The 56,737-nt window shown below is 45.1% G+C and carries 66 protein-coding genes, 1 riboswitch and 2 other annotated features (2 of these 69 cut by a window edge); of the genes, 4 read left to right on the top strand and 62 right to left on the bottom strand.

From position 1 onward, the window contains the following. The 55 genes from rpmJ to ABE021_RS08525 form a co-directional block, all read right to left on the bottom strand. Window positions 1-60 carry the 5' portion of a 50S ribosomal protein L36 gene (gene rpmJ / locus ABE021_RS08795; protein WP_076758849.1) on the bottom strand. It extends 54 nt beyond the left edge of the window, so 60 of the gene's 114 nt are visible here — the first part of the coding sequence; it begins with the start codon at window positions 58-60; its stop codon lies off the left edge, out of view. 38 nt (window positions 61-98) lie between these two features. Beyond that, complete coding sequence (infA, locus tag ABE021_RS08790; RefSeq protein WP_025783842.1) at window positions 99-317, bottom strand: translation initiation factor IF-1; 219 nt, start codon at window positions 315-317, stop codon at window positions 99-101. A gap of 422 nt (window positions 318-739) precedes the next feature. Further along, window positions 740-1,393, bottom strand: a complete 654-nt coding sequence (locus ABE021_RS08785) for an adenylate kinase (RefSeq protein WP_430288106.1) — start codon at window positions 1,391-1,393, stop codon at window positions 740-742. 48 nt (window positions 1,394-1,441) lie between these two features. Beyond that, the gene (gene secY, locus ABE021_RS08780) at window positions 1,442-2,734 is read right to left on the bottom strand and encodes a preprotein translocase subunit SecY (protein ID WP_430288105.1); all 1,293 of its coding nucleotides are present in this window, start codon (window positions 2,732-2,734) and stop codon (window positions 1,442-1,444) included. Next, window positions 2,734-3,174 (bottom strand): 50S ribosomal protein L15, encoded by a 441-nt coding sequence (gene rplO, locus ABE021_RS08775; protein WP_025783845.1) that lies wholly within the window; start codon window positions 3,172-3,174, stop codon window positions 2,734-2,736. The genes secY and rplO overlap by 1 nt, the downstream gene beginning before the upstream one ends. Window positions 3,175-3,206: 32 nt before the next feature. Next, window positions 3,207-3,389, bottom strand: a complete 183-nt coding sequence (gene rpmD, locus ABE021_RS08770) for a 50S ribosomal protein L30 (protein WP_040285498.1) — start codon at window positions 3,387-3,389, stop codon at window positions 3,207-3,209. A 13-nt stretch (window positions 3,390-3,402) separates the two neighbouring features. Continuing rightward, complete coding sequence (gene rpsE / locus ABE021_RS08765; RefSeq protein WP_191688669.1) at window positions 3,403-3,903, bottom strand: 30S ribosomal protein S5; 501 nt, start codon at window positions 3,901-3,903, stop codon at window positions 3,403-3,405. Between the two features lie 22 nt (window positions 3,904-3,925). After that, window positions 3,926-4,288 carry a 50S ribosomal protein L18 gene (gene rplR, locus ABE021_RS08760; RefSeq protein ID WP_430288104.1) on the bottom strand — a complete coding sequence of 121 codons (363 nt, stop codon included), beginning with the start codon at window positions 4,286-4,288 and terminating at the stop codon, window positions 3,926-3,928. 33 nt (window positions 4,289-4,321) lie between these two features. Beyond that, window positions 4,322-4,861 carry a 50S ribosomal protein L6 gene (gene rplF, locus ABE021_RS08755; protein WP_430288103.1) on the bottom strand — a complete coding sequence of 180 codons (540 nt, stop codon included), beginning with the start codon at window positions 4,859-4,861 and terminating at the stop codon, window positions 4,322-4,324. Between the two features lie 30 nt (window positions 4,862-4,891). After that, on the bottom strand, window positions 4,892-5,290 hold the full coding sequence (gene rpsH / locus ABE021_RS08750) for a 30S ribosomal protein S8 (RefSeq protein ID WP_191688672.1): 399 nt from the start codon (window positions 5,288-5,290) through the stop codon (window positions 4,892-4,894). Between the two features lie 28 nt (window positions 5,291-5,318). After that, window positions 5,319-5,504 carry a 30S ribosomal protein S14 gene (rpsN, locus tag ABE021_RS08745; RefSeq protein ID WP_025783851.1) on the bottom strand — a complete coding sequence of 62 codons (186 nt, stop codon included), beginning with the start codon at window positions 5,502-5,504 and terminating at the stop codon, window positions 5,319-5,321. Between the two features lie 21 nt (window positions 5,505-5,525). Continuing rightward, window positions 5,526-6,065: a 50S ribosomal protein L5 gene (gene rplE, locus ABE021_RS08740; RefSeq protein ID WP_025783852.1), complete on the bottom strand. Its 540-nt coding sequence runs from the start codon at window positions 6,063-6,065 to the stop codon at window positions 5,526-5,528. A 27-nt stretch (window positions 6,066-6,092) separates the two neighbouring features. Beyond that, window positions 6,093-6,452 carry a 50S ribosomal protein L24 gene (rplX, locus tag ABE021_RS08735; RefSeq protein ID WP_191688673.1) on the bottom strand — a complete coding sequence of 120 codons (360 nt, stop codon included), beginning with the start codon at window positions 6,450-6,452 and terminating at the stop codon, window positions 6,093-6,095. Window positions 6,453-6,486: 34 nt separating this feature from the next. After that, window positions 6,487-6,855, bottom strand: coding sequence for a 50S ribosomal protein L14 (gene rplN / locus ABE021_RS08730; RefSeq protein ID WP_025783854.1), 369 nt, complete (start codon window positions 6,853-6,855; stop codon window positions 6,487-6,489). A 39-nt stretch (window positions 6,856-6,894) separates the two neighbouring features. Next, complete coding sequence (rpsQ, locus tag ABE021_RS08725) at window positions 6,895-7,158, bottom strand: 30S ribosomal protein S17 (protein ID WP_025783855.1); 264 nt, start codon at window positions 7,156-7,158, stop codon at window positions 6,895-6,897. A gap of 17 nt (window positions 7,159-7,175) precedes the next feature. Then, a complete protein-coding gene (gene rpmC, locus ABE021_RS08720; protein ID WP_025783856.1) occupies window positions 7,176-7,376 on the bottom strand; it encodes a 50S ribosomal protein L29 in 201 nt (66 codons plus the stop codon). Next, a complete protein-coding gene (gene rplP / locus ABE021_RS08715; protein ID WP_430288101.1) occupies window positions 7,366-7,800 on the bottom strand; it encodes a 50S ribosomal protein L16 in 435 nt (144 codons plus the stop codon). The genes rpmC and rplP overlap by 11 nt, the downstream gene beginning before the upstream one ends. Window positions 7,801-7,802: 2 nt before the next feature. After that, window positions 7,803-8,459 (bottom strand): 30S ribosomal protein S3, encoded by a 657-nt coding sequence (gene rpsC / locus ABE021_RS08710; RefSeq protein ID WP_430288099.1) that lies wholly within the window; start codon window positions 8,457-8,459, stop codon window positions 7,803-7,805. 3 nt (window positions 8,460-8,462) lie between these two features. Further along, the gene (gene rplV / locus ABE021_RS08705; protein WP_191688674.1) at window positions 8,463-8,807 is read right to left on the bottom strand and encodes a 50S ribosomal protein L22; all 345 of its coding nucleotides are present in this window, start codon (window positions 8,805-8,807) and stop codon (window positions 8,463-8,465) included. A 19-nt stretch (window positions 8,808-8,826) separates the two neighbouring features. Next, a complete protein-coding gene (gene rpsS, locus ABE021_RS08700; RefSeq protein ID WP_191688675.1) occupies window positions 8,827-9,105 on the bottom strand; it encodes a 30S ribosomal protein S19 in 279 nt (92 codons plus the stop codon). Window positions 9,106-9,165: 60 nt separating this feature from the next. Then, window positions 9,166-9,996 (bottom strand): 50S ribosomal protein L2, encoded by an 831-nt coding sequence (gene rplB / locus ABE021_RS08695; protein ID WP_430288098.1) that lies wholly within the window; start codon window positions 9,994-9,996, stop codon window positions 9,166-9,168. Window positions 9,997-10,023: 27 nt separating this feature from the next. Next, window positions 10,024-10,308, bottom strand: coding sequence for a 50S ribosomal protein L23 (gene rplW, locus ABE021_RS08690; protein ID WP_430288097.1), 285 nt, complete (start codon window positions 10,306-10,308; stop codon window positions 10,024-10,026). After that, a complete protein-coding gene (rplD, locus tag ABE021_RS08685) occupies window positions 10,308-10,931 on the bottom strand; it encodes a 50S ribosomal protein L4 (RefSeq protein WP_323691774.1) in 624 nt (207 codons plus the stop codon). The genes rplW and rplD overlap by 1 nt, the downstream gene beginning before the upstream one ends. 25 nt (window positions 10,932-10,956) lie before the next feature. Next, entirely contained in the window at window positions 10,957-11,586 is a 630-nt protein-coding gene (gene rplC / locus ABE021_RS08680; protein WP_191688678.1) for a 50S ribosomal protein L3, read from the bottom strand. A 46-nt stretch (window positions 11,587-11,632) separates the two neighbouring features. After that, window positions 11,633-11,941: a 30S ribosomal protein S10 gene (gene rpsJ, locus ABE021_RS08675; protein ID WP_025783865.1), complete on the bottom strand. Its 309-nt coding sequence runs from the start codon at window positions 11,939-11,941 to the stop codon at window positions 11,633-11,635. Window positions 11,942-12,885: 944 nt separating this feature from the next. Further along, window positions 12,886-14,073, bottom strand: a complete 1,188-nt coding sequence (gene tuf / locus ABE021_RS08670; RefSeq protein ID WP_430288096.1) for an elongation factor Tu — start codon at window positions 14,071-14,073, stop codon at window positions 12,886-12,888. Between the two features lie 121 nt (window positions 14,074-14,194). After that, window positions 14,195-16,273, bottom strand: coding sequence for an elongation factor G (gene fusA, locus ABE021_RS08665; protein WP_430288095.1), 2,079 nt, complete (start codon window positions 16,271-16,273; stop codon window positions 14,195-14,197). A 51-nt stretch (window positions 16,274-16,324) separates the two neighbouring features. After that, window positions 16,325-16,795, bottom strand: a complete 471-nt coding sequence (rpsG, locus tag ABE021_RS08660; RefSeq protein ID WP_025782820.1) for a 30S ribosomal protein S7 — start codon at window positions 16,793-16,795, stop codon at window positions 16,325-16,327. A 35-nt stretch (window positions 16,796-16,830) separates the two neighbouring features. After that, window positions 16,831-17,250 (bottom strand): 30S ribosomal protein S12, encoded by a 420-nt coding sequence (rpsL, locus tag ABE021_RS08655; RefSeq protein ID WP_116018354.1) that lies wholly within the window; start codon window positions 17,248-17,250, stop codon window positions 16,831-16,833. 101 nt (window positions 17,251-17,351) lie between these two features. Further along, window positions 17,352-17,600 carry a ribosomal L7Ae/L30e/S12e/Gadd45 family protein gene (locus tag ABE021_RS08650; RefSeq protein ID WP_430288093.1) on the bottom strand — a complete coding sequence of 83 codons (249 nt, stop codon included), beginning with the start codon at window positions 17,598-17,600 and terminating at the stop codon, window positions 17,352-17,354. Between the two features lie 123 nt (window positions 17,601-17,723). After that, window positions 17,724-21,323, bottom strand: a complete 3,600-nt coding sequence (gene rpoC / locus ABE021_RS08645; RefSeq protein WP_430288092.1) for a DNA-directed RNA polymerase subunit beta' — start codon at window positions 21,321-21,323, stop codon at window positions 17,724-17,726. A 102-nt stretch (window positions 21,324-21,425) separates the two neighbouring features. Next, window positions 21,426-24,968: a DNA-directed RNA polymerase subunit beta gene (gene rpoB / locus ABE021_RS08640; protein ID WP_430288091.1), complete on the bottom strand. Its 3,543-nt coding sequence runs from the start codon at window positions 24,966-24,968 to the stop codon at window positions 21,426-21,428. A 302-nt stretch (window positions 24,969-25,270) separates the two neighbouring features. Continuing rightward, on the bottom strand, window positions 25,271-25,873 hold the full coding sequence (locus ABE021_RS08635; RefSeq protein WP_430288090.1) for a class I SAM-dependent methyltransferase: 603 nt from the start codon (window positions 25,871-25,873) through the stop codon (window positions 25,271-25,273). A 97-nt stretch (window positions 25,874-25,970) separates the two neighbouring features. Next, window positions 25,971-26,333: a 50S ribosomal protein L7/L12 gene (gene rplL, locus ABE021_RS08630; protein ID WP_039043322.1), complete on the bottom strand. Its 363-nt coding sequence runs from the start codon at window positions 26,331-26,333 to the stop codon at window positions 25,971-25,973. Between the two features lie 61 nt (window positions 26,334-26,394). After that, window positions 26,395-26,895: a 50S ribosomal protein L10 gene (gene rplJ / locus ABE021_RS08625; RefSeq protein WP_430288089.1), complete on the bottom strand. Its 501-nt coding sequence runs from the start codon at window positions 26,893-26,895 to the stop codon at window positions 26,395-26,397. A 35-nt stretch (window positions 26,896-26,930) separates the two neighbouring features. Further along, window positions 26,931-27,081, bottom strand: a sequence feature (ribosomal protein L10 leader region). A 42-nt stretch (window positions 27,082-27,123) separates the two neighbouring features. Next, window positions 27,124-27,822 (bottom strand): 50S ribosomal protein L1, encoded by a 699-nt coding sequence (rplA, locus tag ABE021_RS08620; RefSeq protein ID WP_430288088.1) that lies wholly within the window; start codon window positions 27,820-27,822, stop codon window positions 27,124-27,126. 117 nt (window positions 27,823-27,939) lie between these two features. Further along, window positions 27,940-28,365: a 50S ribosomal protein L11 gene (gene rplK / locus ABE021_RS08615; protein WP_251636541.1), complete on the bottom strand. Its 426-nt coding sequence runs from the start codon at window positions 28,363-28,365 to the stop codon at window positions 27,940-27,942. 174 nt (window positions 28,366-28,539) lie between these two features. Then, a complete protein-coding gene (gene nusG, locus ABE021_RS08610; RefSeq protein ID WP_116018837.1) occupies window positions 28,540-29,076 on the bottom strand; it encodes a transcription termination/antitermination protein NusG in 537 nt (178 codons plus the stop codon). A 109-nt stretch (window positions 29,077-29,185) separates the two neighbouring features. After that, window positions 29,186-29,371, bottom strand: a complete 186-nt coding sequence (secE, locus tag ABE021_RS08605; RefSeq protein WP_191688689.1) for a preprotein translocase subunit SecE — start codon at window positions 29,369-29,371, stop codon at window positions 29,186-29,188. A 54-nt stretch (window positions 29,372-29,425) separates the two neighbouring features. After that, window positions 29,426-29,575: a 50S ribosomal protein L33 gene (rpmG, locus tag ABE021_RS08600; RefSeq protein WP_430288086.1), complete on the bottom strand. Its 150-nt coding sequence runs from the start codon at window positions 29,573-29,575 to the stop codon at window positions 29,426-29,428. Between the two features lie 95 nt (window positions 29,576-29,670). Further along, entirely contained in the window at window positions 29,671-30,321 is a 651-nt protein-coding gene (sigH, locus tag ABE021_RS08595) for an RNA polymerase sporulation sigma factor SigH (RefSeq protein WP_430288085.1), read from the bottom strand. 69 nt (window positions 30,322-30,390) lie between these two features. Then, window positions 30,391-30,906, bottom strand: a complete 516-nt coding sequence (locus ABE021_RS08590; protein ID WP_430288084.1) for an NYN domain-containing protein — start codon at window positions 30,904-30,906, stop codon at window positions 30,391-30,393. After that, window positions 30,903-31,640 carry a 23S rRNA (guanosine(2251)-2'-O)-methyltransferase RlmB gene (gene rlmB, locus ABE021_RS08585; protein ID WP_430288191.1) on the bottom strand — a complete coding sequence of 246 codons (738 nt, stop codon included), beginning with the start codon at window positions 31,638-31,640 and terminating at the stop codon, window positions 30,903-30,905. Before rlmB ends, ABE021_RS08590 begins: the two co-directional genes overlap by 4 nt. A 10-nt stretch (window positions 31,641-31,650) precedes the next feature. Continuing rightward, the gene (locus tag ABE021_RS08580; protein WP_430288083.1) at window positions 31,651-32,079 is read right to left on the bottom strand and encodes a Mini-ribonuclease 3; all 429 of its coding nucleotides are present in this window, start codon (window positions 32,077-32,079) and stop codon (window positions 31,651-31,653) included. Beyond that, window positions 32,076-33,476, bottom strand: coding sequence for a cysteine--tRNA ligase (cysS, locus tag ABE021_RS08575; RefSeq protein WP_430288081.1), 1,401 nt, complete (start codon window positions 33,474-33,476; stop codon window positions 32,076-32,078). Before cysS ends, ABE021_RS08580 begins: the two co-directional genes overlap by 4 nt. Then, a complete protein-coding gene (cysE, locus tag ABE021_RS08570; RefSeq protein ID WP_430288080.1) occupies window positions 33,473-34,141 on the bottom strand; it encodes a serine O-acetyltransferase in 669 nt (222 codons plus the stop codon). Before cysE ends, cysS begins: the two co-directional genes overlap by 4 nt. A gap of 46 nt (window positions 34,142-34,187) precedes the next feature. Beyond that, window positions 34,188-34,412, bottom strand: a binding site (T-box leader). Between the two features lie 62 nt (window positions 34,413-34,474). Beyond that, window positions 34,475-35,935, bottom strand: a complete 1,461-nt coding sequence (gltX, locus tag ABE021_RS08565) for a glutamate--tRNA ligase (protein ID WP_430288079.1) — start codon at window positions 35,933-35,935, stop codon at window positions 34,475-34,477. A 65-nt stretch (window positions 35,936-36,000) separates the two neighbouring features. Next, on the bottom strand, window positions 36,001-36,477 hold the full coding sequence (ispF, locus tag ABE021_RS08560; protein ID WP_430288078.1) for a 2-C-methyl-D-erythritol 2,4-cyclodiphosphate synthase: 477 nt from the start codon (window positions 36,475-36,477) through the stop codon (window positions 36,001-36,003). After that, on the bottom strand, window positions 36,477-37,169 hold the full coding sequence (gene ispD, locus ABE021_RS08555) for a 2-C-methyl-D-erythritol 4-phosphate cytidylyltransferase (RefSeq protein ID WP_430288077.1): 693 nt from the start codon (window positions 37,167-37,169) through the stop codon (window positions 36,477-36,479). The genes ispF and ispD overlap by 1 nt, the downstream gene beginning before the upstream one ends. 26 nt (window positions 37,170-37,195) lie before the next feature. Then, window positions 37,196-38,296, bottom strand: coding sequence for a PIN/TRAM domain-containing protein (locus ABE021_RS08550; protein ID WP_430288076.1), 1,101 nt, complete (start codon window positions 38,294-38,296; stop codon window positions 37,196-37,198). A 138-nt stretch (window positions 38,297-38,434) separates the two neighbouring features. After that, on the bottom strand, window positions 38,435-39,808 hold the full coding sequence (gene radA, locus ABE021_RS08545; protein ID WP_430288074.1) for a DNA repair protein RadA: 1,374 nt from the start codon (window positions 39,806-39,808) through the stop codon (window positions 38,435-38,437). A gap of 82 nt (window positions 39,809-39,890) precedes the next feature. Next, window positions 39,891-42,338: an ATP-dependent Clp protease ATP-binding subunit gene (locus ABE021_RS08540; protein ID WP_430288073.1), complete on the bottom strand. Its 2,448-nt coding sequence runs from the start codon at window positions 42,336-42,338 to the stop codon at window positions 39,891-39,893. Between the two features lie 152 nt (window positions 42,339-42,490). Beyond that, window positions 42,491-43,576 carry a protein arginine kinase gene (locus ABE021_RS08535; RefSeq protein WP_430288071.1) on the bottom strand — a complete coding sequence of 362 codons (1,086 nt, stop codon included), beginning with the start codon at window positions 43,574-43,576 and terminating at the stop codon, window positions 42,491-42,493. Further along, window positions 43,566-44,120, bottom strand: a complete 555-nt coding sequence (locus ABE021_RS08530; RefSeq protein ID WP_430288069.1) for a UvrB/UvrC motif-containing protein — start codon at window positions 44,118-44,120, stop codon at window positions 43,566-43,568. The genes ABE021_RS08535 and ABE021_RS08530 overlap by 11 nt, the downstream gene beginning before the upstream one ends. A gap of 36 nt (window positions 44,121-44,156) precedes the next feature. Beyond that, the gene (locus ABE021_RS08525; RefSeq protein ID WP_430288068.1) at window positions 44,157-44,627 is read right to left on the bottom strand and encodes a CtsR family transcriptional regulator; all 471 of its coding nucleotides are present in this window, start codon (window positions 44,625-44,627) and stop codon (window positions 44,157-44,159) included. A 274-nt stretch (window positions 44,628-44,901) separates the two neighbouring features. Here ABE021_RS08525 and ABE021_RS08520 point away from each other — a divergent pair, with 274 nt between their 5' ends. Continuing rightward, window positions 44,902-45,489: a GNAT family N-acetyltransferase gene (locus ABE021_RS08520; RefSeq protein ID WP_430288066.1), complete on the top strand. Its 588-nt coding sequence runs from the start codon at window positions 44,902-44,904 to the stop codon at window positions 45,487-45,489. Window positions 45,490-45,575: 86 nt separating this feature from the next. Here the strand turns inward: ABE021_RS08520 and ABE021_RS08515 are convergent, their stop codons facing one another. From ABE021_RS08515 to ABE021_RS08505, 3 genes are all read right to left on the bottom strand, one after another. Beyond that, a complete protein-coding gene (locus ABE021_RS08515; RefSeq protein WP_430288064.1) occupies window positions 45,576-47,264 on the bottom strand; it encodes a hypothetical protein in 1,689 nt (562 codons plus the stop codon). A 129-nt stretch (window positions 47,265-47,393) separates the two neighbouring features. Then, window positions 47,394-48,002: a biotin transporter BioY gene (locus ABE021_RS08510; RefSeq protein ID WP_430288063.1), complete on the bottom strand. Its 609-nt coding sequence runs from the start codon at window positions 48,000-48,002 to the stop codon at window positions 47,394-47,396. A 125-nt stretch (window positions 48,003-48,127) separates the two neighbouring features. Further along, window positions 48,128-48,313 carry a histidine kinase gene (locus ABE021_RS08505; RefSeq protein WP_430288061.1) on the bottom strand — a complete coding sequence of 62 codons (186 nt, stop codon included), beginning with the start codon at window positions 48,311-48,313 and terminating at the stop codon, window positions 48,128-48,130. A 139-nt stretch (window positions 48,314-48,452) separates the two neighbouring features. Further along, a riboswitch (SAM riboswitch) is annotated at window positions 48,453-48,557 on the top strand. A 99-nt stretch (window positions 48,558-48,656) separates the two neighbouring features. Here ABE021_RS08505 and ABE021_RS08500 point away from each other — a divergent pair. Both ABE021_RS08500 and metH read left to right on the top strand, forming a co-directional pair. Beyond that, complete coding sequence (locus ABE021_RS08500) at window positions 48,657-50,516, top strand: bifunctional homocysteine S-methyltransferase/methylenetetrahydrofolate reductase (protein WP_430288060.1); 1,860 nt, start codon at window positions 48,657-48,659, stop codon at window positions 50,514-50,516. Then, window positions 50,497-53,949, top strand: coding sequence for a methionine synthase (gene metH, locus ABE021_RS08495; protein ID WP_430288059.1), 3,453 nt, complete (start codon window positions 50,497-50,499; stop codon window positions 53,947-53,949). The genes ABE021_RS08500 and metH overlap by 20 nt, the downstream gene beginning before the upstream one ends. 60 nt (window positions 53,950-54,009) lie before the next feature. Here the strand turns inward: metH and ABE021_RS08490 are convergent, their stop codons facing one another. Both ABE021_RS08490 and ABE021_RS08485 read right to left on the bottom strand, forming a co-directional pair. Then, window positions 54,010-54,339 (bottom strand): hypothetical protein, encoded by a 330-nt coding sequence (locus ABE021_RS08490; protein ID WP_430288058.1) that lies wholly within the window; start codon window positions 54,337-54,339, stop codon window positions 54,010-54,012. A 126-nt stretch (window positions 54,340-54,465) separates the two neighbouring features. Next, window positions 54,466-54,645, bottom strand: a complete 180-nt coding sequence (locus tag ABE021_RS08485; RefSeq protein WP_430288057.1) for a hypothetical protein — start codon at window positions 54,643-54,645, stop codon at window positions 54,466-54,468. 220 nt (window positions 54,646-54,865) lie between these two features. On the opposite strand from ABE021_RS08485, the gene ABE021_RS08480 reads away from it, so the two are divergent. Beyond that, the gene (locus tag ABE021_RS08480; RefSeq protein ID WP_430288055.1) at window positions 54,866-55,258 is read left to right on the top strand and encodes a thiol-disulfide oxidoreductase DCC family protein; all 393 of its coding nucleotides are present in this window, start codon (window positions 54,866-54,868) and stop codon (window positions 55,256-55,258) included. A 53-nt stretch (window positions 55,259-55,311) separates the two neighbouring features. Here ABE021_RS08480 and ABE021_RS08475 read toward each other — a convergent pair whose 3' ends face one another. Beyond that, window positions 55,312-55,668 carry a DUF779 domain-containing protein gene (locus ABE021_RS08475; protein ID WP_430288054.1) on the bottom strand — a complete coding sequence of 119 codons (357 nt, stop codon included), beginning with the start codon at window positions 55,666-55,668 and terminating at the stop codon, window positions 55,312-55,314. Window positions 55,669-55,693: 25 nt separating this feature from the next. Next, on the bottom strand, window positions 55,694-56,737 hold the 3' portion of the coding sequence (gene adh / locus ABE021_RS08470; RefSeq protein ID WP_430288190.1) for an aldehyde dehydrogenase. The gene runs 477 nt beyond the window's last position; 1,044 of the gene's 1,521 nt are visible here — the last part of the coding sequence; the start codon falls outside the window, past its right edge; it ends in the stop codon at window positions 55,694-55,696.

The following is a 56,737-nucleotide window of genomic DNA, read 5'->3' as shown; positions in this document are numbered from 1 at the left end:
GCGTCTGCGAATAACTTTGCATTTTTCGCAGATCGGTTTTACAGATGGTCTTACTTTCATCTTACCCAACCTCCTTCATTAGTCCGGAGTTGCAAAATTTATTTGAAACGGTATGTGATGCGACCACGTGTTAAGTCATAAGGCGACAATTCAATTGTCACTTTATCACCAGGCAAAATGCGGATGAAGTGCATACGGATTTTACCGGATACATGTGCAAGCACAGTATGTCCGTTTTCCAATTCCACTTTGAACATCGCATTCGGCAACGTATCTATTACAGTACCTTCAATTTCGATTACGTCATCTTTCGCCATCAGCTCAGTCTCCCTTCTATATCCTATAAAGGCCCTCACCTTCCGAGCGGCATCAGTCGCTTTACAAGCTCCTTCAACATATGTCCGGTATGCGCGAGTGATGTTCGAAAAGACGCAAATCACAATTCATGCCAGTTTGCCGGTCCCGAAATGTTGTCTGGAACTTCAAATCGGTTCAAACATGACCGACAGTGCGCTTCTGATTTATCTGTCATAAGACAGCAAACCCACTCACAACAACACATTATACTCCGAAAAACAAGAAAATGCATGTGTAAAGTATCGAGCATCTACCTGCCGACTGTGGCCGAATTCCAGCTTAGCATCAATTGCTTTTGCAGCTCATTCTAATCATTTGCTCCTTCCGTACAGCAGAACGCTGCCGGACGTGATGCCCTGACGTCTGCATGCTTCGGAAAGGCTTAGTGAAGCTGAGTAGTTAACACAGCATCCACGTCGTGAAATACGTCATTAATGTCTTGCTGACCATCAATGTTTGTCAGCACGCCTTTTCCATCGTAGAACGATAGCAGCGGTGCAGATTGGTTCATATTTACTTCCAGACGGTTTGTGACGGTTTCCGGATTGTCATCAGCTCTTTGATAGAGTTCGCCACCGTCTTTATCACAGACGCCTTCAACCTTTGGCGGGTTGAATTCGAGGTGATAGGACGTTCCACAAACTTTACAGATCCGGCGACCCGTCAGCCGAGCAACAAGGAGTTCTTTGTCTACCTGGATGTTAAGTGCATGTTCGATTTTCCGGGACATTCCTTCAAGTATGCCATCAAGCGCTTCCGCTTGAGGAACAGTACGTGGGAAACCATCCAGTAGAAAACCGTTATCACAGTCAGGTTTGCGAAGACGCTCACTGACAATACCAATCGTAACTTCATCAGGGACAAGTGCGCCCTGATCCATATACGATTTAGCTTTGACTCCAAGTTCCGTGCCTTCTTGTATCGCAGCACGGAACATATCGCCTGTAGAAATATGAGGGATTCCGTACTTTTCGACAATTTTGTCAGCCTGAGTTCCTTTACCGGCACCAGGCAGACCCATTAATACGATGTTCATACGCCTTGCCCTCCATCGATATTCAAGCGGAGAGAACTTCACTTGAATTTATTTCATAAATCCTCTGTAGTGACGCTTAACCAATTGTGATTCAAGTTGCTTCATAGTTTCGAGGGCAACCCCGACAACGATCAGCAAGCTGGTACCACCGATTTGAGCGGACTGTGGAAGATTTGCAATTTCAATAATGATAATCGGCAGAACTGCGACAGTAGCAAGGAAAATCGATCCGACAAACGTCAGTCGATAGAGCGTGCTCGTCAAATAGTCCTGTGTGTTCTGACCAGGACGAATCCCAGGGATATAAGCCCCTTGTTTCTTCAAGTTATCTGCTACATTCTCAGGGTTAACCTGAACAAATGCATAGAAGTACGTGAAGGCAACGATCAGACCGATATACAGTGCCATGCCAGCTGGATGCGAGTAGTTGAGCACTCGTGTAATAGCAGCAACAGTACTGTTGTCACTGAAGAACGTGCCAAGTAATTGCGGCGTTGTAAAGAACGCAACCGCAAAGATGACCGGGATAACCCCTGCAGCGTTCAGTTTCAATGGTAGATGCGTTTGTTGTCCGGCAGAAGACTGCCCGCGACCCGTCACCCGTTTTGCATATTGAATTGGAATTTTACGCAGCGCTTCTTGGAAGTAAATCACGCCAACTGTAATTGCAACAACTGCAACTAGTAACAAAGCCATCATAGCAATACGAAGGAACAAAGCGTCCCCTGCATCTTGGATCTGTGATACATACAATTGGTTGATCGCATTCGGAATACCAGCAACGATTCCGGCGAAGATAATGATTGAAATACCATTACCGACACCTTTCGCTGTAATCTGCTCGCCGAGCCAGAGAAGGAATGCGGTACCCGCAGTCAACACTAGAGCAATGACGATATAAGTCGAAACTCCATTGTCTTCAACAAGTCTTCCTTGGAACATTTGGTTAAATCCAAATGACATTGCAATCGCTTGGATAAACGCAAGAATCATGGTGAAGTAGCGAGTGAATTGAGCAAGTTTACGTCTTCCGACATCACCTTGTTTAGCCCACTCTGAAAACTTCGGTACAACGTCCATCTGCAAAAGCTGCACGATGATTGAAGCTGTGATGTAAGGCATGATCCCCATGGCAAAGATCGAGAACTTGGAAAGCGCTCCTCCGCCAAAGATGTTCAAGAATCCAATAAATTGATTGTCCGATTGCTGGAGCGCAGTCGCATCCACGTTCGGTACCGTGATGAACGTACCGAGACGGAATACGATGAGCAATAGCAGTGTGAAAATAATTTTAGACCGTATCTCTTTTACTCGCATGAAGTTTGAGATTGTCTGAAACATTATACCACCTCGACTTGCCCGCCCGCTTTCTCGATCGCTTCTTTAGCAGAAGCAGAGAATTTATGAGCTCTGACAGTAATCTTCTTCTCAAGAGTCCCATTACCAAGAATCTTAATACCGGATTTCTCATTGCTCACAATACCTGTTTCAATCAACAATTCTGGTGTTACTTCTGTGCCTTCATCGAAACGATTTAACGTCTCAAGATTTACGATGGCATATTCTTTACGGTTAATGTTCGTAAATCCGCGCTTAGGTAGACGTTGGAAAAGTGGAAGTTGACCACCTTCGAATCCAAGACGTACACCACCGCCTGAACGAGAGTTTTGACCGTTATGACCTCTGCCAGATGTCTTACCTGATCCAGACCCCATACCACGACCAACACGTTTGCGTTCTTTACGAGCACCTTCTGCAGGTTTCATTTCGTGTAATTTCATCTTTCGGCACCTCCTTATTCAAGAATAACTGATTATTGTTCGCTGACAGTTACCAAATGGCTGACCTTGTTGATCATGCCGCGGATTGCGACATTATCCTGGTGCTCAACCGTTTGGTTCATTTTGCGAAGTCCAAGTGCTTCAACTGTTTTACGTTGTGCTGGCTTAGCGCCAATCACGCTTTTAGTAAGGGTGATTTCAAGTTTATTTGCCATTGTGTTTCCCCCCTTAACCTAACAGTTCTTCTACGGATTTGCCACGTAGCTGTGCTACATCTTCAGCACGCTTCAAATTCGTCAATCCCTGGATTGTAGCACGTACCATATTGATTGGTGTGTTAGATCCAAGTGATTTAGAAAGGATATCCGTGATTCCTGCAAGTTCAAGTACCGCACGGACTGGTCCGCCGGCGATAACGCCTGTACCTGGTGCAGCCGGTTTGATGAGAATGTTGCCTGCTCCAAAATGTCCGATGATCTGGTGAGGCGTTGTGCCTTTGACCATTGGTACTTCGATTAGGTTCTTTTTCGCATCTTCGATTGCTTTACGGATTGCATCTGGAACTTCTTGCGCTTTTCCAGTTCCGAAACCAACGCGGCCGTTTTTATCACCAACAACGACTAGAGCAGTAAAACGGAAACGACGTCCGCCTTTTACAACTTTAGCTACGCGGTTGATGGTAACTACGCGCTCTTCGAATTCACTTTTGTTTTGTTCATTACGACGCATGGAATATGTCCCTCCTTCTTAATTAAAATTCAAGTCCATTTTCGCGTGCAGCGTCAGCTAGTGCTTTAACGCGGCCGTGGTATAGATAGCCTCCGCGGTCGAATACGACAACTTTGACGTTCTTTTCTATCCCTTTTTTCGCAATCAATTCGCCCACTTTAATAGCTGCGTCTGCATTGGATGAAGAATCCGCTGAGAATTCTTTATCCATTGTAGATGCGCTTGCAAGTGTTACACCGTTTGCATCATCAATAAGCTGTGCATAGATGTGTTTGTTTGAACGGTATACGTTCAAGCGAGGACGCTCAGCAGTACCGTTGATTTTTGTACGGACACGTGAATGCCGTTTTCTACGAACAACGTTCTTATCTTGTTTTGTGATCACTCGAGGTCACTCCTTCCAGATGCCTACGCGGCATTATTTACCTGTTTTACCTTCTTTGCGTCGAACAACTTCGCCTTCGTACTTAATACCTTTACCTTTATACGGCTCTGGTGGACGTACTTTGCGGATGTTAGAAGCAAGGGCACCAACGCGTTCTTTGTTAGTACCGCGAACGATAATTTTAGTGTTAGCAGGCACTTCAACTTCGATGCCCTCTTCCGGTGTGAATTCAACCGGCTGTGAGTAACCTACGTTCAATACAAGTTTCTTACCTTGCATTTGAGCACGATACCCGACACCTACTAGTTCAAGCGCACGCTCGAAACCAGTTGATACTCCAGTTACCATGTTTGCTAGAAGCGAACGTGTAGTACCGTGCATCGAACGGTGTTCTTTCGATTCAGATGGACGTGTCAAAGTGATCACGTTACCTTCTTGTTCGATCTTTATGTCATTCATAAATGTATTTGTAAGTTCGCCTTTCGGTCCTTTAACTGTAACGAAGTTATTCTCATCGATTGTAACTGTTACATTTTCAGGCACCTCAATTGGACGTTTACCAATTCGGGACATTAGTTTGCACCTCCATTCAATTGTTACAGATTACCAAACGTAAGCGACGACTTCTCCGCCAACTTGTTTAGCGCGAGCTTCTTTGTCAGTCAAAAGACCGTTAGATGTTGAAACAAGGGCGATACCTAGTCCGTTCAACACTCTTGGAACTTCTGTCGACTTTGCATATACACGAAGACCAGGCTTAGAAATACGCTTGAGTCCAGTGATTACGCGTTCTTCGTTTTTACCATATTTAAGGAAAATGCGGATGATGCCTTGTTTGCTGTCTTCCACATATTCTACGTCGCGGACGAAACCTTCACGTTTGAGGATTTCTGCGATCTCTTTTTTAAGGTTTGAAGCAGGTACTTCAAGCTTCTCGTGACGAACCATATTGGCGTTACGGATGCGAGTAAGCATATCTGCGATCGGATCACTCATTGTCATTACATTAACCTCCTTCCCAGAATGGGGTTTACCAGCTTGCTTTTTTAACGCCAGGAATTTGTCCTTTGTATGCGAGTTCGCGGAAACAAATACGGCAAAGTTTAAACTTCCGATATACTGAGTGCGGACGCCCACAGCGCTCACAACGTGTATATTCTTGGACTTGGAACTTTGGTGTACGTTTCTGTTTTGCGATCATTGATTTTTTAGCCACGTTTTTACGCCTCCCTTATGTTTACTTTTGGAACGGCATGCCGCACTGCGCTAGCAACTCACGAGCTTCCTCGTCTGAGTTGGCAGTCGTAACGATGACGATATCCATTCCGCGTACTTTAGACACTTTATCGAAGTCAATTTCCGGGAAAATCAGTTGTTCTTTCACACCAAGTGTGTAGTTACCGCGTCCGTCGAATGATTTATTCGATACGCCACGGAAATCGCGTACACGTGGAAGTGATACTGCGATCAACTTGTCCAGGAACTCATACATGCGTTCTCCACGTAGAGTAACTTTTGTTCCGATAGGCATTCCTTCACGAAGACGGAATCCAGCGATAGATTTCTTAGCTTTAGTTACGACTGGCTTTTGACCTGAGATAATTGTCAAGTCTTCCACAGCAGCATCAAGTGCTTTTGTGTTTTGAACCGCGTCGCCAACACCCATGTTAATAACAATCTTATCAACTTTAGGTACTTGCATTACAGATGTATAGTTGAACTTGCTCATGAGAGCAGGAGTGATTTCTTTTTGGTATTTATCCTTTAATCGGCTCATAACAGAAGAACCTCCCTTCTTAGAGAGTTATTTTTTGAGTTCTTTTTTACTAATTTGGTCGATGACTTCGCCGGACTTCTTAGCAACACGAGACTTAATACGGAATGTCTTATCGCCTTCGGTTTTTTCTTCGAACTTGTAACCGATACGTGTTGGTTCGCCAGACTTAGGATCAACAAACATTACGTTAGAAACGTGAATTGCAGCTTCAAGGCTTACAATACCACCTTGCGGATTCGCTTGGTTAGGCTTTGTATGCTTTTTGACAATGTTCACGCCCTCAACGAGGATTCGTTCTTTGTTCGGGAATACTGAAAGGATGACACCTGTCTTCCCTTTGTCTTTCCCAGAGATAACTTTTACTTTATCGCCTTTTTTAATGTGCATTCTGTTGCACCTCCTTGATTGGCACTGCTCTTAATTAAAGTACTTCTGGAGCAAGAGAAATGATTTTCATGAAGTTGCTGTCGCGCAATTCGCGTGCAACTGGTCCGAAAATACGTGTTCCACGAGGGCTCTTGTCGTCACGAATGATGACACAAGCATTCTCATCGAATGTGATATAAGATCCATCTTTACGACGCATACCGCTCTTAGTACGAACGATAACCGCTTTAACGACTTCACCCTTCTTAACAACGCCACCTGGTGTTGCTTTCTTAACTGTAACAACGACTACGTCGCCGATGTTAGCAACTTTACGGCCTGAACCGCCAAGAACTTTAATTGTAAGCACTTCACGTGCGCCAGAGTTATCTGCGACTTTCATGCGGGATTCCTGTTGAATCAATTTGGTTACCTCCCCTCGGATACTGTGTTCCGAACGTTATTAGATGATGACCGCTTTTTCGACTACTTCTAGAAGGCGGAAACGCTTTGTAGCTGATAACGGACGAGTTTCCATAATACGGACTACATCGCCGATTTTAGCTTCGTTCATTTCATCATGTGCTTTATATTTTTTAGAATACTTTACACGCTTGCCATACAAAGAATGCTTTTTGTGTGTTTCTACCATTACCGTTACCGTTTTATCCATTTTGTCGGAAACAACACGGCCTGTGTATACTTTGCGTTGGTTACGCTCAGTCATGGCTGCAACCTCCTTCATCAGTTATTTGCACTGATTTCTCTTTGACGTATTACTGTTTTCATGCGCGCAATCGATTTGCGTACTTCACGGATGCGTGCAGTGTTTTCTAATTGTCCTGTCGCTAACTGGAAGCGAAGGTTGAAAAGCTCTTCTTTCAGTGATTTCACTTTTTGCTCGATCTCTGCAGTTGTCAAGTCACGGATTTCATTAGCTTTCATTAGATTCACCACCAATTTCTTCACGTTTTACAAACTTACACTTAACAGGAAGTTTGTGCGCTGCAAGGCGGAGTGCTTCACGAGCTGTATCTTCAGATACGCCTGCGATTTCAAACATAACTCGGCCAGGTTTTACTACTGCTACCCATCCCTCAACAGCACCTTTACCAGAACCCATTCGAACTTCGAGAGGCTTCTTAGTATACGATTTGTGTGGGAAAATATTGATCCAAACTTTACCGCCACGTTTCATGTAACGTGTCATTGCGATACGTGCTGATTCGATTTGACGATTCGTGATCCATGCAGCCTCAAGAGACTGAAGGCCGAACTCCCCGAATTGAACCGTTGCGCCGCCTTTTGTCTGTCCGCGCATTTTGCCGCGGAATACACGACGATGTTTTACTCGCTTTGGTACTAACATGATTAGTTGCCTCCTTCCCCAGAGTTCTTCTTCACTGGAAGGACTTCTCCACGATAGATCCATACTTTAACGCCAAGTTTACCGTATGTTGTATCAGCTTCAGCATGTGCATAATCGATATCTGCACGAAGTGTATGAAGTGGGACAGTTCCTTCGCTGTAGTGTTCTGCACGCGCGATGTCGGCTCCGCCAAGACGTCCGGATACTTGAGTTTTGATACCCTTTGCTCCAGAACGGATTGTACGTTGGATAGCCTGCTTTTGTGCGCGGCGGAATGATACGCGGCTTTCTAGTTGACGAGCGATTGATTCTGCAACCAATTTCGCGTCAAGATCAGCACGCTTAATTTCAACGATGTTAATGTGTACACGCTTGCCAGAGATTTCGTTAAGCTGTTTACGAAGTGCTTCCACTTCAGTACCACCTTTACCGATAACCATACCAGGCTTAGCTGTGTGAATTGTAATGTTTACTTTCTTCGCAGCTCGCTCGATTTCTACTTTAGAAACTGAAGCGTCTACTAACCGTGTTTCGATGTATTTGCGGATTCTAAGGTCTTCGTGCAAGAGAGTCGCATAGTCTTTTTCTGCATACCATTTCGAATCCCAGTCACGAATTATACCGACCCGCAGACCGTTAGGATGTACTTTTTGACCCACGAATTATCCCTCCTTCTTTTCAGATACCACTACAGTGATGTGGCTTGTGCGTTTGTTAATCGCGCTCGCACGGCCTTGCGCACGTGGACGGAAACGTTTCATAGTAGGACCTTCGTCAACGAATACTTCGCTAACAATTAGGTTCTCTAGATCCATTTCGTAGTTGTGCTCAGCATTAGCGATAGCTGAATTCAATACTTTTTCTACGACTGGAGATGCCGCTTTTGGCGTCAAACGTAGAATCGCGACAGCTTCACCGATTTTCTTGCCCCGGATAAGATCAACGACTAATCGGACTTTACGAGGAGCAATACGGACTGTGCGCGCAGATGCTTTAGCTTGTTGCATCAGAAATTCCTCCTCTCAATTAGCGTTTCGTTTTCTTATCATCGGCACCGTGGCCTCTGTAAGTACGGGTAGGTGCGAACTCACCTAGTTTGTGGCCGACCATGTCTTCAGTGATGTAGACAGGTACGTGTTTGCGTCCGTCATATACAGCAATTGTCAATCCGATGAAGGATGGGAACACTGTAGAACGACGTGACCAAGTCTTGATGACTTGTTTCTTTTGTGCATCTTTTTGAGCATCGACCTTTTTAAGCAAATGATCATCTGCGAAAGGTCCTTTTTTCAAGCTGCGGCCCATTTCGTTACCTCCCTTTGTGTTCGTACTACGGCCCAACCATTGAACCGCAGTGCAATCACATTATTTTTTGCGACGACGAACGATAAGTTTGTCGGATTTGTTTCTCTTAGAACGAGTTTTGTAACCAAGAGTTGGCTTGCCCCAAGGTGTAACTGGGCTTGGACGACCGATTGGAGTACGTCCTTCACCACCACCGTGTGGGTGATCGTTCGGGTTCATGACAGATCCACGTACAGTTGGGCGTTTACCCATCCAGCGTGAACGTCCTGCTTTACCGATGTTGATGAGTTCGTGTTGCTCGTTACCCACTTGACCGATTGTAGCACGGCAAGCTGACAAGATCATACGAACTTCACCAGATTGCAGACGGATGATGACGTATTTGCCTTCACGGCCTAGCAATTGTGCAGATGTACCAGCTGAACGAACTAATTGTCCGCCTTTACCAGGTTTCATCTCGATGTTGTGAATAGTAGAACCCATTGGAATGTTTTCAAGTGGAAGCGCGTTCCCTACACGGATATCCGCTTCAGGTCCTGACATGATTGTCGTTCCAACTGTCAATCCTTTTGGAGCTAAGATATAACGCTTTTCTCCATCAGCATAGTTGATCAATGCGATGTTAGCAGAACGGTTCGGATCGTATTCGATCGTAGCAACGCGTCCTGGTATGCCATCTTTCCGGCGTTGGAAGTCGATGACACGGTATTGGCGCTTGTGGCCTCCACCTTGGTGACGAACTGTAATCCTACCTTGGTTGTTACGGCCGCCTTTACGTTTGACTGGCTCAAGCAAAGATTTTTCCGGCTTGCTTGCAGTGATTTCAGCGAAATCTGAAGTCGTCATGTTACGGCGTCCGTTGGAGGTAGGTTTGTATTTCTTAATCGCCATTTGTATTCCCTCCTTCGTTTATTGTGATTAGACCTCGAATAATTCGATGTCTTTAGAGTCAGCAGTTAACGTAACAATCGCTTTACGGCGCTTGTTCGTGTAACCAGCATGTTTACCCATACGTTTGAATTTACCTTTGTAATTCTGGACATTCACTTTTTCCACTGTTACTCCGAAGATTTCTTCGATAGCTTGTTTGATGTGCGTTTTGTTTGCACGAGTATCAACTTCGAAAGTGTACTTGTTGAATTCCATAGCTTCAGAAGATCGCTCGGTAATGACCGGACGCTTCAATACATCACGTGCTTCCATTAACCAAGCACCTCCTCGATTTTTTTGACAGCATCTTTAGTCAAGATTAGTTGATCGTGACCAACTAGATCTAGAACGTTGATACCGTTAGCTGTAACGACGCTGATTCCAGGGATGTTACGAGCAGACAATGCTACTGTTTCATCAAGGTCAGCAGTTACGAATAATGCTTTTTTGCTGATAGACAAGTCTTTCAGCACTTTCGTGAATTCTTTTGTCTTTGGTGCATCGAAAGCCAAAGCTTCTAATACGACCATTTCTTCGTCACGTACTTTTGAAGATAAAGCAGATCGAAGTGCAAGACGACGGACTTTCTTCGGCATCTTGTAGCTGTAGCTACGTGGTGTTGGTCCGAATACGATACCGCCTCCACGCCATTGTGGAGATCTGATTGAGCCCTGACGAGCACGACCTGTCCCTTTTTGACGCCATGGTTTACGACCACCGCCAGCTACTTCAGCGCGAGTTTTAACTTTGTGGTTCCCTTGACGCAATGATGCGCGTTGTTGAACCAATGCTTCGAAAAGGACTGCTTCATTCGGCTCAATTCCGAATACAAGTTCACTCAATTCGATTTCGCCTGCTGCAGATCCAGTTTGATTCACTACGGATACTTTTGGCATTAGTATTTCCTCCTTCCTTCGTTAATTAGTTCCCTTTGATCGCGCTTTTCACTTCTACAAGTGATTTACGTGAACCTGGAACGTTACCTTTTACTAGTAGCAAGTTGCGCTCTGTGTCAACTCGTACGATTTCAAGGTTTTGGATTGTTACTGTTTTGCCACCCATACGGCCTGGCATTTTTTTACCTTTGAATACACGTTGAGCATCAACCGAACCGATTGAACCTGGTGCGCGGTGGTGTCTAGATCCGTGGCTCATTGGTCCACGTGAGAAACCGTGACGCTTAATGACACCTTGGAAACCTTTACCTTTTGATACTCCTGTGATATCGATGATTTCGCCTTCTGCGAATGTATCGACTTTGACTTCCTGACCAACTTCGTACCCAGCTACGTCGACTCCGCGGAATTCGCGAATGAAGCGCTTAGGTGTCGTTTCAGCTTTTGCAACGTGGCCCATTTCTGGTTTGTTGGAAAGCTTTTCACGTTTGTCTTCGAACCCGAGCTGGATTGCTTCGTAGCCGTCTGTTTCGATTGTCTTCTTTTGAAGAACAACGTTTGGAGCAGCTGCAATTACAGTTACGGGGATCAAATCGCCGTTTTCAGCAAAAATTTGCGTCATACCGACTTTTCTTCCTAAGATTCCTTTGGTCATTTGTCACACCTCCTGATTAATTTGTTTTTAGTATTATAATTTGCCATTAAAGTTTGATTTCAATGTCTACGCCAGATGGTAAGTCAAGCTTCATCAAAGCGTCTACAGTTTGTGGTGTCGGATTGACGATATCGATCAGACGCTTGTGAGTACGCATTTCAAACTGCTCACGTGAGTCCTTGTATTTGTGGACCGCACGAAGAATTGTGTACACCGAACGTTCTGTCGGCAATGGAATCGGACCTGATACACTAGCTCCGGAACGCTTTGCAGTTTCTACAATCTTTTCAGCTGATTGATCAAGCACACGGTGATCATAAGCTTTCAAACGGATACGAATCTTTTGTTTTGCCATTATTTTCCCTCCTTCTCGCCTATTTTCTAGACATTCTCCACGGAAATTTTCCTACACACATGCCATGGCAAAGCGGCCGGGTGTGTCGGTAACCTCCCGCTTCATCGCAGTCAAAGACCAACACTAAACATTATACACATAAAAAAAGAATGTCGCAATAGGTTTAGCGATATTCTTTAACAACTTTTATAGTATATTACGAAATGGCGATAGATGCAACTAATTTGTTGAGATTGTTTGCAAGTAAGACGTTTTTCCAAAGGAGAGTATCTGATACATGCTTGCTCTTTACAAAATGCCTTTTTAAGATGATTTTGTCACTTGGGTTTACTGCACTTCACTTAAAATATTTTTGAAATGGACTGTCTCTGATGAAGGCCGCCTCAAAATTAATTGTGAGTCGTTTTCTCTTGGGCTGCGGTTTACTTCGTCATCATTAATCAATTGGTTTTGAATGTAGGGGTTATTTTGTGGGACTGAGTGAAGTCGGTTGATTTAATCAGCGAGGATCACTGGGAGTTGAACGAGTTATGAAACCTATGATTTGTTTTCTTATTTACAAACAACTTTCGATGTTTATGATCACTCTCCCACGGCCTATGAGCGCTTTCCCTTGTTTATGATCACTCTCCCACGGCTTATGAGCGCTTTCCCTTGTTTATGATCACTCTCCACGGCTTATGAGCGCTTTCCCTTGTTTATGAGCATTCTCAACGGCTTATGAGCGTTTTCCCTTGTTTATGAGCATTCTCAACGGCTTATGAGCGCTTTCCCTTGTTTATGATTACTTTCCACTAATTATGAACTCGAAAGCCAGCTCATCCGCATTTCAATACAACCTATTGCCATCTCCCAATATCCCTTCCTAACACCTATTCTCGATTGATGTTAGTGCAGGAATTCAACCCATTAAAAAACCCGCCACAAGGGCGGGTTTAAAGGTTTTACTTAACGATTGTAGCTACAACGCCAGCTCCAACTGTACGTCCACCTTCACGGATTGAGAATTTAGTACCTTCTTCAATCGCGATTGGAGAGATCAGTTCAATTGTCATTTCAACGTTGTCGCCAGGCATAACCATTTCTACGCCTTCTGGAAGAGAAATGATTCCAGTTACGTCAGTTGTACGGAAGTAGAACTGCGGGCGGTAGTTTGAGAAGAATGGAGTGTGACGTCCACCTTCTTCTTTTGATAGAACGTAAACTTCAGACTTGAAGTTTGTGTGCGGCGTGATAGTACCTGGCTTAGCAAGTACTTGTCCACGCTCGATGTCTTCACGTGCTACACCACGAAGCAATGCTCCGATGTTGTCGCCAGCTTCTGCATAGTCAAGAAGCTTACGGAACATTTCTACACCAGTTACAGTTGTAGATTTAGGCTCTTCAGTCAAACCGATGATGTCAACAGTGTCGCCGACTTTAACTTGTCCACGCTCAACACGGCCAGTTGCAACTGTACCGCGTCCAGTGATTGAGAATACATCCTCGACAGGCATCATGAATGGTTTTTCAGTGTCGCGCTCTGGAGTTGGGATATAGCTATCAACAGCGTCCATAAGTTCAACGATTTTTTCTTCCCATGCTTCTTCGCCTTCAAGCGCTTTAAGTGCTGAACCTTTGATAACAGGAATGTCATCGCCAGGGAAGTCGTATTCAGAAAGAAGATCACGGATTTCCATTTCAACTAGCTCAAGAAGTTCTTCGTCGTCTACCATGTCACATTTGTTCATGAAGACTACCAAGTAAGGTACGCCTACTTGACGTGAAAGAAGGATGTGCTCACGAGTTTGTGGCATTGGGCCGTCAGCTGCAGATACAACTAGGATTCCGCCGTCCATTTGAGCAGCGCCTGTGATCATGTTTTTAACATAGTCGGCGTGACCTGGGCAATCTACGTGTGCGTAGTGACGAGTTGCTGTTTCGTATTCAACGTGTGAAGTATTGATTGTGATTCCACGCTCTTTTTCTTCTGGTGCGTTATCAACGTCAGCGTATGAACGTGCTTCTCCGCCACCGCGCTTTGCAAGTACTGTTGCGATTGCAGCAGTCAAAGTTGTTTTACCATGGTCAACGTGACCGATTGTACCAACGTTAGCGTGCGTTTTGGAACGATCGAATTTTTCTTTAGCCATTTTGGAGTTCCTCCTCTAAATTGAGTATGATTTTAGTTTTATAGTTATGGAGCGAAGGCCGCGCGACCTCCGTTTCCATAGCTTACAAGGTAGTTATACTTGATTTATAGCCAAATTTCAATTATTGGCCTTTATTTTTCTTGATGACTTCTTCAGCAATTGATTTCGGCACTTCTTCGTAGTGGTCGAAAGTCATTGAGAATACGCCACGTCCTTGCGTGTTCGAACGGAGAGATGTCGCATAACCGAACATTTCTGCCAAAGGAACCATTGCACGAACGACTTGTGCATTACCACGTGCGTCCATTCCTTCTACGCGTCCACGACGAGAAGTGATGTCACCCATAATATCTCCCATATATTCATCCGGGATGATGACTTCAACTTTCATTGTAGGCTCAAGAAGTACAGGATCACATTTCGCTACAGCATTTTTCAATGCCATAGATGCTGCGATTTTGAAGGCCATTTCGTTCGAGTCAACATCATGGTAAGAACCGTCGAATAGACGAGCCTTGATGTCGATCAAAGGATAACCTGCAAGGACACCGTTATTAAGGGAGTCACGTACACCTGCTTCGATTGCTGGAATGTATTCACGAGGAACAACTCCACCAACGATGTTGTTCTTGAATTCAAATCCTGCGCCCTCTTCGTTTGGTTCGAACTCGATCCAAACGTGACCGAACTGTCCACGTCCACCGGACTGACGTACGAATTTACCTTCGACTTCAGCACCCTTGCGGAATGTTTCACGATACGATACTTGAGGAGCACCCACGTTTGCATCCACTTTGAATTCACGACGCATACGGTCTACGATGATGTCCAAGTGGAGCTCACCCATACCTGCGATAATGACTTCACCAGTTTCCTGGTCAGTGTGTGCACGGAACGTTGGATCTTCTTCTTGAAGTTTACCAAGAGCTTGTCCCATTTTGTCTTGATCGGCCTTTGTTTTCGGCTCAATCGCAACAGAGATAACCGGCTCAGGGAATACCATAGATTCAAGAATGATCGGCGCTTTGTCGTCACAAAGCGTATCGCCCGTTCCTGTATCTTTAAGTCCAACAGCCGCAGCGATCTCGCCTGAGTGAACTTCTGATATTTCTTCACGGTGGTTAGCGTGCATTTGTAGAATACGACCTACGCGCTCACGCTTGTCTTTAGTTGAGTTCTTGATGTAAGAACCCGATTGCAAGACTCCTGAATATACACGGAAGAATGTAAGTTTACCGACATAAGGGTCAGTCATAACTTTAAACGCAAGTGCTGAGAATGGTGATTCGTCACTCGGGTTACGCACTTCGTCTTCTTCAGTTTCAGGGTTGAATCCAATCATTGGTGGTACATCAGTTGGAGCTGGCAAGTAGTCGATGACAGCATCAAGCACAAGTTGAACTCCTTTGTTTTTGAAAGCAGTACCACAAACAACTGGGAAGAATTCTACAGCCAATGTTGCTTTACGGATTGCATTTTTAAGTTCGTCGACTGAGAGTTCTTCTCCGCCAAGGTATTTTTCCATGAGGACTTCATCGAAATCTACAATAGCTTCAACCAAACGCTCACGAGCTTTTTCTGCATCCGCACGGTATTCTTCAGGGATCTCTCCAACTTCAACGTTCATTCCAGTATCATCCGGATAGAAGTTAGCTTTCATTTCGACTAGGTCGATGATCGCTGAAAACTCATCTTCCGCACCAATTGGTAATTGGATTGGGTGAGCATTCGCTTGAAGACGCTCGTGGAGTGTACCTACCGAGTAAAGGAAGTCAGCACCCGTTTTGTCCATTTTGTTGACAAATACGATACGTGGAACGCCGTATGTTGTCGCTTGACGCCAAACTGTTTCAGTCTGTGGTTCAACGCCTGATTGTGCATCAAGGACCGTTACTGCGCCATCAAGTACACGAAGTGAACGTTCAACTTCAACTGTGAAGTCTACGTGCCCCGGAGTATCGATGATGTTTACGCGGTGGCCTTTCCAGCTTGCAGTTGTCGCAGCTGAAGTGATTGTGATTCCACGCTCTTGCTCCTGCTCCATCCAGTCCATCTGAGACGCACCTTCGTGCGTTTCTCCGATTTTGTGGATACGACCTGTGTAATAAAGGATCCGCTCAGTCGTTGTTGTTTTACCAGCATCGATGTGAGCCATGATACCAATGTTACGAGTATTCTCTAAGGAGAACTCTCTACCCATTTTGTATTGCTCCTTCCATATAGGAATAACGATTTGATGAACGAGTGGATTTTACCAGCGGTAGTGAGCGAATGCTTTGTTCGCTTCTGCCATCTTGTGCATTTCTTCACGGCGCTTAACAGATGCGCCTGTGTTGTTTGATGCATCAAGGATTTCGTTCGCAAGACGTTCTTCCATTGTCTTTTCACCACGAGTACGTGAATAGTTCACGAGGTAACGGAGACCAAGAGTCGTACGTCGCTCTGGACGAACTTCAACTGGTACTTGATAGTTAGCTCCACCTACACGGCGTGCACGAACTTCAAGAACTGGCATTACATTGTTAAGTGCTGCTTCGAATACTTCGATCGGATCATTTCCAGAGCGTTCTTTAACAAGTTCAAACGCACCGTATAAAATTTTCTGAGAAGTACCTTTTTTACCGTCTACCATCATTTTGTTGATGAGGCGGCTGACAAGCTTCGAATTATAAATCGGATCTGGCAAAACGTCACGTTTTGCAACTGGACCTTTACGAGGCATGGGGTGTTCCTCCTTTCAAAATAGTTGCTTTTTTATTATTTTTTCTCTTTTGGCTTTTTCGCACCGTAGTGTGAACGACTTTGCATACGGCCAGTAACACCAGCAGTATCAAGTGCTCCACGTACGATGTGGTAACGAACACCTGGTAAGTCTTTCACTTTTCCTCCACGGATTAGAACAACACTGTGCTCTTGAAGGTTGTGACCTTCACCAGGGATATAAGCGTTAACTTCCAATGTGTTTGTCAAACGAACACGAGCATATTTACGAAGAGCCGAGTTAGGCTTCTTCGGAGTCATTGTGCCCACACGAGTGCAGACACCTCGTTTTTGTGGCGAGTTGACATTTGTCATTGACTTTTTGAAACTATTATACGTTTTTCCAAGTGCCGGAGCTTTTGAACCGCTAGTTTTCGACTGGCGAGGTTTGCGGACCAATTGGTTAATTGTAGGCATCGGTTTTTCCTCCTTCCAACTTCTTTTTAAGACCACACATCCAGGTGGTTCATTTTTTGGGTAAAAACAAAGGCTTTGCACATTTTTTTGCGCAAAAACCGTTAATCAGTGAGGACGACCACTGATGCAGCTACTTGAATGCCACATGCTTTTCCAAGTTTGTCCCGTGAATCAACATATGTTACGAGGACTCCTTGATGAGCTGCTTCTTCAATTACAGGAGTGGTTACCCGCTCATCTGCATCTTGTGCAATGAAGACTTCATGCGCCTTATTCAGACGAATCGTTTTCACCGCTTGCTTTGTACCGATGATCAGCTTCTTTGCCTGAGTGACTTTATCATAAGACATAATGTCATCCTCCAAAGTACAGACATTCAACTATCAACCTTTTGTATAGTACCATCTGCAAGACTCCGTGTCAACAGTAAAAGGAAAAACGGGAGGAGGTTTTTCCTCCCGTTTTAAGTTTTATCACTCTGCTGATACTGCGTCTGAATCCACTTTCTCGTCCCGATCCAGTTCAATTCCACGATAACGCTGCATACCCGTTCCTGCTGGAATGAGTTTACCGATGATAACATTCTCTTTCAATCCGAGAAGATCATCCGTTTTACCTTTAATGGCAGCATCCGTTAATACGCGAGTTGTTTCCTGGAACGATGCGGCAGAAAGGAATGATTCTGTTTCAAGCGAAGCTTTTGTAATACCAAGGATTACAGGACGCGCTGTCGCTGGCAGTTTATTAGTTTTAAGAACTTTTTTGTTGGCATCCGCGAACTGGTGAATGTCGAGTAATGAGCCCGGCAGCAGATCTGTGTCACCAGCTTCAATGACGCGGACTTTCCGCATCATTTGACGAACCATGACTTCGACGTGCTTATCTCCGATTTCAACACCCTGCATCCGGTATACTTTCTGAACTTCTTTCAGTAAATATTCCTGAACAGTCGAAACGTCTTTTACGACAATCAATTCTTTTGGATCGATCGAACCTTCAGTCAGACCCTGACCGCGTTCAATTTCATCGCCTACATCAACTTTCAATCGACCATTGTATGGAGCAAGGTATTTTCGTGTCTCCACGTCACCTTTAATCGTAATTTCTTTAAGTCCTTCACGAATCTCATCGATATCTGAAACGATACCTTTGATTTGTGAAATAACAGCTTGACCCTTAGGGTTACGTGACTCGAAGATCTCCTGGATACGCGGAAGACCTTGAGTGATATCGTCTCCTGCTACACCGCCTGTGTGGAATGTACGCATGGTAAGCTGTGTACCCGGTTCACCGATTGACTGAGCGGCAATAATTCCAACTGCTTCTCCAACTTCAACCGTTTCTCCAGTTGCCAAGTTAATACCATAACACTTCTTACAAACACCGTGCTTTGTATTACAAGTGAATGCCGAACGGATCGACATAGAAGTAATACCCGCACCGATTATTGCTTGTGCAATATCGGCAGTAATAAGTTGGTTTTTCTCAACTAATACGTCGCCTGTTTCAGGGTGAAGTATTTTCTTCTTAGCATGACGACCTTCGATACGCTCATCTAGCGCTTCAATTATTTCCGCACCTTCAGTGAGTGCTGAAACTTCAAGACCTCGGTCTGTACCACAGTCGTCTTCACGAACGATAACATCTTGGGCAACGTCAACAAGACGACGTGTAAGATATCCTGAGTCAGCAGTTTTAAGGGCTGTATCAGCAAGACCTTTACGAGCACCGTGTGTCGAGATGAAGTACTCGAGAACTGTTAGTCCTTCACGGAATGATGACTTGATCGGCAACTCAATGATACGTCCTGCCGGGTTGGCCATGAGTCCACGCATACCAGCAAGCTGCGTAAAGTTGGATGCGTTACCACGGGCTCCGGAGTCACTCATCATGAAGATCGGGTTTGTGTCCTCTAAAGAGTCCATCAATTTCCCCTGAATAACATCTTTCGCATGGCTCCAATAAGAAATGACACGATCGTATCGCTCTTCGTCCGTAATCAGACCTCGACGGAACTGTTGTGTCACTTTATCCACTTTCGCTTGGGCATCTTGTAAGATTTCGTGCTTATCTGGAAGTACGACGATATCAGCAATACCAATTGTAATTCCTGCTCGCGTCGAATATTTGAAACCGAGATTCTTCATACGGTCAAGCATTTTAGAAGTTTCGGTGATGTGGAATCTGCGGAATATCTCCGCAATGATGTTCCCAAGAATCGTCTTCTTGAATGGCGAAACAATCTCAGCAGCTTGAACGTGCTTAAGAATATCCGTAGTACCTGGCACAAAGTATTTTGCAGGTGTTTCAATTTGCAGATTATGTGTAGTTGGTTCATTGATATACGGGAACGATTCAGGAAGAATCTCATTAAAGATCACTTTCCCTACGGTTGTAATCAGCAATTGGGCATTCTGTTCCTCTGTAAACGTAGGATTCTTGAGGGAGCTAGCTGCAATCGCGATACGAGAGTGCAAATGCACATGACCGTTTTGATAAGCGATTAACGCTTCGTTCACATTACTGAACGTTTTACCTTCTCCTACAACACCACTGCGCTCAAGAGTTAAGTAATAGTTACCAAGAACCATATCCTGTGAAGGAGTTACAACCGGTTTACCATCTTTAGGGTTCAAGATGTTTTGTGCAGCCAGCATGAGAAGACGGGCTTCCGCTTGAGCTTCTGCAGATAGAGGTACGTGCACAGCCATTTGGTCACCATCGAAGTCGGCGTTATACGCTGTACATACAAGTGGGTGAAGCTGAATTGCGCGACCTTCTACTAGCATCGGTTCAAACGCCTGGATTCCAAGACGGTGAAGTGTAGGTGCCCGGTTCAATAGAACTGGATGTTCCCTAATCACTTCTTCTAGGACATCCCATACTTCAGAATGCAATCGCTCAATTTTACGTTTTGCACTCTTAATATTATGAGCAAGACCCCGTTCAACGAGTTCTTTCATCACAAATGGCTTGAATAGCTCAATCGCCATCTCTTTCGGGAGTCCACACTGGTACATCTTCAAGTTTGGTCCTACAACGATTACAGAACGACCGGAGTAGTCAACACGTTTACCAAGTAAGTTTTGACGGAAACGTCCTTGCTTCCCTTTCAACATGTGGGAAAGAGATTTCAATGGACGGTTACCCGGCCCCGTTACCGGACGTCCGCGACGACCGTTATCCACGAGAGCATCGACAGCTTCTTGAAGCATACGCTTCTCGTTTTGAACGATGATTCCCGGCGCACCAAGATCCAACAGTCGCTTCAGACGGTTATTCCGGTTGATTACCCGACGATACAGATCATTTAGATCGGAAGTCGCAAAACGGCCTCCGTCTAATTGAACCATCGGACGTAATTCAGGCGGAACAACAGGAAGTACTTCAAGAACCATCCATTCAGGATGATTTCCAGAGTTACGGAATGATTCCACAACTTCCAGGCGACGAATCGCACGTGTGCGACGTTGTCCTTGAACTGTTTTAAGTTCTTCCTTCAAACTTTCTGTTTCTTTATCCAAGTCTATAGCGGATAGAAGTTGTTCGATCGCTTCTGCACCCATGAGCGCTTGGAACTTGGAACCATACTTTTCACGATACAGCCGGTACTCTTTTTCAGAGAGTAGTTGCTTTCGCTCAAGCGGTGTATCTGCTGGATCGACAACGACATAAGAAGCAAAATAGATAACTTCTTCCAATGCACGAGGTGTCATATCCAGAATAAGCCCCATACGGCTAGGAATACCTTTGAAGTACCAAATGTGTGTTACGGGTGCTGCAAGTTCGATGTGGCCCATGCGTTCACGACGAACTTTCTGACGTGTCACTTCTACGCCGCAACGATCACAAACGACACCTTTATAACGAACACGCTTATACTTCCCACAATGGCACTCCCAGTCCTTTGTAGGTCCGAAAATGCGCTCGCAGAACAACCCATCTTTTTCAGGCTTCAATGTACGATAATTGATTGTTTCAGGCTTCTTTACTTCACCATAAGACCAAGAACGGATCTTATCAGGAGAAGCTAGCCCTATTTTCATATACTCAAAATTATTAACATCTACCAAGGAGCCTACCTCCCTTTTGTCTAGTCGCTGACTTGCCGGCCCTGTTATACCATTTAAAAAAAGGGGACAGTGCCCCTTTATTATTTATCTTCCGCTTACGAATCAGACTGGTTGGTCTTCCTTCATAAGGTTTAACGCATCCGTTGGCTGCATATCATCATCTTCTTCTAAGTCACGTAATTCAATTTCTTCGAAGTCTTCGGATAGCATTTTAACATCCAATCCAAGACTCTGAAGTTCTTTAATTAGAACTTTAAAGGATTCCGGTACACCTGGTTGAGGAACACTGTCACCTTTTACAATTGCTTCATACGTTTTCACTCGACCCACGACATCATCCGATTTCACTGTGAGGATTTCTTGAAGTGTATAAGCTGCCCCATACGCCTCAAGTGCCCAAACTTCCATCTCCCCGAAACGCTGACCGCCGAACTGGGCTTTACCGCCAAGTGGTTGTTGCGTAACTAATGAGTATGGTCCAGTAGAACGGGCATGTAGTTTGTCATCGACCATGTGAGCCAGTTTGATCATGTACATGATTCCGACAGACACTCGGTTATCGAACGCTTCTCCAGAACGACCGTCATAAAGTACAGTCTTTCCGTCTCGGTCCATTCCCGCTTCTTCCATCGTATCCCAAACGTCTTGTTCGTTGGCACCGTCAAATACAGGAGAAGCCATATGAACACCCAGCGTACGGCCAGCCATTCCAAGGTGCATCTCGAGTACCTGTCCGATATTCATACGTGATGGTACACCCAGTGGGTTAAGCATGACATCTACAGGCGTTCCGTCAGGCATGAACGGCATATCGGATTCAGGTAGAATCCTGGATATAACACCTTTGTTACCGTGACGGCCAGCCATCTTATCGCCGACAGAGATTTTACGTTTCTGAACGATATAGACACGGACCAGTTGGTTTACACCTGGTGCTAGTTCGTCGCCATCTTCACGATTGAACACTTTAACATCAAGAACGATTCCGCCCGCTCCGTGAGGTACACGAAGTGACGTGTCACGAACTTCACGTGCTTTCTCACCAAAGATTGCATGAAGAAGACGTTCTTCTGCAGTTAGTTCCGTTACACCCTTAGGCGTCACTTTACCGACCAAGATATCTCCATCATGTACTTCAGCACCTATTCGGATAATCCCGCGGTCGTCCAAGTTACGAAGTGCATCTTCACCGATGTTCGGAATATCACGTGTGATTTCTTCCGGTCCCAGCTTCGTATCACGAGCATCCGATTCATATTCTTCAATATGGACAGAAGTGAAGACATCATCTTTAACAAGGCGTTCACTCATGATAATTGCATCCTCGTAGTTGTACCCATCCCATGTCATGAAAGCAATCAGGATGTTTTGACCAAGAGCCATTTCCCCTTTTTCCATCGATGGACCATCTGCGAGAATATCTTTCTTAGAAACACGATCACCGACACTAACGATAGGACGTTGGTTGTAACAAGTCCCTTGGTTAGAACGGATGAAGTTCGATAGACGATAGATATCAAGGTCTCCCTTAACTTCTTTTCCTTCTACCGTGTTGATACGACGGACGCGGATTTCTTTCGCTTCGACGTGCTCAACAATCCCTTCGTGTTTCGATACAACAGCAGCTCCTGAATCACGTGCAGAAACGTGCTCCATTCCTGTCCCTACAAAAGGTGCTTTCGGATTTAGAAGAGGTACTGCTTGTCGTTGCATGTTGGCTCCCATAAGCGCACGGTTGGAGTCATCATTTTCCAAGAACGGAATACATGCTGTCGCTGCAGAAACAACTTGCTTAGGAGATACGTCCATGTAGTCAATTTGTTCGCGTTTGAATACTGTGTTATCCCCTTGGAAACGGCCTACCACTTCTTCGTTAACGAATGTACCATCATCGTTTAGAGGTGCATTTGCTTGAGCTACAATATAATTGTCCTCCAAGTCGGCTGTCAGATAATCGATACGTGCAGTTACACGTCCAGTATCTGGATCCACTTTCCGGTAAGGAGTTTCTATAAATCCGAACTTATTCACTTTCGCAAATGTAGAAAGTGTATTAATAAGTCCAATGTTCGGTCCCTCCGGCGTCTCAATCGGGCACATACGGCCATAGTGGGAGTAATGAACGTCACGTACTTCCATCCCAGCACGTTCACGTGTCAAACCGCCAGGTCCAAGTGCAGAAAGTCTACGCTTGTGCGTTAACTCTGCAAGTGGGTTTGTTTGGTCCATGAACTGAGAGAGCTGAGAACTACCAAAGAACTCTTTAATAGATGCGATAACAGGTCTGATGTTAATCAGTTGTTGAGGCACAATCGATTGCGTGTCATTAATGGACATACGTTCTTTAACTACACGCTCCATACGGGACAAGCCGATACGGAACTGGTTCTGCAGAAGTTCCCCGACAGAACGGAGACGGCGGTTTCCTAGGTGGTCGATATCGTCCGTATCGCCCACTCCGTGTAACAAGTTGAAGAAGTAGCTGATGGAAGCAATGATATCCGAAGGCGTAACATGCTTGATGGAATCATCGATAACGCCATTTGAAATAACGTTAATGATTTGTCCTTCTTCACCTTTCGGAGCGTAGATTTTCACAGACTGAATGCGAATGTCATCTTCCAACACTCCGCCCATCTGCTTCAAATCTTCTACTCCTATACCCTTTTCAAAATAAGGAAGTAATTTATCCAGCATACGACGATCAATTAACTGTCCTTTTTCAATAAGGATTTCTCCTGTTTCAGGATCCGCAAGAGTTTCCGCAATCGTTTGGTTGAATAAACGGTTTTGAAGGTGCAGCTTTTTGTTCATTTTATAGCGACCTACGTTTGCCAGGTCATATCGCTTCGCATCAAAGAAACGGGAAAATAGTAAGTTTTTCGCGCTATCTAAAGTTGGCGGTTCACCCGGACGTAAACGCTCATAAATTTCAAGAAGAGCTTTCTCCGAGTTTTCCGTGTTATCTTTTTCAAGAGAGTTTCGAAGGTATTCATTATCGCCGATTAGATCGATGATTTCCTGATCACTTGAAAAACCAAGGGCACGTAAAAGGACTGTAATTGGCAATTTGCGCGTACGGTCGATACGGACATGGACTACATCTTTTGCGTCCGTTTCGTATTCAAGCCACGCACCGCGGTTAGGTATGACCGTTGCGCCAAATCCGCGTTTACCATTCTTGTCTGTCTTATCGTTGAAATATACACTAGGTGAACGAACGAGCTGAGAAACGATAACCCGCTCAGCACCATTAATAATAAAAGTTCCATTTTCAGTCATCAATGGGAAATCACCCATGAAGACATCTTGTTCTTTAACATCATCAGTTTCTTTATTGTGCAAACGGACTTTCACCCGAAGCGGCGCAGCGAATGTTACGTCACGTTCTTTTGACTCATCCACAGGATATTTAGGTTCGCCAAGCTGATAATCGACAAATTCCAATGACAGATTTCCGGTGAAGTCTTGGATGGGAGAAATATCGTGGAACATTTCCCGCAGCCCTTCTTCCAAAAACCACTCATAAGATTCCGTCTGAATTTCAATCAGATTCGGCAGATCTAGTACTTCGCTAATTCTCGCGAAACTTCTGCGCTGACGGTGTTGACCATACTGAACTAAGTGATTTGTCAACTCTTTCACCCCTCATAAGACATTAATAGAGCTAGTTTGGTACCTTGGCAATTTCAGGCCGGTTTGAAATTAGCGCCAATCCCTACCAAACACCTCATAAAAGTCTTTCCGAAATCAAAAAAATAGTGTATGATATCGAAAAAACAAAAAGAAAACGAGTTCCGGCTAGAGCTCATTTTCGATTTACCAATCTTTTATCCAACGTCAGTATACCTAACATTTCCATCACTTATGCAAACGCATAAAAAGGCACACGAATGCAGTATATTTATTGTTGCATTTTATAATGTTATCACAACGCCCGGGTGGAGTCAATGTTTTCTTGACTTAATAATATAATACCCCTTGCTTTTCTCCACAATTTCTGCATTACCGAATAATTCTTCTAATCTCGCTATAGTCGAAGGAGCCCCTTGCTTTTTCTGAATAACCACCCAAAGTTCTCCACCAACCGCTAAATGTTCTCTCGCTTGGTCGTAAATTTTAAAAACCGTTTCCTTCCCTGCGCGAATTGGTGGATTCGTCAATATCGAAGCGAAGTCTTTTGTTTCCACTTCATCTAACGCATCACTGGAATAAATCAAAACGTTGTCAATATTATTTTTTTGGGAATTGGTCCGAGACAGAGCTAACGCACGTTCGTTCACGTCCACCATCTGGATCATCCGTTCTTTCAACAACGAGGCTATAGAAAGTCCTACAGGTCCATATCCACATCCCACGTCAAGAATATCCCCTTCAATATCCGGAGCTCGGAATGTATCGATGAGTAGACGTGAACCAAAGTCCACTTCCCCTTTACTGAACACACCCGCATCGGTCACAAAAACAAAGTTCGATCCGCGCAAATTCGTCTGCCATTGTTTCGGTTCACTTTTTACATCAGGACTTTTCGAATAGTAATGCTCAGCCACATGAATCCCCCTTACTGTTAACTTACTAAATCCGGGTATAAAAAAAACGAAGAAAAACCCGTCGACAAAGACGAGGTTTTTCTTCGCAGTTCACGAATTACTTAACTTCTACAGAAGCGCCTACTTCTTCAAGCTTAGCTTTAAGTTCTTCAGCTTCAGCCTTTTCTACGCCTTCTTTGATAGCTTTAGGTGCGTTATCAACAACTTCTTTCGCTTCTTTCAAGCCTAGGCCTGTGATTTCGCGAACGACTTTGATGACTTTGATTTTTTGGTCTCCAGCAGCAGCTAGTACAACGTCGAATTCAGTCTGCTCAGCAGCTGCTTCTCCAGCTCCAGCGCCAGCCATAGCTACAGGAGCTGCAGCAGTTACGCCAAATTCTTCTTCGATTGCTTTTACTAGGTCGTTAAGTTCAAGAACTGTCATTTCTTTGATAGCGCCTAAGATTTGTTCGTTAGTCATTTTAGTTCCTCCTAATGGGTATGTTTTGCGAGTTAGCTCGCTAATTGGTCAAGATGCGATATTACGCGCCTTGTTCTTCTTTTTGGTCTGCAACGGCTTTTGTTGCCAATGCGAAGTTGCGCATCGGAGCTTGAAGCACGCTGAGTAGCATAGAGAGAAGTCCTTCGCGTGAAGGAAGAGTCGCCAATGCTTTCACTTCTTCAACAGAAGCCACTGCACCTTCGATGACACCAGCTTTGATTTCCAATGCTTCGTTGGTTTTAGCGAAGTTGTTGATGATTCTTGCGGGTGCGATTACATCTTCAGTTGAAAACGCAATTGCGTTTGGTCCTGTAAGATGTTCGTTAAGCCCTTCAAGACCAGATGCTTCAGCCGCACGGCGAACCATCGAGTTTTTGTAGACTTTGAATTCAACGCCAGCTTCACGAAGTTGCTTACGAAGTTCAGTTGCTTGCGCAACGTTAAGACCACGATAGTCAACAACGACCATTGAAGCTGATGCTTTCATCTTGTCCGCGATTTCAGTTACTACTGCTTGTTTCGCTTCTAATACTTTGCTCATCTTGACACCTCCTGTTAAGTGTAGGGGCATTTATACCATATGCATAAAAAACCCTCCGATCTGACTGGCAGACGGAGGGTTGGAAAGTCGTCATCTTTTTACAGTTAAAAAGAGCGTCTTGTCCCTCGGCAGGAATATTAAGTGGTAATCCACTCCTGCTGTCTGCGGTACAAATCGTATATTGCAACAAACGTTATCCTACCAAACGATAGGGCGCATGTCAACTAATTATTTCACATTTACTGAAGAAGGGTTGATCTTCACAGCAGGACCCATTGTAGTTGTTAAGTTAACAGACTTCATATAAGTACCTTTAGCTGCTGCCGGTTTAGCCTTCTGGATTACTTCAAATACAGTTGTAAGGTTTTCTGCAAGTTTTTCGTTATCGAAAGAAACTTTACCGATCGGAGCGTGAATGATTCCCGCTTTGTCCGCACGATATTCAACTTTACCTGCTTTGATTTCTTGAACCGCTTTTGTAACGTCGAATGTCACTGTGCCAGTTTTCGGGTTCGGCATAAGACCTTTTGGTCCGAGTACACGTCCGATTTTACCAACCTCACCCATCATATCAGGTGTCGCAACGATAACATCGAAGTCGAACCATCCTTGCTGGATTTTAGTGATGTATTCTGCATCGCCTACAAAGTCAGCGCCTGCTGCTTCAGCTTCTTTAAGTTTTTCGCCTTTAGCGAAAACAAGTACACGTTGTGTTTTACCAGTTCCGTTCGGAAGCACTACTGCCCCACGAATTTGCTGATCGTTTTTACGTGTATCGATTCCTAGACGGAAAGCTACTTCAACTGTTGCATCAAAATTTGTTGTGCTTGTCTTTTTAGCGAGTTCGATCGCTTCTGTTAAGTCGTATGCCGTTGTACGGTCAACAAGCTTAGCAGCTTCTACGAACTTTTTGCCTCTTTTAGCCATCAGATATTTCCTCCTCGATTGTGGTTTTAGCGGAATAAACCTCCCACGATTAAGGGTTGCGTGTTCGATAGAACAACCGCAACCCCCATAAAAACATACAATGAATCAGGTTTCAGATCAGTCTTCGATCGTGATTCCCATACTGCGAGCAGTACCTTCAACCATTGCCATCGCTGCTTCAACTGATGCAGCATTCAAATCTTGCATTTTTTGTTCAGCGATTTCTTTAACTTGATCACGTTTCACGACAGCAACTTTAGTTTTGTTCGGTTCGCCTGAACCCTTCTGGATTTTAGCTGCAACCTTCAACAATACTGCTGCTGGCGGAGTTTTTGTGATGAATGTAAATGAACGATCTTCGAATACAGTGATTTCAACAGGAATAATAAGACCTGCTTGGTCAGATGTACGCGCATTGAATTCTTTACAGAATCCCATGATATTGACACCTGCCTGACCGAGCGCCGGTCCGACTGGCGGTGCTGGATTTGCTTTTCCTGCTGGAATTTGCAATTTCACAAGCTTGATTACTTTTTTAGCCACGAGACACACCTCCTTAAGTCCGTGATGTGGTATTTGGGTTGCCCCTCCCACTCAATATGTGCCTGCCGGCAAATGCCGGTAGAATTTTGTAAGACGTTCAGACATTTCTATGTCTGACCTTTGAAATAATATCACTATTTCACATGTTTTGCAAGAGGGAACGAATTAATATTTTCAGCTCGTTCGTTCTACTTGTTCAAAGTCAAGTTCCATATTCGTTTCGCGGCCGAACATGTCTACAGACACTTTGACTTTACCTTGGTCCAGTTCGATCTCTTCAACTTTACCTTGGAATCCAGCAAATGGACCTTCTAGCACTTCCACCATTTCGCCGATTTCAAAGTCAACTTCCAATTTGCGGTCCTTCATACCCATTTGCTTCAGTATGAACGTCACCTCTTCAGGGAGAAGTGGTGTTGGTTTCGCTCCCCCGCCTGATGAGCCGATGAATCCTGTGACTCCCGGTGTATTCCGGACAACATACCACGAATCGTCTGTCATGATGATTTCAACAAGGACGTAACCAGGGAACGTTTTCCGCATCACTGTACGTTTTTTACCTTCTTTGAAATCCGTTTCTTCTTCTTCAGGAACAATCACGCGAAAAATCTTGTCTTGCATACCCATTGTTTCAACACGTTTTTCAAGATTTTCTTTTACTTTATTTTCGTACCCAGAGTACGTATGGACGACGTACCAATTTTTCTCCATTTCCATATCGATGAGGACTTCGCGTCCGTCCCTCCTTTTTTCTTCAAATGAAAAAACCCGCTCTTTCTGTCAGACGGGATATTTTCAGTATGCGATTCAACGTGCTCTATTATAACGAAACATACCATTCCATTACTCGTGATAAGCCAAGATCCACAAGACCGAAATAAACTGCCATGAATACTACTGTACCGATAACCACGATTGTATAGCGAGTCAGTTCTTTACGTTTCGGCCAGCTGACTTTCCGCATTTCCGTGACAACGTTTTTAAAGAAACTTGTTATCTTGCCCATTCTTTTGCAAACCTCCGAATAGTAGATATGACGGTCTCAAGTCCAGCCCGACCCTCACGCTGTTTGTCTGTGTAACGTATGTTCATTGCAATGACTGCAGTGTTTCTTCAGGACCAGTCGTTCAGTCGTTTTATTACTGCCTCCTGGAAGTGAATAGTTTCTGGAGCCGCATTTTTCACAGCTTACTACAATTTTTTTAGACATATCTAGTGAACACCTAGTCTTTCCATAGTCTTGATAAAGAGTACCACCTAACCTATTCCCTGTCAATGCAAGGATAGTCAGAAAATTGGAGATGCTTACGTAACAACATCTACTTGCATGTACCTCTCAAGCTTACGTTTAATGCGCTGCAATGCGTTGTCTACCGATTTGACTTGCCGATTCAGCTCTTCGGAGATTTCTTGATAGGATTGTCCGTCAAGGTAGAGACCGAGCACTTCCTTTTCAAGACTGCTCAGCACTTTGTTCATCTCCACTTCCATTTGCACAAAGTTCTCTTTGTAAATCATTAGATCTTCAGGGTCATCGTTCACTGAACCTGCCAAGACATCCAATAAGGTCCGATCTGATTCTTCGTCATATACCGGTTTGTCCAATGAGACTGATGAATTAAGCGGAATGTGCTTTTGACGAGTAGCTGTTTTGATGGCGGTGATGATTTGCCGTTTAATACATAACTCCGCAAAACCTTTGAACGAACTGAGCCGATCTTCACGGAAGTCACGAATCGCCTTGTATAATCCAATCATACCCTCTTGGATTATATCTTCCTTGTCCCCACCCATCATGAAGTAGGAACGGGCCTTCATCCGAACAAATGATTGATATTTAGTAATGAGAAAGTCGAGTGCATCTGTGTTCCCCTCTTGGATGATTCCGATCAATTGTTCATCGGAAAAGGTACTGAAGTCTACTGATCTAGGTGCATAAGCTGTCTTTTCCGCCATTCCCCATCACTCCGGTTTATCATACTAGTTAGTCAATTATACCTTAAGGAATTTTTTTGCGTCAACCGCTCACCTGTTCCCTCTGCGCCATTTTTCGAAAACTTCTGCCACTTCCTGTGATAATTGTATTTTGGAAAAAGAACGGTTCTCCTGGATCGCCCGCACTTTCGCAGATATGATCTTGTCGATTTCCTGCACTTCAATCTCTAATTCACGTGCAGAAATTCTTAACGCTCCTTGACCGAAAATGATCCATTGTTCGGTAAAATCTGAAGTGGCTACATGAAGTTGAACGGTACGTCTGGATAGTTCAGTAACCAATTTCTCGATACGTTCGTCAGCAGTTTCGTTCTCTCTTGTAAACACAATCTCTACACTGGAACGTTTCTCTTTGTTTTCAATACCTGGCACAAGGTACGCATCAAACACGACGATTACCCGCCAACCTTTGAATGCTTGATATTCAGCTAACTGGTCAATTAAACGGTCACGCGCCTCTGCAAGCTTCAAACGCTTTAACTCCCGTAATTCCGGCCAAGCACCGATGATGTTATAACCATCTACTAGCAGGATATCTTTTTTCATGTTGCGGACGGATTCGGCAGCCGTTTGCGCAACACTTCGTACATGAGCAGCGAAGCCGCAACAGAAGCATTAAGAGAGGTGACATGTCCCCGCATTGGCAAATGGTACAGGAAATCACATTTTTCTTTCAACAAACGGGACATCCCTTTACCTTCGCTGCCTATAATGACTGCAAGCGGAAGCGTCGCATCCATTGTCCGATAGTCAGCAGATCCTTTTGCATCTGTACCCGCAATCCAAACGCCTTTCTTCTTCAGCTCATCGACGGTTTGTCCTAAATTCACAACACGAACGACTGGGACGTGTTCAATAGCACCTGTCGAAGCTTTTGCAACGACACCTGTAAGACCAACTGACCGTCTTTTCGGTATGATGATGCCATGCACACCCACCGCATCCGCAGTACGTAGAATCGATCCAAGATTATGCGGATCTTCCAATTCATCCAGCAACAAAATGAACGGATCTTCCCCACGCTGTTCTGCGACTGCAAAAATATCGTCCAGCTCTGCATACGCATAAGCAGCTACAGAGGCGACAATCCCTTGATGATTCACATCCAGTAACTGATCCAGCTTCTTTTTCGGAACGGCTTGGACAACAACTCCAGCTTTCTTGGCAAGCGTCGTAATCTCTCCGATACTTTGCTTATTCAACCCATCGGCGATCCAGATCTTATTCAATTCTCTCCCCGATCGTAATGCCTCAACGATTGGATTTTTGCCGCCTATCATTTCAGTTTCTTCAATTTCTGACACGGTCTTCCCCTCCTTCAATAAATTCGATAGCCTTCCGTATGAACTCAGCCGTTCTCTCTCTATCTTCCAACAAATATAAATAGCCGATGACCGCTTCAAACGCCGAACTATGATTATACGTTAGAACATCTGTATTTTTTGGTACAGACCCGGATTTAGCGTTTCTGCCCCGTCTCATGACTGCCATCTCTTCTTCACTCAAAAAGTTTTCTTCTACCATGGCCCGCAAAATAGACGCTTGCGCTTTCGCAGAAACAAATTGGGTTGCTTCCTTGTGAAGAATATTCGGTTTGACACGACCTGATCGCAGGAGATGCTCACGCACCGCCTGCTCATAGACCGCATCTCCCATATAGGCGAGGGATAGTGCTTTCAGCTGCCGAACGTCTGCTGGGCGCAGATTGTAGTCACTCATGATCGTTTCCACCGGACCCCTTGCGCAGTATCTTCCAGAAGGATCCCTTGCTCTTTCAATTCATCGCGGATTGCATCTGCACGGGCGAAGTCACGATTTTTACGCGCTTCCAAACGTTCTTCTATCAACTGATCGATTGCTTCATCATGGAGTTCTTCCTTCTCTTTGAATGGCAGTCCAAGAACGCTCATCAACTGATTAAACGTATTCAAAAATGCTTCCAACACAACTTTTTCAGTGTTCTTTTCCAGCAGATAGACATTCGCCAGGCTAGCGAGTTCAAAAATAACCGCAATCCCATTAGCTGTATTGAAGTCATCATCCATCGCTTCTTCAAAAGCCGTTAGCTGCTCTTGGATTTTGTGGAGCCAAATATCCTGTTGGTCCCCATTATCCGCAGATACAGCTAGACGGTGTTCAACGTTTTGATAGGCAGTACGTATCCGATCCAATCCATTCGCTGCACTTCCCACAAGATCTTGAGAGAAATTCACTGGAGAACTATAGTGTACGGAGAGCATGAAGAATCTTAACACTTGCGGGTCAATCTGTTGAATGATGTCGTGTACTAGCACGAAGTTCCCTAGTGACTTCGACATTTTTTCATTGTCGATATTTATATATCCATTATGCATCCAATAGCGGGCGAACGTCTTCCCTGTCAGCGCTTCGGATTGTGCGATCTCATTTTCGTGATGCGGGAACGTCAAGTCCTGCCCACCCGCGTGGATATCAATCGTATCACCAAGTAGTTGTCTAGCCATTACCGAACACTCGATGTGCCAGCCAGGACGGCCTTCTCCCCATGGACTGCTCCACGAGATTTCACCATCTTTTGCCGCTTTCCATAATACGAAATCCAAGGCATCTTGTTTACGTTCACTCGCTTGGATACGAGCACCAACTTTCAATTCATCAATCGACTGGTGTGATAACTTTCCATATCCGTCAAACTTTCTTGTACGGAAATAGACATCCCCTTCTGATTCATAAGCATATTCTTTTTCAATCAATAATGAAATGAAGTCAATCACATCTTGAATATGATCGGTTACGCGCGGATGCATATCCGCTTTCTTGCATCCGAGAGCCCCTACATCCTCGAAGTACGCTTGGATAAACCGCTCAGTTAACTCCGGCACTTCTTCGCCAAGTTCGTTTGCGGCTTTAATGATTTTATCATCCACATCTGTAAAGTTGGAGACGAATTTCACATTGTAACCACGGTATTCCAAATACCTTCGTACTGTATCGAAAACGATGACTGGCCGAGCATTTCCGATATGAATGTAGTTGTAGACAGTAGGACCACATACGTACATTTTCACTTCCCCTTCAGTGATTGGAACAAATGCCTCTTTCTTACGCGTCAATGTATTGTATAACTGGATTGTCATCGATTCTCATCCTTTTCGTCACGAATTTGATTATCTTTTTTCAACTCATGCAGCTGTTGTTCCAATTGCAAAATCCTGTCTTCCATCGATGTACACATTTCGGATATCGGATCAGGCAATGTATGATTCAGCCGGTCTTTTACACGAACTCCATTTGAGATAACCACTTTCCCAGGAATTCCGACCACTGTCGATTCCGCCGGAACATCTTTCAACACAACAGAACCGGCTCCAATCTTACTGTTTTCACCAATAATAATATTACCCAGCACTTTTGCACCTGTCGCTACTAGGACATTGTCATGAAGGGTCGGATGCCTCTTGCCTTTTTCTTTACCCGTCCCACCTAACGTGACACCTTGATAGATGGTGACATCATTACCTATTTCACATGTTTCACCTATCACAATTCCCATTCCATGGTCGATGAAAAGCCTTCTTCCGATCTTGGCCCCAGGGTGAATTTCAATCCCAGTAAAAAAGCGGCTCACTTGGGAAAGTACTCTAGCTGCGAAGTGCATGTTCTTTTTAAAAAGCACATGTGCAATCCGATGTGACCAAATGGCATGTAATCCTGAGTAGGTCAAGACGACCTCGATCGTACTCCGAGCAGCGGGGTCTTGGTCAAAAATGCATCGAATGTCTTCTTTCATTCTGGAAAACATGTCGGTCCCCCTCTTTTCTATAAAAAAAAATACGCCTCTGTCTAATGACAGAGACGCAGTTGTTGCGTGGTTCCACTCTTTTTTGAAACGGAATAGGTGAATTCCATTTCACTCGACGTCTGTAACGGAGACGAACCGTCCGGCTTACTGGATTTCAGCCTGGCGCTCAAAGGTGCATTTCTGTAAAACGGGTGACCCAGATCTCTTTCAGCCAATGGAGATCTTCTCTGAAGGGTGTGTTTTACGTACTTCTCCTCTTCAACGCTTTCTATATGCGATACATTCTAAGATTACTCTTATTGTACACGGCAGTTTCCGCTTGTCAACACAGGCTTACTGTACAAACTTCCCGACGCGCGCAATTGTCTTTTCCCGACCAAGCAATGCAATCGATTCCGGCAATTCCGGACCATGTGCTTGACCAGTTGCGACCACACGGATCGGCATGAATAAGTTTTTCCCTTTATGCCCTGTTTCTTTTTGAACCGCTTTGATGGCCGCTTTGATAGACGGTGCATCGAATGTTTCAAGGTTCTCAAGTTGCTGTTTGAACGAGGCCATCACTTCAGGAATCTGTTCTCCAGCCAGAACTTCTTTTGATTGTTCATCATACTCAACTGTGTCACTGAAGAATTGGGCAGATAGCTCAACAATCTCAGCTCCGTAACTTAACTGACCGTGATACAGTGCGATCAAATCATGAATCCATGCACTTTCTTCCGGCGTCATATCTTCACTCACCCGACCTGCTTTCACAAGGTGCGGTAACGTCAATGCAACGACTTCGTCAAGGCTCAGCTTTTTAATATATTGGTTATTCATCCACGTCAATTTCTGCTTATCGAACATGGAAGGTGATTTCGATAGACGGCTCTCGTCAAACTGCTCGATGAGTTCCTCTTTCGTGAACAGCTCTTCTTCTCCAACAGGAGACCACCCAAGCAGTGCAAAGAAATTGAACATCGCTTCCGGTAAGTATCCAAGATCTTTATATTGAGAAATGAATTGAATGATCGACTCATCCCGCTTGGACAACTTTTTGCGATCCTCATTGACGATGAGAGTCATATGTCCATATCGAGGTGCTTCCCAGCCGAATGTTTCAAAGACCATGAGCTGCTTCGGGGTATTGGTCAAATGCTCTTCTCCGCGGAAAACGTGAGACATCTTCATCATATAGTCGTCAATGACAACCGCGAAATTATACGTAGGAATGCCATTCGCCTTTACAAGGACCCAATCGCCAATGTCTTTGGATTCGAATTGAACACTGCCGCGTACAAGATCGTCAATCGTGTACGTTACATTTTCAGGAACACGCATGCGGATTGTATACGGCATACCAGCTGCTTCTTTTTGCGCAACTTCATCTGCGCTCAAATGACGGCAAGTCCCTTTATACATCGGAGCTGCAATCCCTGCTGTCTTTTGTTGTTCCCGTTCTGCTTCAAGTTCATCAGTGGTACAGAAACATTTATAAGCCGCGCCTTTTGCAAGCATCTCTTCTGAATATTTCTTGTACGTATCCAGTCGCTCCATTTGACGATAGGGACTGTAAGGTCCACCGATATCAACAGACTCATCGTGCTCGATTCCGAGCCATTTCAAGTTTTCAAGCTGCGACAATTCCCCGGCTTCAATATTACGAACCGTGTCAGTATCCTCAATCCGTACTATGAATTTCCCGCCATGATGGCGAGCGAACAAATAATTGAATAATGCGGTGCGAGCTCCTCCGATATGTAAATGACCTGTAGGGCTCGGCGCATAGCGCACACGTACTTCTGCTGTCATGACTAGACATCTCCGTTCTGTTAGTTCAAATATTAATTACTTGTATAGACTAGTTTACCAAAAACTCAAGCTTTCACCAAAAGAATCGCCGCAAGAGATGCAATCCCTTCTTCTCTGCCGACAAATCCTAATTTTTCTGTTGTGGTCGCTTTAACGTTCACTCGACTAGGATCCGCATGCAGTAAAGAGGCTACCCGGTTTTTGATGGTTTCAATATGAGGTGCCATTTTAGGCTGTTGTGCCATAATCGTACAATCCAAATTGCCGAGAGTATAGCCCTCTTCTTCTACCAGTTTCCAGACTTCTTGCAGGAGGACTGCTGAGTCGGCATCTTTAAATGCAGCGTCTGTATCCGGGAAGTGATGTCCGATATCCCCCTTACCGATCGCTCCAAGCGCCGCATCTGTAATGGTATGCAATAGGACATCTGCATCTGAGTGACCGATCAACCCTTTTGTATGGGGAATCGTCACCCCTCCAATAATAAGGGGGCGTCCTTCTGCAAATTCATGCACGTCAAAACCTTGTCCAATTCGTATCATCATATCGTCTCCTCAAGCCTTTTTTTCAACAAATAACCACCATAGGCAAGATCCTCTGGTGTCGTCATTTTAATATTGTCATACGTACTTTCAACAATCCGGACTTCATAGCCTGCATGCTCTGCAAGCATCGCTTCGTCAGTCCCCAGAAAGTTATCATTCTCCGCTTTACGGGAGGATTCTTCCAAAACTTCATAACGGAACGCTTGTGGAGTTTGAATGACCCATAAGCGTTCACGATCTGCCGTTTCTTCGATGATTCCATCTTTTACGTATTTCATCGTATCTTTCACCTTCACACCGGCCACTGCAGCTCCATGTTGGGACGCACTCATCACAAGATCATGGATAACATCTTGTTGGATGAAAGGACGGGCCGCATCGTGCACAAGGACGATCCCACCTGTTTTATGGGATGCAAGACATGCTCTCACACTGTGCTGGCGTTCGGTTCCGCCTTCGGGTAAAGCACTTATTTTTGTTATTTGTCCTTGCTGGATAATCGTTTCAATTGTAGGCCGCTCTGTTTCCTTCACAGCTAAAATGATTCCTGTACACCAAGGATCCTGCTGAAACACAGCTAACGTGTGGGCCAAAATCGATTTCCCTTCAAGTTCAAGAAAAAGTTTGTTATGCCCTGCTCCCATCCGCGTTCCACTTCCGGCAGCAGGCATCATTACTGTATAGTCCATCATGACTCCTTTCCACTGGTTGCCATTCATTGGGCTTTGGTTTGCTTCCCATTTTTAGGTTTCGCAAAAATCATGCGACCTGCTGAAGTTTGCAACACACTCGTGACTACGACTTCGATAGCCGTGCCGATAAAGTTACGTCCATCTTCAATAACAATCATCGTGCCGTCATCTAAGTAAGCAACGCCTTGATTGTGTTCTTTTCCGTCTTTGATGACCACGACATGCATTTCTTCACCGGGGATAACTACAGGTTTGACCGCATTCGCAAGGTCATTGATGTTCAACACGGAAACCCCATGCAGATCTGCGACTTTGTTCAAATTGAAATCGTTTGTGACGACGAGTCCGTTCATTTTTTTAGCAAGCTTCACTAACTTCAAATCGACTTCCGCTACATTCGGGAAGTCTTCATCCGTAATCATAATCTTCTTGCCATCACCTTCTTGCAAGCGACGAAGTACATCCAGACCGCGCCTTCCTTTTGTCCGCTTCAATGTATCTGCAGAATCTGCAATGTGTTGGAGCTCAGTCAATACGAACTGGGACACGACCAACACGCCTTCGAGAAATCCGGTGTCAACGATATCCGCAATACGACCATCGATGATGACACTTGTATCGAGCACTTTGTAGACTGGATTTTTAGATACGTCAGTTTCCGCTTCAGGCTCCTTTTTCCTTCCTACATTACGGATGGAGAAAATGGCTGTTAAAAACTCATCCCGTTTTTTAAAGCCCACTTGGAATCCTAAATAACCTAGTAAAACTGACAACAAAATTGGTATGATTGAAGTGAAACCGGGAATTTGAATATTACTTAACCCCCATCCAGCTAAAAAAGCAACAAACAATCCTATGATCAATCCTATTGAACCAAATAGTAAATCTAAAATTGGAGCTTTCATCAGTAAGTCCTCTAACCACTTTATAAAGTTGACTATTGGATCTGTTAAAAACGTACTGAACACGAATAGGAAAAGTGCTCCTAAAACGGCAGCGACATAAGGGTTATTTATGAATGGTGATGCTGTGAAAGAAGATAATTGGAATAAGTACGGAAGAAACAATACGCCAAGTGTCCCACCAACCAGTAAAAACATGATTTGAACAATTCGTTTTAGCATTCGATCCACCTCCTTTTAGTAGTACTAGTATACATGTATTCCCTATTGATTGCTTTTCGGAACCTCAAAAAATCAGGAATCCTGTATCTATAGAACAGGACTCCCAAATAGGGCCAAATGTTCCTAGCGCACCCATAATTACTGTGGTAAACAAAGATCAAGCGCATCCCGAACCGTTTCCACTCCCACGACTTGTATACCTTCAGGATATTCCCAGCCACCAATATTGGAAGCCGGAATGACAGCACGTTCAAACCCCAGCTTTGCCGCCTCTCCTACACGCTGTTCGATACGGGAGACTCTGCGGACTTCACCTGTCAGTCCCACCTCACCCATATAACAGTCAGAAGCCCGCACCGCAACGTCCCGATAGCTCGACACGATACTCATGAGGACAGCAAGATCAATCGCGGGTTCATCGAGTTTCACGCCACCTGCCACTTTAATATACGCATCCTGCGCTTGTAATAGCATACCCATCCGTTTTTCCAATACAGCCATCAACAAAGATACCCGGTTTTGGTCCAGACCCGTCGCCATCCGTTTTGGATAATTGAAACTGGATGGTGTGACAAGTGCCTGAATTTCCACAAGAATCGGGCGTGTCCCTTCCATTGAGGCGACAATGGTGGACCCGGCACCGCCTTGAGACCGTTCCTGGATAAACATCTCAGAAGGATTCAAAACTTCTTTCAATCCACCTTGCAGCATTTCGAAAATCGCGATTTCGTTCGTGGAGCCGAAGCGGTTTTTCACACTACGTAAAATACGATATGTATGATGACGCTCTCCCTCAAAGTACAATACAGTATCCACCATATGTTCGAGCAGGCGCGGCCCTGCAATTTGGCCATCCTTCGTGACATGACCTACCAGGAAAATCGCGATGCCTTGCGTCTTTGCTATTTTCATTAATTCCGCTGTACATTCCCTTACTTGTGATACACTTCCCGGAGCAGAAGCAACTTCTGGGTGATGAATGGTTTGAATTGAATCCACAACCACAAATTTCGGTTTTACATTATCGATCGTATCGTGAATGAGCGCAAGATCCGTTTCTGCGTATATATATAATTCATCAGACAGCACGCCGAGACGTTGTGCTCGCAGCTTGGTCTGCCGAATCGATTCTTCCCCTGAAATGTATAACACGCGTTGCTGTTGGTTCGCTAAAAGTGCAGACACTTGAAGCAGCAATGTGGATTTCCCGATTCCTGGATCTCCGCCGATCAATACAAGTGAACCCGGAACGATCCCGCCACCTAATACACGATTCAACTCTTCCATTTCCGTACGGATTCTCGGTTCATCCTCTATCGCAACGTCATTGATAGGCATCGCTTTCTGCTTCACAGCATCAGAATGCTGGAACGCTCCGCGAGGACCTTTTTGAACAATTTCCGTTTCTTCATCCATCGTGTTCCATTCACCGCAACCCGGACAACGCCCCATCCACTTAGGCGACTCATATCCGCATGCCCTGCACATGAACTTCGTTTTCTTTTTCGCCATATACATCCTCCAAACGACGAAGAGGACAGCCCCTCCCCTTTTTTCCAACTAGGGATGGACTATCCTATTCCTCTACTTCTTATTAGTTTTCAACCATTTCTTCTTGTTGGGTCTCTACTGTGAAGTCACCGTCCACATAGTCCACCGTCACTTTTCTTCCAGTAAGAGCTGTTCCTTTCAACAATTCCTCTGAAAGCCGGTCTTCCACATGTTTCTGAAGTGCACGGCGAAGCGGACGCGCACCGTATTCCGGATCGTACCCTTCATCCGCAATTTTCAACTTCGCTTTTTGAGTCAATACAAGTTCGATATCTTGTTCAGCGAGCCGTTTGCTCAATTCATCCGCCATCAAGGACACAATCTCTTCTAATTGCTCTTTTTCAAGCGAATGGAAGACAATCATCTCATCAACGCGGTTGAGGAATTCAGGACGGAATGCTTTTTTCAGCTCTTCCAACATCTTCTTCTTCATGTCTTCGTAATCTTGTTCACCATCTTGAAGGTTAAATCCGACATATTTGTTCTTTCTCAACTCTTGTGCACCAACGTTTGAAGTCATGATGATCACCGTGTTGCGGAAATCGACTGTGCGTCCTTTGGAATCCGTTAATCTTCCGTCTTCAAGCACTTGCAGCAAAATGTTGAAAACATCTGGATGCGCTTTTTCAATCTCATCTAGCAAGATGACGGAATATGGTTTACGGCGTACTTTTTCGGTTAACTGACCGCCTTCTTCATATCCGACGTATCCCGGAGGAGAACCGACTAAACGTGATGTTGTATGTTTTTCCATGTACTCGGACATGTCAATCCGGATCATGGAGTCTTCGTCGCCAAACATCGTTTCCGCCAAAGCCCTGGCTAGCTCTGTTTTACCAACGCCAGTTGGCCCAAGGAAGATGAATGAACCGATAGGACGTTTCGGATCTTTCAATCCAGCACGCGCACGGCGTATTGCCCGGGAAATAGCTGCGACAGCCTCTTTTTGACCGATGACCCGCTTATGCAGCTCTTCCTCCATGTTCAACAGCTTGGCGGATTCCGTTTCTGCAATTCGTGCAACCGGAATTCCTGTCCACATAGCAACAACTTCAGCTATGTCATTCACAGTTACTTCAGACTCTGTCTTGCCTTGTTTTTCTTTCCATTCCGTTTTCGTTGTTTCGAGCTCTTCTTTCATCTTCTGCTCTTTATCACGATAAGAAGCAGCCTTCTCGAACTCTTGACTTTGAACGGCAGCATTTTTCTCAGAACGGATGGCTTCCAATTTCTTCTCAAGTTCCCGCAAGTTCGGGGGAGTTGTATAAGAACGCAATCGAACTTTAGAACCCGCTTCGTCGATCAAATCAATCGCTTTGTCAGGCAAAAATCTGTCAGAGATGTAGCGATCCGACATTTTAGCTGCTGCTTCAATCGCTTCGTTGGTGATTTTAACTCGGTGGTGCGCTTCGTATCTATCGCGCAGCCCGGTAATGATCTGCACCGTCTCTTCAACGGATGGTTCATCCACTTGGATCGGCTGAAAACGGCGCTCGAGCGCTGCATCTTTTTCAATATACTTTCTGTACTCATCGAGTGTCGTTGCACCGATACACTGCAACTCACCACGAGCAAGGGAAGGTTTTAAAATGTTCGATGCGTCGATTGCACCTTCTGCACCGCCAGCGCCAATGAGTGTATGCAACTCATCGATGAATAGAATGATGTTGCCTGCTTGGCGAATCTCTTCCATCACTTTTTTCATACGATCTTCAAATTCGCCACGGTATTTGGTACCCGCAACAACAGTTCCCATATCCAGCGTCATGACGCGCTTATCACGCAAAATTTCAGGAACTTCGTTGTTCACGACTTGCAGCGCAAGCCCTTCGGCAATCGCTGTTTTACCAACACCAGGCTCACCAATTAGAACCGGATTGTTCTTTGTGCGACGCGCTAAGACTTCGATAACACGTGTGATTTCTTTACCGCGCCCGATGACAGGGTCCAGAGTTCCTTCACGTGCAATTTCTGTCAGATCACGCGCTAAGCCATCCAGTGTTGGAGTCGCGGCTGTTGCAGAGGCATTTTGACCGCTTGCATTTGCCGTATCATTACTTCCGAGCAACTGCAGCACCTGCTGGCGCGCTTTATTCAAGCTGACACCTGCATTGTTGAGTACTCGAGCAGCTACACCTTCACCTTCGCGGATTAGCGCCAGCAAAATGTGCTCTGTTCCAATATACGAGTGGCCAAGTTTACGGGATTCATCGACAGAAAGCTCAATGACCTTCTTTGCACGCGGTGTGTAATGTACGATTGGCCCTACTTCTTTACTGCCTGTTCCAACGAGTGTTTCCACTCCAGTTTCAATTGTATCGAAGCTGACTCCGATCGCTTCTAATGCTTTTGCTGCAATACCGCCGCCTTCACGGATAAGTCCGAGTAGAATATGTTCTGTTCCAATTGCTTCGTGTTTTAAACGGATGGCTTCTTCTTGAGCGAGTTGGAGCACTTTTTGTGCACGTTGAGTGAATCGATTGAACATCATTAACATTCCTCTCCTTCTGCAGAGAATAATTTTCATCGTACTACTTCTATCTATATTCTTCCGGGCCGTTAAACAATCGGTTTCCGGGTGAATTGACTTTGACTATCTTTGACTATTATATCGAATCGGTTACATGGACGCAAAAGAGACGCTCAAGAAAGGTCTGTCTTTCCATCCGCTTCTGACGGGCCATTTTTCAAACGTTTTCTGAAAAGTTTAGCGCGACTAATATCTAATTCTTCAGACGTTAGCTCTTCTCCTTCATAATACTGCAGAAAACCGGATTGCATGAAAATCATCAACTCGTTCAAAATCGTCATGTCCACATCTTCAATCAGTTCAAGATCGATGCCGAGCCGGACGTCTGACAGGCATCGAGCCGCTTCTGCGGAAGGAAGCAGCCGGGCGTACGAAATGGTCCCAAGTGAACGGAACACCCGATTTTCAAGCGCAATTCGTGACTTCTCAAGCAGCAATTCACGCGATCTGCGTTCATGGGCGATCAACCTCGAGACGATGTTCGCAAGTTCAGCTAAAATTTCTTTCTCAGATTTACCGAGCGTGAGCTGATTGGATACTTGGTATACATTCCCGGGTGCTTCACTGCCTTCGCCGTAACTTCCTCTTACCACCATACCTAGCCTGGATACAGCCGGGATGATCCGGTTAATTTGCCGGGTCATCGTGAGTGCCGGTAAATGCAGCATGACCGAAGCCCGCATGCCAGTCCCCGTATTGGATGGACAGCTCGTGAGATATCCAAACTCTTCATCGAATGCATACGGCAGTTTCTCTTCAAGTGAACGATCCGTTTCATTTGCCTTTTCATAGGCACTTTCAAGCTGTAAACCCGGATAAATGCACTGAATACGTAAATGATCCTCTTCATTGACCATAATACTGATGGTTTCATCTTCGGATAGGAGTACCGCTCCAAATAGTTCCGCTTCAGCAAGTTGCGGGCTAATCAAATGCTTTTCAACAAGCACTTGACGCTCAAGTGAAGATAATTCTTTCATTCTCGTATAGGAATACCCTTTTTCACCCGTGCTAAGCAGTGCTTTTGAAACAATTCTCCCTACTTCCTCCGCCTGCTCATCAGAGAAAGAGATAGGAAACCGAAATTCACGAAGGTTTCGGGCGAGACGGATCCGAGTGGACATCACGATATCGGAATGCTCTCCATGAGGGATCATCCAGCCTGTGACAGCATTCTGCATAAACCGGTTATTCCCCATGATTACTCTCCCCTTCCACTGTTTCTGAAGCGAGTTTCCGTTTCCAGTCTTTTATTTCATCACGCAGCACAGCAGCCTGTTCAAATTGTTCTTCTTGAATCGCTTCTTGCATACTCGCTCGAATCTCTTCGATTTTCTTTTTTATTGTCATCTTCTCATTGAACGATGCAGGGATTTTACCTTTGTGGCTTGTATTCCCATTATGCAGCTTTCCAAATACTTTCGGCAGTCGCTCCCGAAACGTTTCATAGCACTCAGGACATCCGAACTTACCGATTTCTAAAAAGCGATGGAAGGTTAGACCGCATTCTGGACATTCCGGCATAGCCTGAACTTCTCGCGTTTGCTGTGGCAGCGTTTCACTTCCGCTCAGCCATTGCGACAGAAATTGCTGAATCGACATCGGCTCCTGATTCGGACTGATTGAAAACGTCTGTAGGTTAAATGCACACTTCTCACACAAATTCCGTTCAGTCGATCCATTCGGCGTATCCTGCATCAAGATGACAGAAGCTGGACGTTCTTTACAGTTTTCACAAAGCATCTTTTACCACCCCAATAATTTAGATAACCCGCCGCTTCACTCTGATTGTTCGTAAAGGAGCGAAAACAACATGGCTTGTAAAATCCGCGCGCGGATTATATCCCGTTCAGGTAACGGATAGTTCAGAACAGTAGGCTCGACAGCTGAAAGCATAAGCCGGGCTTCTTTTTTCGAAATCACTTGTTCCGCTATCAATCGATAAATCACGTCTTCTGCCATCGTGTATGAAGCGCCTTCTTGAACACTCTCCAATACGTGATCCAATAGTTCTTTGCGGGAATTCGTTTGAACCCGGTAAATCCGGATATATCCGCCTCCACCACGTTTAGATTCCACAGCGTAGCCCCGCTCCAATGTAAATCGTGTCTTAATGACGTAATTGATCTGCGAAGGAACACATTGGAACTTTTCCGCCACTTCGTTGCGCTTGATTTCCACGATTCCATTATCTTCATGTTCGATAATCGATTTTAAATACCCTTCTATGATGTCGGAAATATTACGCATCCTCTCACCTCTTTTGCTGGCACAGTCATTATTGTTGACTTTGACTATCTTTGACTTAATTGTACCGTATTAAACAATAGGCGCGCAAGAAATTTGCAAACAGTCCGGACAGGGTAGAAAAAAGTAAAAAAGTTGAGCGTTTTATGTTTAGTATGTTTATAATAGGGTATATAATGAACTCGAGGATTTTTTTCTGACCTCTTTTTTCCTCTCTACGTTCTACCCCCAACAAAAAGCTCCGGGTACACCCATACCGACGGAGGAGATTGAATCAATGAACTGGTACGAGAAACTAAGTGAGTATTTCCCAATCGAAGAAATGAAATCAAAAGAGCATATGGACGCACTATTAAAGGATAAGCATAATGTCTATCGTAAAGATGAGAGCGAAAAACATGTGCTTATGTATGTTGAAACAGAATCGTTCGTATTTGTCGATTATTTGTTTGTTTCATCAGCTGCACGCGGTGAAGGTCTTGGCAAAAAATTGCTGACACAGCTCAAGCAAAAAGGGAAGCCGATTTTGCTGGAAGTGGAGCCGGTGAATTATGAAGATACCGACACCGAAAAAAGGCTGCGCTTCTACGCTCGTGAAAACTTCCATCATGCATCCCGCATCGGTTATAGCCGTCGTTCACTCGCGACTGGAGAACAGACTGACCTTGAAATTCTTTACTGGTCTCCTGCAGATGCAGAAGAAGAAGCGGTCTATGATGCAATGAAGATGACGTATGAAGAAATCCATACCTATAAGGATGATGAGTTTTACGGTGAATCATACGACCCGATCGAAAAAGTATTGACATTCCGTACAGAAGGCAAAACAAATATCCTAAAACCTTTTGGGTCAGTGAGTGCCTGACCCGTATCCTCCTTCATCTTAAACGATTGACAAAAGCGGAAGCCTTCATTGGCTTCCGCTTTTGTTATGGATGAAAACGTATATCGCTATTCCATTAACGAGACATTTGAAAGTTCCTTTACAGGAAGGAAGAGTTCCCCTGTTTCTACATACGTAACCATTAATTTGTCGCCTTCTTGAACGTAAATCGCTTCCGGGATCGCTTCAGATGATACTAAGAAGTTCCGTCCGTCTTCCGATTTTACAGAAACCATGGTAAAGTCACCTGCCCGCTCTTTATAGACACGTTTGACAGTGATCGCAGCCTTAGCTTCTTCCGCTTCGGAACTTCCATTCACAGAACTGCCCCCGCGTTGCAATGCCGTCTTATACAGTTTCAAGGCATCATTCGGGGAATTTCCAAACACCGATATTTCCGGATTCGCAGCAGACACGATGAAGTAGTGTTGCAGGAACCCATTGGAATCCAGCACAGGGGTCAGCCAGCTTGCTTCTCCATAGAAATTATATAGGACCGGCATTTCACCAGACCATTTTTTCTCGATGAATTTCTTTTCGATTATTTGCAAGGCACCTTGAGAGTCCATGTAGGACTCCTCCAGATCACCCGTGTAATACGTAGCTTCTCCAGAACGTCCATCAGTCAGCGCATAACCAAGCATCGAATCGACGCCTTCTTTCGGACTTGTAAAATCCGTGAAATAATACATATGTCCATTTTCATCGAAAATCGGACTGACATTTGCTTCCGTGCCTTCATCGGATGGTAGTTTGACATCTTTTTTACCGATAATCGAATTCCAGAAACCATGGACATACTTTCCGAAATAACTGTTTTGAAGACTGACCACATCCGGTGAGACAGCACCGTCTATATAATCCGGGATATCCGTAAGCGGTAATTTCTCAACTGCCCCAGTCATCGGATCCGTCATGACAATCCCTTTCACGTCAAATCCATTACGCGCGGAGATGAATTCTCCGTAGGAGCGGATGTAGTGCGGATGGCCTTCATCGTCGATTTCCAACTGGACATCACCATAAAAAATCAGTTCAGGAAATTGTAAACGCATATGACGGTCCACTTGTTTGTTGAAGTAGGATGTCTCCGTATAGGTCATTTCGGAAGTTACAAACTTCGGATTATCCGCAGAATCCGTGGCGCTCATTTGGAAGTATCCTGGCGTCGTCTTACCATTCCACCATTTGAAAAACCCCGAAAACTCGACTGGCGCAATATATACATAATCGTCATTCACCTTTTGGATTTGCAGATGGCCAAGATCATAATAACTCGTATTCGGAACTTGCCCGAATGCCTTCTTCATTTTGTTGCGTGCGAATTTAGGAGGCACGCTCGCAGGTGTCTGTGTTTCATCGAATGCTTCGATTTCTACTTTCTGGTCCATTTCAACTGCTTTATATTTTTTGTCCGCGTTTAACAAAGGTGCGAATAGTACGTAACTACCTGCAACGAGCGCTAGTGCTACGACGGCAAGTTTCACTTTCCGATATACTCCGCCGTCTACAATCGTTCCAATTATTGCCGCAGCGAGTAACAGAACCCATAATGAGGACCCCTGCTGGTCTAGATTTGTTGTGTAGTAAAAGATGGCGATACCTACCGCAATTACAACAGCTGATATGAGCAGCAGGGCTGTTCTAAATCGGAAAGAATTTTCTTTTTCTTCCGCGAGGACTTTCTTTTGCAAAGGCACGGCCAAAAGAGCGGCAACGATTCCTGCTATGAGAGAAAATAAGAGTAAGTGAACCATAAGTAAGCCTTCTTTCCGTTTGTATTGTACTTACTCTTGTATACGGAACGGGCAAGGAAAATGTTTCATTTGGATAGGTTGCCATAGAAAACCCGACTTCCGGTTAATAGGAAAGTCGGGTTGGTTGGTTTAAATGGAACGACGCGTTCTTAGAATGCGCGCCATCCGGTGGCCAAACAGTCCAGCCAATACGGAAAGGATAATATCTTTAGGCAGCGGAGGTAACATCCAAATCCACGCTATCTTGTATGTGAACGCATCCGGCGCAGCTGCCCATAGCTTGTACGCAGCAAACATCCAGTTTGTTCCTACAAGGTAATTAATGAAGCACCCTATAAGCGCTGCAACAACGAACCCTGTTGAAGTAGGTTTCTTTTCCACAATTTTTCCAACAACGTACGCAACTAGAATAAAGGAAACGATAAATCCGAATGTCGGGCTAATAATTGAACTGAAGCCACCGCTGAACTTTGCAAAGACAGGCGCACCTGCAAGACCGATTGCCATATACACCGTCATTGAGACTGCACCATAACGGCTTCCAAGTAAGAGACCGGCTAAGATTGAAAAGAATGTTTGTAGCGTAATCGGTACACCACTTACTGATAAAGCCGGTAGAAAATATGTAATATTCGCCCCAATCATCATCAACGCAGCGAACATCGCTGAGTAGACAAGTCCGAGCGTCCCGAGCATCGTTTTCGATCGGTTCGGTTTTATAGTTGCAGTTGTTCCCATTTGTCACACCCCTTTTACTATTTAGTAATAGTTTAAAAGGAGCAGCCTATTGTGTCAACCTTATTTAAATAACAGTTGACACAATTCTATGGAATAATAAAACTGACAGCTGATTCTCTGTCAGTTTACCGCCTTTCCCCTTCATTCTTAGGAAATAAGAAGAACGAAATGACTCCACTCAGGACCATCGCGCCAAGTGTAATATAAAAACGAGACATGACGGGCACGTCTGTAAAGTTTTTGTTGAGCATAACCCAGGCAACTCCACCAACTAATAGTACCATCGGGATGACAAATTTGAACGCCCTCATAGCAATCCCCTTTCCTTATATGTGGCTACAGTTTACCACATACGTGAAGTAACTCCCAGCTCACTCCCCATTTTGTCTATTGACGGAACTGTCAAACAACGGTATGATATGTTAAATTATTCACACAACTTCATAGTCATTCTTATCAAGAGAAGCGGAGGGATCTGGCCCGTCGATGCTTCAGCAACCAGCCATATGGTCAGGTGCTACTTCCAGCGGATGTTAATAGTCCGGCAGATGAGGAGGAGACAATCACTAAGATGAAAAGCCTTCTTCGTACGTTAGAAGGCTTTTTTATTATTCTCCGCTTCATTGCTCTGTCGTATGAAAGGATGTTAGGGAAATGAACTTACTGGAACGCTTAAAAACTGAAGTTCTGACAGCTGATGGTGCAATGGGAACGCTACTCTATGCGGAGGGGTTAGACTTTTGCTATGAGCAATTAAATATAGAAAAGCCGGATGTCATTCATGGAATCCATGCACAGTATATTCAGGCAGGAGCGGATATCATCCAAACCAATACGTACAGTGCAAATGCTTATAAACTTGCACGCTACGGACTGGAACATCGCGTAAAAGAATTTAACGTAGCAGGGATGGCCATCGCAAAACACGCAGCAGCCGCAGGTGGCCAATATGTACTCGGTACAATTGGCGGCATCCGCAGTATCCGTAAAAGTGACGCATCCATCGATGAGATCCTGTCTATTGTCCAGCAACAAGCAGAGCCGCTTCTTGCAGGAGATCCTGATGGCCTTCTACTTGAAACCTATTACGACTTTGAAGAGCTTAGCGCTGTCGTTCAGCATTTGCGTCAACAGACGGACCTCCCCTTAATTGCACAAGTTTCTATGTATGAACCTGGTATTTTGCAAAACGGCCTGCAATTAAACGACGCTTTGCACCGATTGGAGGCATTAGGTGCAGACGTTGTAGGGGTGAATTGCCGGCTAGGTCCTTACCATACGATCCAAGCATTTGAAGGTGTAGAACTTCCTGAGAGAGCATTCTTATCAGCGTATCCAAACGCAAGTTTACTGGACGTTGAAGAAGGACGCATAGTCTATGTATCTGAGACGGATTATTACGGACGCGCTGCCCGCTTGTTGCGGGACGAAGGTGTGCGACTGATTGGCGGATGCTGTGGAACCACTCCTGCCCACATTGTCGCAGTTAAATCTCAATTGGCCAATCTGGCACCTATTACTGAAAAAGTGGTCATTCAGCATAAGCCGATCATTATACGGGATGCAGAACCGGCCCGTTATGAGCCCTTGCATATAAAAGCGCAGCGAGAGCGTACGATCCTAGTTGAGTTGGATACCCCGCGCCACTTGGAAACTGAAAATTATTTCGAAGGAGCTCGTCAACTTCAAGCAGCTGGAGCTCATGCTGTGACGATGGCCGATAATTCCCTCGCTTCCCCACGTATTAGTAATCTAGCGATGGCCTCCCTTGTAAAACATCATGATGATGTCCGTCCTCTCGTCCATATTACTTGCAGGGATCATAACCTAATTGGTCTGCAATCTCATTTAATGGGACTGGACGCACTCGGCATCCATGATATTTTAGCTGTTACAGGGGATCCGACCAAGATAGGCGATTTCCCGGGAGCAACTGACGTTTATGACGTTTCCAGTCTCGAACTCTTCCAGCTCATTAAAAAGCTCAATGAAGGGATTTCATTCTCCGGCCGTCCTTTACGAAAAAAGGCGAACTTCTCAGTAGCAGGTGCATTCAACCCGAATGTCCGGGTCATTGACCGCGCTGTGAAACGGCTTGAGAAGAAAATCGAATGTGGTGCGGATTATTTCATCACACAGCCTGTCTATACAAAAGAAAAAATAATTGAAATCCATGAAGCGGTCAACCATTTAGACACTCCGATTTTCATCGGCATCATGCCGTTGACGAATATTCGGAACGCCGAATTCCTGCATCACGAAGTACCGGGCATCAAATTGTCCGATGATGTGCTGGAGCGCATGAGAGCCTGCGGCGATGATCGAGAAACTGCGACAGCAGAAGGGATTCGAATCGCTCAGGAGCTAATCGACACGGCTGCGTCTTTGTTTAACGGGATTTACTTGATCACTCCATTTTTACGCTACGACATGACTGTGGAGCTCGTCCACTATATCAACCGGATAGACGCAATTGCAGAAAGAGGGGTGCACCATGCCAAAACAACACATTAAAGACGAACTGAAAAAACGGATTCTCGTAATGGATGGTGCGATGGGAACGATGCTTCAAAGCGTTAATTTAACAGCGGATGATTTCGGTGGAGAAGAGTATGAAGGATGCAACGAATATTTGAATCTGACGAAACCCGATGTTCTAACGAGAATTCACCGCGAATACTTAGAGGCGGGTGCTGACATCATCTGTACGAATACGTTCGGAGGCACACCTGTTGTGTTGGATGATTATGGTTTAGGTGATGAAGCGGATGTCATTAACCGCCGCGGCGCAGAACTCGCTCGTGCAGCCGCGGATGAATTCTCTACATTTGAACGTCCTCGATTCGTCGCAGGCGCAATGGGCCCGACGACTAAGACACTGTCCGTGACAGGTGGAATCACGTTTGACGAATTGGAAAACGATTTTTATGTTCAGGCTAGGGGGCTGATCGAGGGAGGCTCTGATCTTCTTTTATTGGAAACCAGTCAAGACATGCTGAATGTCAAAGCCGGCACAATCGGCATACGTCGAGCATTTAAAGAAGTCGGATTGGAACTTCCTGTGATGATATCGGGAACGATTGAACCAATGGGAACAACCTTAGCGGGACAAAGCATCGAAGCATTCTACGTGTCCATCGCACATATCAATCCGCTTTCTGTCGGGCTCAATTGTGCGACAGGACCCGAATTCATGACAGATCACTTACGTTCGTTATCCGAACTTGCGACAGGATTTGTCAGTTGCTATCCAAATGCAGGGTTGCCTGACGAAGAAGGCCATTATCACGAATCCCCGGAATCGCTCTCCAAAAAACTTGAAGGTTTTGCAGAGAAAGGTTGGCTGAATATTGTCGGCGGCTGTTGTGGAACGACACCAGAGCACATCCAAGCGATCAATCGGGCTATGGAGGGGAAAACTCCTCGACCACTCCCTGATGCGATGCACGGACACACGGTCGCTGGAATTGAACCGCTTTTGTATGATCCAAGTATGCGACCTATTTTAATAGGCGAACGCACAAATGTCATAGGTTCACGTAAATTCAAACAGCTTATTGTCGATGGCAGAGTGGAGGAAGCCGCTGAAATCGCCAGGGCGCAAGTGAGAAACGGAGCCCATGTCATTGACGTCTGCCTCGCCAATCCTGATCGTGATGAGTTGACGGATATGACAGAGTTCATGAAAGAAGTTGTGAAAAAGATCAAAGCGCCCCTCGTCATCGACTCGACAGACGAAAACGTCATTGAAGAAGCACTGAAGTATTCCCAAGGGAAAGCGATCATCAACTCCATTAACTTAGAAGATGGCGAGGAACGGTTTGACGCCGTGATGCCGATTGTTAAGAAGTACGGAGCAGCAGTCGTTGTGGGTACGATCGATGAAATCGGGATGGCTATAACGCGGGAACGGAAACTCGAGATTGCGAAACGGTCCTATGATTTGCTAACCAACAAATGGGGGATTGCGCCTGAGGATATTATTTTTGATCCGCTCGTGTTCCCTGTCGGTACAGGTGATGCACAGTACATCGGCTCGGCAGTGGAGACGATTGAAGGGATTCGACTGATCAAAGAGAATCTTCCGCGAGCACTTACCGTTCTTGGTGTCAGCAACGTATCGTTCGGGCTTCCCCCAGTAGGAAGAGAAGTATTGAACGCAGTGTATTTATATCACTGCACGCAAGCTGGACTGGATTATGCAATCGTGAATACTGAAAAGCTCGAACGCTATGCCTCGATTCCGCAAGTGGAAAATGACATGGCAAACGCATTGTTATTCACAACTACAGACGAAACACTTGCGACATTCACTGAATTCTATCGCGGGAAAAAGAAAGAGAAAACAGAAGAGGATATTCCGAAGACCGTTCCTGAGCGTCTTGCTTACTATGTCGTGGAAGGAACAAAAGAAGGGCTGATCAAGGATTTGGATACTGCGATGACTCAGTATGATGAACCACTTGATATTATCAATGGTCCTCTTATGACAGGAATGGCAGAAGTCGGACGGCTGTTCAATACGAATCAGCTCATTGTTGCTGAAGTGCTTCAGAGTGCGGAAGTCATGAAAGCTTCTGTTTCCTATCTCGAGCAGTTCATGGAGAAAAAAGAGGACGACAACGGCAAGGGGAAAATTGTACTCGCAACGGTAAAAGGCGATGTTCATGATATCGGAAAGAATCTCGTAGAAATCATCTTGAGCAACAATGGTTTCAAAGTTGTGGATATTGGCATCAAAGTGACACCTGCCAAGCTGATTGAAGTCATCCGGCAAGAAAAGCCCGATATTATCGGACTATCCGGGTTGCTTGTGAAGTCAGCCCAACAAATGGTGTTAACTGCTCAAGACTTTAAATCAGCAGGAATCGATTTGCCGGTAATGGTGGGTGGCGCCGCACTCACACGCCGTTTTACAGATACGAAAATCGCACCTGAATACGACGGCCCTGTCATCTATGCAAAAGATGCAATGCAAGGGCTGGATCTTGCAAACCGCCTGCAAAGCGGTGAAAAAGATGCATTACTGCTTGAACTTGATCAGCAACTGGAGAAACGGGCGACGAATGACGCCCTTAAAGCAGCGAGAGCAGCAGAAAAAGGCGGGGGCGCTATTGCCGTGGCCCCTCGTCCTGTGAAAACAGTCCGTACGGATGTTCCAGTTTTTGTTCCGAATGATTGCAGGAAACGAGTGCTGCGGGATTACTCAATCTCTCATCTCTCCCCCTATGTCAATATGAGGACACTAATCGGTCATCATCTAGGATTTCGGGGTTTTACGGATTCAACCTTGCAAAAGCAGGAACCCCGCGCAGTTGAACTGCATGAAATGGTGACGGGATTTTTAGAATCCGGGAAACTTGGCGCGTCCGGTCTTTATCAGTTCTTCCCAGCCCAATCTGACGGAGATGATGTAATCATTTATGATCCGCAAGACGGAAAAACTGAAATTGAACGATTTACATTTCCACGCCAACTTCAGAATCCTTTTCTTTGCCTAGCTGACTATTTAAAGCCGGTGGATAGCGGTGAAATGGATTTTGTTGCTTTTATGCAAGTAACGGCGGGTCACGGAGTACGGGCAGAAGCGGAACGTTTGAAATCGGAAGGGAAATTCCTTGAAAGTCATGCGTTTCAAGCGACTGCGCTTGAACTCGCTGAAGGCTTTGCAGAGCGTGTACACCAAGAAATCCGCGATCAATGGGGATTCCCGGATGCCACTGATTTTACGATGAAAGACCGATTTGCAGCAAAATATCAAGGGCAGCGATTCTCCTTCGGATACCCTGCATGTCCCAATTTAGAAGATCAATCAAAGCTTTTCGGATTATTGAAGCCCGAAGAGATCGGCGTTCACTTGACGGAAGAGTATATGATGGAGCCGGAAGCCTCCGTGTCCGCCATCGTCTTCGCTCACCCCGATGCACGCTATTTCAATGTGGAATAGTCATCACAAAAGATCCTGCAGGAGAGCGAAACCGCTCTTCTCTACAGGATCTTTTCTACATTATCGTCTTCCCCAAGGCATTTGTCCAGGTCCCATCGGAGGTCGTTGAGGACCCCATTGCCCCATGCCCGGTCCGTAACCCGGCATTGCTTGAACCGTCTGCCCCGTCATTGTTTCGTTCACTTCAGTGTAGTAGTGGCGAGGGATTTGAACCGTATGTTGGCGGTTTACATTGACAAACGGATGAACTACTGGTAATTCTTGTGGCATGAACGTATCATGGAAGCGGTATTGCGTCGGGCAGATTACAGGCTGCGCCTGGTTGTTGCAATGTTGCATCGGTGGCATTGGATGTGGCTTCATGCAGCGGTTGTGATTTTGTTGCATCATTTTCATCACCTCCTCCCTCCATTACATGCAAGCTAGCATTTAGGAAGCGGGCTCGCGCCTTGAAGTAAATGAAAATGATGAAAGACATTTCTTCCTCCAAACAAAAAACCTTCCGGCCGGAAGGTTTCACTGATAGTCTCTTGGAAGTTCGTGCTCGTCGAATCCCTTTCCTGAAGGAGGGTCCGGACGATGATCGAGAAATCTGCTGAAGTCTGGAGCACCTTCTCCGATCATATGCAGCATAGCGATATAATCCATATCACTGCGTAAGTTCATTTCATCAGGATGAATGTTTTGACGATCCACTTCAATCACCTTCCCTTATTGTAATCACAGACGGGACATGAAACGGTGAAGCGCTAAAGGCCAAACAGGATACATTCTCTCATCTGTAGTCTAACATATTCCCTACCAAAAAGAAAGAGTATTCCGTCTATTGAATTCATATGAACAGTTCCCTAAATGGTTTCAGCTGGTTTGTTTTAGGATATAGTTACCTTACCAAGCTTTTTAAGGGGGATTATATATGAAGCGGACAGTGCTATTTGACGGTGAATGTAACTTTTGTGATGCGAGTGTTCAATTCATTATAAAGCGAGATCCATATGAATATTTTCAGTTCACCTCTCTTCAAAGTGAAACTGGACAGCAACTCTCTAAAGACTTCGCAATTCCGGATGACGTAGATAGTCTAGTTCTTATTGAAAATGGAAAAGCGTATACCAAATCAGGCGCAGCACTCCGTATTGCCAAGAAACTCGATGGACTGTGGCACCTTGCATTTTTATTCATCCTTGTGCCTGCTCCTATACGAAACATCGTCTATGACTTCGTTGCAAGCAATCGATATAAGTGGTTCGGAAAAAAAGAAGAGGCCTGTATGCTTCCAACACCTGCAGAGCGGAAACGGTTCATCTGATAAAATCCTATAAACAAAAGACGGCACCCTCTATGAAAAGGGTGCCGTCTTTGTCATGTCTGAAGCTGTTCCACCTCGTTCTTTGTAAACGCACGTGAACGGGTAAGAAATCGTTTCCCTTCAACGCCTTCGAGGGAAAACATGCCCCCTCTTCCGTCCACGACATCTATGATCAGTTGAGTGTGCTTCCAGTATTCAAACTGGCTGCGTAACATGTAAAATGGAACATCTCCAATAGATCCGAGAAGCACATCCTGATCTCCTATGAGTAAATCCCCTTCTGGGTAACACATAGGCGAAGAGCCGTCACAACAACCTCCTGATTGGTGAAACATCAACGGACCGTGTTTTTGTTCGAGCTGTTTGATCAACGCTAGCGTTGCTTCTGTCGCAATAACCCGCTCTGTCATTTGCTGCTCACCTCACTATTTCCGCTTAAAAGAATCCTTGCTTCTGCTCGTTATAGCTGACAAGCATATTTTTCGTCTGTTGGTAATGTTCGAGCATCATCAAGTGGTTTTCACGGCCGATACCCGATGCTTTATAACCTCCGAACGCAGAGTGAGCCGGATAGGCATGGTAGCAATTCGTCCAAACGCGGCCAGCTTGGATACCGCGTCCGAAACGGTAAGCCGTATTCATATCACGTGTCCATACGCCCGACCCTAGTCCGTATAATGTGTCGTTCGCGATTTCCAATGCTTCTTCTTTAGTCTTGAATGTCGTAACTGCAACGACTGGTCCAAAGATTTCCTCTTGGAAAATCCGCATCTTATTGTGCCCTTTGAAGACAGTCGGCTTCACGTAATAGCCTTCCGCCAGATCGCCTTCAAGATGGTTTTGCTCGCCACCTGCCAGGCATTCCGCACCTTCCTGTTTACCGATATCGAGATAGGACAAAATCTTCTCCAGCTGTTCCGTGGACGCTTGAGCTCCCATCATCACTGTCGGATCTAGTGGGTTCCCTACTTTGATGGCTTCGACACGCGCCAATGCTTTCTCCATGAACTTGTCATAAATCGACTCTTGGATAAGCGCACGTGAAGGGCATGTACATACTTCCCCCTGGTTCAAGGCAAACATGACAAAGCCTTCTACCGCTTTGTCCAGGAAGTCATCATCTTCTGCCATGACATCCTCAAAGAAGATATTCGGAGACTTGCCGCCCAGTTCGAGTGTTGCAGGAATGAGATTCTGGGAAGCATACTGCATAATCATACGACCTGTCGTCGTCTCTCCAGTGAATGCAATCTTCCCGATTCGCGGATTGGATGCGAGCGGCTTTCCTGCTTCAAGCCCGAATCCGTTCACTACATTCAACACACCTGCGGGCAATAGATCTTCAATCAATTCAACGAGCACCAAGATGGATGCCGGTGTTTGTTCAGCCGGCTTAAGAATCACACAGTTCCCCGCTGCAAGCGCAGGTGCGAGTTTCCAAACTGCCATAAGAATCGGGAAATTCCAAGGAATAATCTG

This window comes from Sporosarcina gallistercoris (genome assembly GCF_050459885.1).
GTDB classification, from domain to species: domain Bacteria; phylum Bacillota; class Bacilli; order Bacillales_A; family Planococcaceae; genus Sporosarcina; species Sporosarcina gallistercoris_A.
This window is presented reverse-complemented; position numbering and strand designations above follow the sequence as displayed.

Bases quoted from the DNA above. Each gene is read 5' to 3' on its own strand.
- ispF (WP_430288078.1), bottom strand. From the start codon at position 36,477: ATGATACGAATTGGACAAGGTTTTGACGTGCATGAATTTGCAGAAGGA.
- gltX (WP_430288079.1), bottom strand. From the start codon at position 35,935: ATGACAGCAGAAGTACGTGTGCGCTATGCGCCGAGCCCTACAGGTCAT.
- ABE021_RS08535 (WP_430288071.1), bottom strand. From the start codon at position 43,576: ATGGGGAATAACCGGTTTATGCAGAATGCTGTCACAGGCTGGATGATC.
- ABE021_RS08590 (WP_430288084.1), bottom strand. From the start codon at position 30,906: ATGAAAAAAGATATCCTGCTAGTAGATGGTTATAACATCATCGGTGCT.
- rplA (WP_430288088.1), bottom strand. From the start codon at position 27,822: ATGGCTAAAAGAGGCAAAAAGTTCGTAGAAGCTGCTAAGCTTGTTGAC.
- ABE021_RS08525 (WP_430288068.1), bottom strand. From the start codon at position 44,627: ATGCGTAATATTTCCGACATCATAGAAGGGTATTTAAAATCGATTATC.
- ispD (WP_430288077.1), bottom strand. From the start codon at position 37,169: ATGGACTATACAGTAATGATGCCTGCTGCCGGAAGTGGAACGCGGATG.
- rplB (WP_430288098.1), bottom strand. From the start codon at position 9,996: ATGGCGATTAAGAAATACAAACCTACCTCCAACGGACGCCGTAACATG.
- ABE021_RS08520 (WP_430288066.1), top strand. From the start codon at position 44,902: ATGAACTGGTACGAGAAACTAAGTGAGTATTTCCCAATCGAAGAAATG.
- rplF (WP_430288103.1), bottom strand. From the start codon at position 4,861: ATGTCCCGAATTGGTAAACGTCCAATTGAGGTGCCTGAAAATGTAACA.
- rplJ (WP_430288089.1), bottom strand. From the start codon at position 26,895: ATGAGCAAAGTATTAGAAGCGAAACAAGCAGTAGTAACTGAAATCGCG.
- rplO (WP_025783845.1), bottom strand. From the start codon at position 3,174: ATGAAATTACACGAAATGAAACCTGCAGAAGGTGCTCGTAAAGAACGC.
- rplE (WP_025783852.1), bottom strand. From the start codon at position 6,065: ATGAGCCGATTAAAGGATAAATACCAAAAAGAAATCACTCCTGCTCTC.
- rpmC (WP_025783856.1), bottom strand. From the start codon at position 7,376: ATGAAAGCTAATGAAATCCGTGACTTGACAACTGCAGAGATCGAGCAA.
- rpmD (WP_040285498.1), bottom strand. From the start codon at position 3,389: ATGGCAAATAAACTTGAAATCACCCTTACTAAAAGCGTGATTGGCGCT.
- fusA (WP_430288095.1), bottom strand. From the start codon at position 16,273: ATGGGTAGAGAGTTCTCCTTAGAGAATACTCGTAACATTGGTATCATG.
- ABE021_RS08540 (WP_430288073.1), bottom strand. From the start codon at position 42,338: ATGATGTTCAATCGATTCACTCAACGTGCACAAAAAGTGCTCCAACTC.
- rplW (WP_430288097.1), bottom strand. From the start codon at position 10,308: ATGGAAGCACGTGATGTATTGAAGCGTCCGGTCATTACCGAGCGATCT.
- rplX (WP_191688673.1), bottom strand. From the start codon at position 6,452: ATGCACATTAAAAAAGGCGATAAAGTAAAAGTTATCTCTGGGAAAGAC.
- rlmB (WP_430288191.1), bottom strand. From the start codon at position 31,640: ATGATAGGCGGCAAAAATCCAATCGTTGAGGCATTACGATCGGGGAGA.
- rpsQ (WP_025783855.1), bottom strand. From the start codon at position 7,158: ATGACTGAGCGTAACCAACGCAAAGTATACACAGGCCGTGTTGTTTCC.
- ABE021_RS08515 (WP_430288064.1), bottom strand. From the start codon at position 47,264: ATGGTTCACTTACTCTTATTTTCTCTCATAGCAGGAATCGTTGCCGCT.
- ABE021_RS08505 (WP_430288061.1), bottom strand. From the start codon at position 48,313: ATGAGGGCGTTCAAATTTGTCATCCCGATGGTACTATTAGTTGGTGGA.
- rplC (WP_191688678.1), bottom strand. From the start codon at position 11,586: ATGACCAAAGGAATCTTAGGAAGAAAAGTCGGTATGACGCAAATTTTT.
- secY (WP_430288105.1), bottom strand. From the start codon at position 2,734: ATGTTTCAGACAATCTCAAACTTCATGCGAGTAAAAGAGATACGGTCT.
- ABE021_RS08785 (WP_430288106.1), bottom strand. From the start codon at position 1,393: ATGAACATCGTATTAATGGGTCTGCCTGGTGCCGGTAAAGGAACTCAG.
- rpsS (WP_191688675.1), bottom strand. From the start codon at position 9,105: ATGGGCCGCAGCTTGAAAAAAGGACCTTTCGCAGATGATCATTTGCTT.
- rplP (WP_430288101.1), bottom strand. From the start codon at position 7,800: ATGTTAGTACCAAAGCGAGTAAAACATCGTCGTGTATTCCGCGGCAAA.
- infA (WP_025783842.1), bottom strand. From the start codon at position 317: ATGGCGAAAGATGACGTAATCGAAATTGAAGGTACTGTAATAGATACG.
- ABE021_RS08510 (WP_430288063.1), bottom strand. From the start codon at position 48,002: ATGGGAACAACTGCAACTATAAAACCGAACCGATCGAAAACGATGCTC.
- rpsG (WP_025782820.1), bottom strand. From the start codon at position 16,795: ATGCCTCGTAAAGGTCCAGTTGCAAAACGTGACGTTTTGCCAGATCCG.
- tuf (WP_430288096.1), bottom strand. From the start codon at position 14,073: ATGGCTAAAGAAAAATTCGATCGTTCCAAAACGCACGCTAACGTTGGT.
- rpsE (WP_191688669.1), bottom strand. From the start codon at position 3,903: ATGCGTCGTAATGAACAAAACAAAAGTGAATTCGAAGAGCGCGTAGTT.
- radA (WP_430288074.1), bottom strand. From the start codon at position 39,808: ATGGCGAAAAAGAAAACGAAGTTCATGTGCAGGGCATGCGGATATGAG.
- ABE021_RS08550 (WP_430288076.1), bottom strand. From the start codon at position 38,296: ATGCTAAAACGAATTGTTCAAATCATGTTTTTACTGGTTGGTGGGACA.
- nusG (WP_116018837.1), bottom strand. From the start codon at position 29,076: ATGGAGAAAAATTGGTACGTCGTCCATACGTACTCTGGGTACGAAAAT.
- ABE021_RS08480 (WP_430288055.1), top strand. From the start codon at position 54,866: ATGAAGCGGACAGTGCTATTTGACGGTGAATGTAACTTTTGTGATGCG.
- rplV (WP_191688674.1), bottom strand. From the start codon at position 8,807: ATGCAACAAGCTAAAGCATCTGCGCGCACAGTCCGTATTGCTCCTCGT.
- rpsL (WP_116018354.1), bottom strand. From the start codon at position 17,250: ATGCCTACAATTAACCAATTGGTCCGCAAACCTCGCCAGTCGAAAACT.
- ABE021_RS08475 (WP_430288054.1), bottom strand. From the start codon at position 55,668: ATGACAGAGCGGGTTATTGCGACAGAAGCAACGCTAGCGTTGATCAAA.
- sigH (WP_430288085.1), bottom strand. From the start codon at position 30,321: ATGGCGGAAAAGACAGCTTATGCACCTAGATCAGTAGACTTCAGTACC.
- metH (WP_430288059.1), top strand. From the start codon at position 50,497: ATGCCAAAACAACACATTAAAGACGAACTGAAAAAACGGATTCTCGTA.
- ABE021_RS08530 (WP_430288069.1), bottom strand. From the start codon at position 44,120: ATGCTTTGTGAAAACTGTAAAGAACGTCCAGCTTCTGTCATCTTGATG.
- rpsJ (WP_025783865.1), bottom strand. From the start codon at position 11,941: ATGGCAAAACAAAAGATTCGTATCCGTTTGAAAGCTTATGATCACCGT.
- cysS (WP_430288081.1), bottom strand. From the start codon at position 33,476: ATGACAATCCAGTTATACAATACATTGACGCGTAAGAAAGAGGCATTT.
- ABE021_RS08500 (WP_430288060.1), top strand. From the start codon at position 48,657: ATGAACTTACTGGAACGCTTAAAAACTGAAGTTCTGACAGCTGATGGT.
- rplD (WP_323691774.1), bottom strand. From the start codon at position 10,931: ATGCCAAAAGTATCCGTAGTGAATCAAACTGGATCTGCAGCAGGCGAA.
- rpmG (WP_430288086.1), bottom strand. From the start codon at position 29,575: ATGTCTAAAAAAATTGTAGTAAGCTGTGAAAAATGCGGCTCCAGAAAC.
- rplL (WP_039043322.1), bottom strand. From the start codon at position 26,333: ATGACTAACGAACAAATCTTAGGCGCTATCAAAGAAATGACAGTTCTT.
- ABE021_RS08580 (WP_430288083.1), bottom strand. From the start codon at position 32,079: ATGAGTGACTACAATCTGCGCCCAGCAGACGTTCGGCAGCTGAAAGCA.
- secE (WP_191688689.1), bottom strand. From the start codon at position 29,371: ATGGGCAAGATAACAAGTTTCTTTAAAAACGTTGTCACGGAAATGCGG.
- ABE021_RS08490 (WP_430288058.1), bottom strand. From the start codon at position 54,339: ATGATGCAACAAAATCACAACCGCTGCATGAAGCCACATCCAATGCCA.
- rpsH (WP_191688672.1), bottom strand. From the start codon at position 5,290: ATGACAATGAGTGATCCGATCGCAGATATGCTTACTCGCATCCGTAAC.
- ABE021_RS08650 (WP_430288093.1), bottom strand. From the start codon at position 17,600: ATGTCTTATGATAAAGTCACTCAGGCAAAGAAGCTGATCATCGGTACA.
- cysE (WP_430288080.1), bottom strand. From the start codon at position 34,141: ATGTTTTCCAGAATGAAAGAAGACATTCGATGCATTTTTGACCAAGAC.